The sequence below is a fragment of the Xanthomonas nasturtii genome (genome assembly GCF_001660815.1).
Classification (GTDB): Bacteria; Pseudomonadota; Gammaproteobacteria; order Xanthomonadales; family Xanthomonadaceae; genus Xanthomonas; species Xanthomonas nasturtii.
The window spans coordinates 57,672-115,342 of record NZ_LYMI01000078.1; the positions used below are offsets into that span (position 1 = coordinate 57,672).

General features: G+C 64.2%; 36 protein-coding genes (2 of these 36 cut by a window edge). 20 read left to right on the forward strand and 16 right to left on the reverse strand.

From position 1 onward, the window contains the following. From A7D16_RS19750 to A7D16_RS19825, 16 genes are all read left to right on the forward strand, one after another. Positions 1 to 1,464, forward strand: partial view of a methyl-accepting chemotaxis protein gene (locus tag A7D16_RS19750; RefSeq protein ID WP_064634924.1) — the 3' portion only. It extends 795 nt beyond the left edge of the window; 1,464 of the gene's 2,259 nt are visible here — the last part of the coding sequence; the start codon falls outside the window, past its left edge; it ends in the stop codon at positions 1,462 to 1,464. Between the two features lie 463 nt (positions 1,465 to 1,927). After that, on the forward strand, positions 1,928 to 4,186 hold the full coding sequence (locus A7D16_RS19755) for a methyl-accepting chemotaxis protein (RefSeq protein WP_064634925.1): 2,259 nt from the start codon (positions 1,928 to 1,930) through the stop codon (positions 4,184 to 4,186). 399 nt (positions 4,187 to 4,585) lie between these two features. Then, a complete protein-coding gene (locus tag A7D16_RS19760) occupies positions 4,586 to 6,835 on the forward strand; it encodes a methyl-accepting chemotaxis protein (RefSeq protein WP_064634926.1) in 2,250 nt (749 codons plus the stop codon). A gap of 103 nt (positions 6,836 to 6,938) precedes the next feature. Then, positions 6,939 to 9,410, forward strand: a complete 2,472-nt coding sequence (locus tag A7D16_RS19765) for a methyl-accepting chemotaxis protein (RefSeq protein ID WP_064634927.1) — start codon at positions 6,939 to 6,941, stop codon at positions 9,408 to 9,410. Positions 9,411 to 10,051: 641 nt separating this feature from the next. Beyond that, a complete protein-coding gene (locus A7D16_RS19770) occupies positions 10,052 to 12,313 on the forward strand; it encodes a methyl-accepting chemotaxis protein (protein ID WP_064634928.1) in 2,262 nt (753 codons plus the stop codon). A 622-nt stretch (positions 12,314 to 12,935) separates the two neighbouring features. Next, complete coding sequence (locus tag A7D16_RS19775; protein WP_064634929.1) at positions 12,936 to 15,170, forward strand: methyl-accepting chemotaxis protein; 2,235 nt, start codon at positions 12,936 to 12,938, stop codon at positions 15,168 to 15,170. Between the two features lie 539 nt (positions 15,171 to 15,709). Then, on the forward strand, positions 15,710 to 17,953 hold the full coding sequence (locus A7D16_RS19780) for a methyl-accepting chemotaxis protein (protein ID WP_064634930.1): 2,244 nt from the start codon (positions 15,710 to 15,712) through the stop codon (positions 17,951 to 17,953). Between the two features lie 529 nt (positions 17,954 to 18,482). Continuing rightward, positions 18,483 to 21,152, forward strand: a complete 2,670-nt coding sequence (locus A7D16_RS19785; RefSeq protein WP_064634931.1) for a methyl-accepting chemotaxis protein — start codon at positions 18,483 to 18,485, stop codon at positions 21,150 to 21,152. 455 nt (positions 21,153 to 21,607) lie between these two features. After that, entirely contained in the window at positions 21,608 to 22,393 is a 786-nt protein-coding gene (locus tag A7D16_RS19790) for a flagellar brake protein (protein WP_064634932.1), read from the forward strand. A gap of 135 nt (positions 22,394 to 22,528) precedes the next feature. Next, the gene (locus A7D16_RS19795; RefSeq protein WP_002806488.1) at positions 22,529 to 23,011 is read left to right on the forward strand and encodes a chemotaxis protein CheW; all 483 of its coding nucleotides are present in this window, start codon (positions 22,529 to 22,531) and stop codon (positions 23,009 to 23,011) included. 314 nt (positions 23,012 to 23,325) lie between these two features. Continuing rightward, positions 23,326 to 23,709 carry a hypothetical protein gene (locus A7D16_RS19800; RefSeq protein WP_039408161.1) on the forward strand — a complete coding sequence of 128 codons (384 nt, stop codon included), beginning with the start codon at positions 23,326 to 23,328 and terminating at the stop codon, positions 23,707 to 23,709. A gap of 82 nt (positions 23,710 to 23,791) precedes the next feature. Continuing rightward, on the forward strand, positions 23,792 to 26,173 hold the full coding sequence (locus A7D16_RS19805) for a methyl-accepting chemotaxis protein (RefSeq protein WP_064634933.1): 2,382 nt from the start codon (positions 23,792 to 23,794) through the stop codon (positions 26,171 to 26,173). Between the two features lie 255 nt (positions 26,174 to 26,428). Beyond that, positions 26,429 to 27,295 carry a CheR family methyltransferase gene (locus A7D16_RS19810; RefSeq protein ID WP_064634934.1) on the forward strand — a complete coding sequence of 289 codons (867 nt, stop codon included), beginning with the start codon at positions 26,429 to 26,431 and terminating at the stop codon, positions 27,293 to 27,295. Then, positions 27,292 to 27,888 (forward strand): chemoreceptor glutamine deamidase CheD, encoded by a 597-nt coding sequence (gene cheD / locus A7D16_RS19815; protein ID WP_042822251.1) that lies wholly within the window; start codon positions 27,292 to 27,294, stop codon positions 27,886 to 27,888. Before A7D16_RS19810 ends, cheD begins: the two co-directional genes overlap by 4 nt. Continuing rightward, positions 27,885 to 28,961, forward strand: a complete 1,077-nt coding sequence (locus tag A7D16_RS19820) for a protein-glutamate methylesterase/protein-glutamine glutaminase (RefSeq protein WP_064634935.1) — start codon at positions 27,885 to 27,887, stop codon at positions 28,959 to 28,961. The genes cheD and A7D16_RS19820 overlap by 4 nt, the downstream gene beginning before the upstream one ends. Positions 28,962 to 29,042: 81 nt before the next feature. Then, entirely contained in the window at positions 29,043 to 31,328 is a 2,286-nt protein-coding gene (locus A7D16_RS19825; protein WP_064635000.1) for a sensor domain-containing protein, read from the forward strand. Between the two features lie 138 nt (positions 31,329 to 31,466). Here the strand turns inward: A7D16_RS19825 and A7D16_RS19830 are convergent, their stop codons facing one another. The 4 genes from A7D16_RS19830 to A7D16_RS19845 all read right to left on the reverse strand — a co-directional run bounded on the left by A7D16_RS19830 (position 31,467) and on the right by A7D16_RS19845 (position 35,792). Then, the gene (locus A7D16_RS19830; RefSeq protein WP_064634936.1) at positions 31,467 to 32,282 is read right to left on the reverse strand and encodes an alpha/beta fold hydrolase; all 816 of its coding nucleotides are present in this window, start codon (positions 32,280 to 32,282) and stop codon (positions 31,467 to 31,469) included. A gap of 197 nt (positions 32,283 to 32,479) precedes the next feature. Next, complete coding sequence (gene acnB / locus A7D16_RS19835; RefSeq protein ID WP_064634937.1) at positions 32,480 to 35,071, reverse strand: bifunctional aconitate hydratase 2/2-methylisocitrate dehydratase; 2,592 nt, start codon at positions 35,069 to 35,071, stop codon at positions 32,480 to 32,482. A gap of 65 nt (positions 35,072 to 35,136) precedes the next feature. Further along, a complete protein-coding gene (locus tag A7D16_RS19840; protein ID WP_011259444.1) occupies positions 35,137 to 35,547 on the reverse strand; it encodes a type II toxin-antitoxin system VapC family toxin in 411 nt (136 codons plus the stop codon). Continuing rightward, positions 35,544 to 35,792 carry an AbrB/MazE/SpoVT family DNA-binding domain-containing protein gene (locus tag A7D16_RS19845; RefSeq protein ID WP_016903180.1) on the reverse strand — a complete coding sequence of 83 codons (249 nt, stop codon included), beginning with the start codon at positions 35,790 to 35,792 and terminating at the stop codon, positions 35,544 to 35,546. Before A7D16_RS19845 ends, A7D16_RS19840 begins: the two co-directional genes overlap by 4 nt. A gap of 147 nt (positions 35,793 to 35,939) precedes the next feature. Between A7D16_RS19845 and acnA the strand changes: the two genes are divergently transcribed. Then, positions 35,940 to 38,708 carry an aconitate hydratase AcnA gene (gene acnA, locus A7D16_RS19850; protein ID WP_064634938.1) on the forward strand — a complete coding sequence of 923 codons (2,769 nt, stop codon included), beginning with the start codon at positions 35,940 to 35,942 and terminating at the stop codon, positions 38,706 to 38,708. A 298-nt stretch (positions 38,709 to 39,006) separates the two neighbouring features. Here the strand turns inward: acnA and A7D16_RS19855 are convergent, their stop codons facing one another. Further along, the gene (locus A7D16_RS19855) at positions 39,007 to 39,456 is read right to left on the reverse strand and encodes a Cif family virulence factor (RefSeq protein WP_064634939.1); all 450 of its coding nucleotides are present in this window, start codon (positions 39,454 to 39,456) and stop codon (positions 39,007 to 39,009) included. A 97-nt stretch (positions 39,457 to 39,553) separates the two neighbouring features. On the opposite strand from A7D16_RS19855, the gene A7D16_RS19860 reads away from it, so the two are divergent. Both A7D16_RS19860 and A7D16_RS19865 read left to right on the forward strand, forming a co-directional pair. Continuing rightward, positions 39,554 to 41,236, forward strand: a complete 1,683-nt coding sequence (locus A7D16_RS19860; RefSeq protein ID WP_064634940.1) for a long-chain fatty acid--CoA ligase — start codon at positions 39,554 to 39,556, stop codon at positions 41,234 to 41,236. Positions 41,237 to 41,415: 179 nt separating this feature from the next. Further along, positions 41,416 to 42,285, forward strand: coding sequence for a crotonase/enoyl-CoA hydratase family protein (locus tag A7D16_RS19865; RefSeq protein ID WP_064634941.1), 870 nt, complete (start codon positions 41,416 to 41,418; stop codon positions 42,283 to 42,285). A 12-nt stretch (positions 42,286 to 42,297) separates the two neighbouring features. Here the strand turns inward: A7D16_RS19865 and A7D16_RS19870 are convergent, their stop codons facing one another. The 5 genes from A7D16_RS19870 to prfB all read right to left on the reverse strand — a co-directional run bounded on the left by A7D16_RS19870 (position 42,298) and on the right by prfB (position 49,234). After that, positions 42,298 to 44,478 carry an ATP-binding protein gene (locus A7D16_RS19870; RefSeq protein ID WP_064634942.1) on the reverse strand — a complete coding sequence of 727 codons (2,181 nt, stop codon included), beginning with the start codon at positions 44,476 to 44,478 and terminating at the stop codon, positions 42,298 to 42,300. A 7-nt stretch (positions 44,479 to 44,485) separates the two neighbouring features. Then, positions 44,486 to 45,118 carry a hypothetical protein gene (locus A7D16_RS19875; RefSeq protein ID WP_064634943.1) on the reverse strand — a complete coding sequence of 211 codons (633 nt, stop codon included), beginning with the start codon at positions 45,116 to 45,118 and terminating at the stop codon, positions 44,486 to 44,488. Position 45,119: 1 nt separating this feature from the next. Then, positions 45,120 to 46,256: an HD-GYP domain-containing protein gene (locus A7D16_RS19880; protein WP_064634944.1), complete on the reverse strand. Its 1,137-nt coding sequence runs from the start codon at positions 46,254 to 46,256 to the stop codon at positions 45,120 to 45,122. Positions 46,257 to 46,394: 138 nt separating this feature from the next. Further along, entirely contained in the window at positions 46,395 to 47,912 is a 1,518-nt protein-coding gene (gene lysS, locus A7D16_RS19885; RefSeq protein WP_064634945.1) for a lysine--tRNA ligase, read from the reverse strand. A gap of 196 nt (positions 47,913 to 48,108) precedes the next feature. Further along, a protein-coding gene (gene prfB / locus A7D16_RS19890) for a peptide chain release factor 2 (RefSeq protein WP_116905497.1) occupies positions 48,109 to 49,234 on the reverse strand; the annotation gives its coding sequence in 2 pieces (ribosomal slippage) (positions 48,109 to 49,158 and positions 49,160 to 49,234; 1,125 coding nt in all). 450 nt (positions 49,235 to 49,684) lie between these two features. Between prfB and A7D16_RS19895 the strand changes: the two genes are divergently transcribed. After that, positions 49,685 to 50,719 carry a DUF1176 domain-containing protein gene (locus A7D16_RS19895; RefSeq protein ID WP_064634946.1) on the forward strand — a complete coding sequence of 345 codons (1,035 nt, stop codon included), beginning with the start codon at positions 49,685 to 49,687 and terminating at the stop codon, positions 50,717 to 50,719. Between the two features lie 101 nt (positions 50,720 to 50,820). On the opposite strand, the gene recJ is transcribed toward A7D16_RS19895, so the two are convergent. The 6 genes in view from recJ to carA are tightly spaced (at most 16 nt apart) and all read right to left on the reverse strand, a layout consistent with a single transcriptional unit that may run on beyond the window. Continuing rightward, entirely contained in the window at positions 50,821 to 52,560 is a 1,740-nt protein-coding gene (gene recJ, locus A7D16_RS19900) for a single-stranded-DNA-specific exonuclease RecJ (RefSeq protein ID WP_064634947.1), read from the reverse strand. After that, positions 52,557 to 53,477 carry a hypothetical protein gene (locus A7D16_RS19905; protein ID WP_064634948.1) on the reverse strand — a complete coding sequence of 307 codons (921 nt, stop codon included), beginning with the start codon at positions 53,475 to 53,477 and terminating at the stop codon, positions 52,557 to 52,559. The genes recJ and A7D16_RS19905 overlap by 4 nt, the downstream gene beginning before the upstream one ends. Positions 53,478 to 53,493: 16 nt before the next feature. Continuing rightward, positions 53,494 to 53,958 carry a transcription elongation factor GreA gene (greA, locus tag A7D16_RS19910; protein ID WP_181920506.1) on the reverse strand — a complete coding sequence of 155 codons (465 nt, stop codon included), beginning with the start codon at positions 53,956 to 53,958 and terminating at the stop codon, positions 53,494 to 53,496. An 8-nt stretch (positions 53,959 to 53,966) separates the two neighbouring features. After that, complete coding sequence (gene carB, locus A7D16_RS19915) at positions 53,967 to 57,209, reverse strand: carbamoyl-phosphate synthase large subunit (protein ID WP_064634950.1); 3,243 nt, start codon at positions 57,207 to 57,209, stop codon at positions 53,967 to 53,969. Position 57,210: 1 nt separating this feature from the next. Further along, on the reverse strand, positions 57,211 to 57,615 hold the full coding sequence (locus A7D16_RS19920) for a four helix bundle protein (protein ID WP_082925899.1): 405 nt from the start codon (positions 57,613 to 57,615) through the stop codon (positions 57,211 to 57,213). Then, positions 57,612 to 57,671, reverse strand: partial view of a glutamine-hydrolyzing carbamoyl-phosphate synthase small subunit gene (carA, locus tag A7D16_RS19925; protein ID WP_064634952.1) — the 3' end only. 1,095 nt of this gene lie beyond the right edge of the window; 60 of the gene's 1,155 nt are visible here — the last part of the coding sequence; the start codon falls outside the window, past its right edge — the gene reads right to left on this strand; it ends in the stop codon at positions 57,612 to 57,614. Before carA ends, A7D16_RS19920 begins: the two co-directional genes overlap by 4 nt.

Below are 57,671 nucleotides of genomic sequence, written 5' to 3' on the forward strand. Positions count from 1 at the left end.
ACCGACGAAACCGCGCGCATGTCGCACCTGCATGCTGCCGAAGACATCACTCACCGCATGCCGGAAAATTTCCCCGGCGTGTACGGCACCCTGGCCGGCGGCATCAACACAATGATCTTCGAGCATCTGGATGCCATCACTGATTCGGTGCGCATTCTCAACCAGTACGCACAGGGCGACCTGACCCAGGACGCACGCCGTCTGCCGGCCAGCCGCGCGAACCTGCACGAGGCGATGGACGCGGCCAAGGCAAGCCTGTTGTCGATCAACACCGAGATCAAGCAGCTGGCGCAGGCTGCTGCGGCTGGAGATTTCAGCGCCCGCGGCGACGCGGCGCGCTTCAAGTACGACTTCGCGGTGATGGTGTCGGATCTGAACTCGATGATGGAAGTCAGCGACCGCAACCTGGGCAAGCTGTCGCAGTTGCTCGGTGCCGTGGCCGAAGGCGACCTGACCGCACGCATGGACGGCGAATTCCACGGTGTATTCGCACGTCTGCGCGACGACGCCAATGCCACCACCCAGCGTCTGACCGACATCGTGGGCCGCATCAAGCACTCCACGCTGGCGATCAACACGGCCGCTGGAGAGATTGCGGCCGGTAACAACGACCTGTCGCAGCGCACCGAACAGCAAGCAGCCAATCTGGAAGAAACCGCGGCCTCGATGGAAGAGCTCACCTCCACCGTCAAACAGAATGCCGAACACGCCCGCCAGGCCAACCAATTGGCGATCGGCGCTGCGGGTGTGGCCTCGCACGGCGGCAGCGTCGTCGGCCAGGTGGTCACCACCATGTCCGGCATCGAAACCTCGTCCAAGAAGATTGCCGAAATCATCAGCGTCATCGACGGCATCGCGTTCCAGACCAACATCCTGGCCTTGAATGCGGCGGTGGAAGCCGCGCGAGCCGGCGAACAGGGCCGTGGTTTTGCGGTGGTCGCCTCGGAAGTGCGCACGCTGGCCCAGCGTTCGGCCGGCGCCGCCAAGGAAATCAAGAGCTTGATCGACGACTCGGTCAGCAAGGTGGCAGAAGGCTCTGCGCTGGTGAATCAGGCCGGCAGCACCATGGCTGAAATCGTCTCCTCCGTGCAGCGCGTCACCGACATCATGAGCGAAATTTCTGCCGCCTCGCAGGAACAATCCAGCGGCATCGAGCAGGTCAACCAGACCGTGACGCAGATGGACGAAGCCACCCAGCAAAATGCCGCACTGGTGGAAGAAGCCACCGCCGCCGCACGCTCGATGGAAGAACAGGCGCAGCAACTCACCGAAGCGGTGGCGCTGTTCCGTCTGTCGGCCGAACTGGAAGCGGTCACCCGCGCCACGCCGGTGGTGCGCCACATCACCGGCAAGCGCCCGGTTGCAGCCAGCACGCCGGCCGCCAAGCAGCAGGTCGCGCGCCCGGCAGGCCGTGCGGCAGTGGCGTTGGCGCCGTCCAATGCGTCGGATTGGGCCGAGTTCTGAGCCAGCGGTTGCAACGCTGGCAGCGTTGCAACAGGCCCCGTCATGCAGCCGCGCCCCTCACTCACGGGGCGTGGCTTTTTTTATACCTGGCACCTTGCGGATTGATCGAAACGATTCGCGACGCAGTGTCCCGCCGATCCTCGCAACGCAATCTCGATGGTCGGCAAGACAACTGCAAGCCACCCATAAGACATTCGAATTTTCTTGCTTTATTTGGCATTACGGCAGGGTTTGCTTGGTGATAACGGGCGTTAACGCTCGCCTTGACCGGGATTGGCGGCCTGGCAGGACATGGCGTGTCCTGACGACTCACATCTGTGACCGTAGTTATGTTTTTTTGGCATAGAGGTATTCAGGCCCCGCCCTCCGAGGCCGCTATTGCACTAGCACAACCAGTTCAACCGGCACCACCTACCTACCCACCCGCAGCGCAGCGCTGCCACTCAGCCTTCTGGGAACCGATATGAACGCATTTCTACAACGCTCCAACGTCGGCCCTCGCTTGGCAGCCGCATTCGCGGTGTTGATCGTGCTGTCCGGCATCATCGCCTTTATCGGCTATCGCGGCTTGAGTTCGGCGCATGCGTTGGTGGACGACATCGTGCACCAGAAGATGATCAAGATCCGATTATCGAACGATATGTTGAACGCCAATTACATCATCTCGATGCAGATGCGCAACTTGGTATTGCCTAACAGCGCCGAGCAGAGCAAGCGCTTTGCACAGACCATCCTGCTCAACCGGGAGACCTACACAAAGGTCCGCGAAAGGCTGCACGCAATGCATTCTTCGCCGCAGGAGCGTGCCCTTGGCAAGGAAATCGACGCACGGCGTGCCGTCGCACGGCCAGCTGTCGATGAGGTGATGCAGCTGATCAAGGCCAATCAGTTGCAGCAGGCGCAGACACTACTGCTGAGCAAGGCTGCGGCACGCGTGCAGGCATGGCAGGACAAGATCGCCGAGAACATCGCACTGCAGGACAAAGTTGCCACCGACGCCTCGGCGATCGCGCTGAAGTCGATGGACGATTCAAGCAAGCTCCTGGTGGCCGGCACCGTGTTGGTGGTGTTGCTCAGTGGCGCGTTGGGCCTGCTGATCACCCGTAGCCTGACCCAGCCGCTCAGCCGCGCCACCCGCGCTGCAGAATCCATTGCCGGCGGCAAGCTGGACAACGATGTGGAGACCCAGGCCACCGACGAAAGCGGCCGCCTGCTCAAGGCAATGAGCCGAATGCAGGAACAGTTGCGCAACCTGATCGCCGCGCAGGCCGACATGGCCAAGCGCCACGACGATGGCCAGATCAGCTTCCGTATCGATGCGTCGGCCTTCCCGGGCGACTACGGCCGCATGGCCAACGACACCAACTTGCTGGTGGCCTCGCACGTGGCCGTGCAGACCGATCTGGCGCGCATCATGGGGCGCTATGCCATCGGCGACCTCAGCGACGACATGGATACGCTGCCCGGCGAAAAAGCGGCGTTCACCGACGCCATGGCGCAGGTCAAGCTCAACCTTGGCGCGATGAACGGTGAGATCAGGCAGCTGGCGCAGTCCGCCGCCAACGGCGACTTCAGCGCACGCGGCGATGCCGAGCGCTTTCAGTACGACTTCCGGGCGATGGTGGAGAGTCTCAACACCTTGATGTCCACCGCCGACGGCAACCTGCAGTCGCTCTCCAGCCTGTTGCAGTCCATCGCCGCCGGCGACCTCACCGCACGCATGAGCGGCGAATTCCGCGGCGTGTTCGCACAGATGCGCGACGATGCCAACGCCACCGCCACGCAGCTGGCCGAGATCGTCAGCGGCATCAAGGCGTCGGCCGTTTCCATCAAGGGTGCCGCCAGCGAAATCGCCGCCGGCAACCAGGACCTGTCGCAGCGCACCGAGCAGCAGGCGGCCAACCTTGAAGAAACCGCCGCCTCGATGGAAGAGCTCACCTCCACCGTCAAGCAGAATGCCGAGGGCGCGCGTCAGGCCAACCAACTCGCCATTGGCGCCGCCAGCGTGGCGGTGCAAGGCGGCGATGTGGTCGGCAAGGTGGTCGACACCATGTCCGGCATCGAAGCCTCGTCCAAAAAGATCGCCGATATCATCAGCGTCATCGATGGCATCGCGTTCCAGACCAACATCCTGGCCTTGAACGCGGCGGTGGAAGCGGCACGCGCCGGCGAACAGGGCCGTGGCTTTGCAGTGGTGGCCTCGGAAGTCCGCACCCTCGCCCAGCGCTCCGCGGGCGCGGCCAAGGAGATCAAGGACCTCATCGACGACTCCGTGCGACGCGTGGCCGAAGGCTCCGCGCTGGTGCACACCGCCGGCAAGACCATGAGCGAGGTGGTCGCCAGCGTGCAGCGCGTCACCGACATCATGGGCGAGATCTCCGCGGCCTCGCAGGAACAGTCGGCCGGCATCGAGCAAGTCAACCAGACCGTGACCAGCATGGATGAAACCACCCAGCAGAACGCCGCGCTGGTGGAAGAAGCCACTGCCGCCGCGCGTGCGCTGGAAGAACAGGCCGTGGGTCTGACCGAAGCGGTCGCGGTGTTCAAGACCGATGCGACTTACCCGCAGGTCGCCACGCACACTGCTCCGCGCAGTGCTCCAAAAGCCGCTTCACCGGCGCGCAAGCCCGGCAGGCTTGCTGCCGCAACCGCCAGCAAGCCTGCTGCGCGCAGCAAGCCGGTGGCGGTTGCTTCCAACGAATCGAACTGGTCGGAGTTCTAACCCTACGCAACATCGCCAGACCCAGAACCGCGTTCGGCATCGAGCGCGGTTTTTTTTTGCGTGCATCGCAACCGGGCGTCATCTGAGCACGACACACCGGACAACGACAAGTCATTGTGCGGACATTTTCAGGATCCATGTGCCGCAGTGGTTGAGCCTGTCTTCATGGCGTACCAGGCATCTGCGCTGACACCGTTCAAACCATTCCTGCAGCACCGTATGGACAAAAAATGTCCTGAATATTCACCTCTGTGACCGCAGTTATATATTTTGCGCATCACAAACGTTCATTCCTGCATAGCCCAGCCGTTATCCCAGAGAGCGGCGTCGGTATGATCATGAAGTCATGCCTTACGTCACACGCGCAGCAACACTCGCCACGACGTCTGGAAACCAGCCATGAACACATTCTTGCAACGCTACAACGTGGGCCGCCGCCTTGGCGCGGCCTTCAGCATTTTGATCCTGCTGTCCGGCCTGCTGGTCGCCGCAGGCCTGGGAACGATGGCCGAAGCGCGTGCGCAGCTGGACTCCATCGTCAAAGACCGTTTGGTCAAGATTCGGCTCAGCAACAATATGCGCGCGGCCAACTCCGATATTTTCATCGCCATGGGCACGCTGTCCATGGTGACCAGCCAGGAACTGAACGATCAGGCGTTGGAGACGGTCAAGCAAAAGCGCCAGGCCTACGCGCATGAGCGCAAGGCGCTGGATGCCTTCCCACCCACGCCTTCCGGCCGCAAGCTGCGCGCGCAAATCGATGCGGCGCGCGAGGTTGCCCGAGACCTTAACGACCAGGTCATGGCGCTTGCCATGCAAAACAAGAACGACGAAGCACAAAAGCTGATGGTCGAAAAAGCCCGCCCTGCCATGACCGCCTGGCAGGCCAGGATCGACGAAAACGTCGCATTGCAGGAAAAGCAGACCCAGGCAAGCTATGAGCAAGCGGTCGCCGCGATGAACCGCGGCAAGGCCATGTTGATTGCCGGTGGTGTCGCGGTGCTGGTGATCAGCAGCCTACTGGCAGTTCTCATCACCCGCAGCCTCACCCAGCCGCTGAACCGCGCTACCCGCACAGCCGAATCCATTGCCGCCGGCAACCTGGATAACGACGTGGAGACCCGCGCCAACGACGAAACCGGGCGTTTGCTCAAGGCGATGCAGAAGATGCAGCTGCAGCTACGCAATTTGCTGGCTGCACAGACCGACATGGCCAAGCGCCACGACGATGGCCAGATCAGCTTCCGTATCGATGCGGCCGCATTCCCCGGCGACTATGGCCGCATGGCGCACGACACAAATACGCTGGTGGGTTCGCACATCGCACTGAAGATGCGCATGTCGCAGATCATGGGCCGTTACGCGATTGGCGACCTCTCGGAAGACATGGAAAGACTCCCCGGCGAAAAGGCCGTGATCAGCGACACCATGGCGCAGGTCAAGGCCAACCTTGGCGCGATGAACAGCGAGATCAAGCAGCTGGCGCAAGCGGCCGCCAACGGCGACTTCAGCGCACGCGGCGATGCCGAGCGCTTCCAGTACGACTTCCGGGTGATGGTGGAAAGCCTCAATACGCTGATGTCCACCGCCGACGGTAATCTGCAATCGCTGTCCGGGCTGTTGCAGTCCATCGCCGCCGGCGACCTCACCGCGCGCATGAGTGGTGACTTCCGCGGCGTGTTTGCACAGATGCGCGACGATGCCAATGCCACTGCCACGCAGCTGGCCGTAATCGTCAGTGGCATCAAGGCCTCGGCGACGTCCATCAAGGGTGCCGCCAGCGAAATCGCCGCCGGCAACCAGGATCTGTCGCAGCGCACAGAACAACAGGCCGCCAACCTGGAAGAAACCGCTGCATCCATGGAAGAACTCACATCCACCGTCAAGCAAAACGCCGAAAGCGCACGCCAGGCCAACCAGCTCGCCATCGGCGCGGCCGGCGTCGCGTCGCAGGGCGGCGAGATCGTCAGCAAGGTGGTCGAGACCATGAGCGGGATCGAGGCCTCGTCCAAGAAGATCGCCGACATCATCTCCGTCATCGACGGCATCTCGTTCCAGACCAATATCCTGGCCTTGAACGCTGCGGTGGAAGCCGCACGCGCAGGCGAACAAGGCCGCGGATTTGCGGTGGTGGCATCGGAAGTGCGCACACTCGCCCAGCGCTCGTCGGCTGCGGCCAAGGAGATCAAGAGCCTGATCGACGACTCCGTACAGCGCGTGGCCGACGGCTCGGTGCTGGTGCACAGCGCCGGCAAGACCATGGGCGAGATCGTCTCCAGCGTCCAACGCGTCACCGACATCATGGGCGAGATCTCCGCGGCCTCGCAGGAACAGTCGGCCGGCATCGAGCAAGTCAACCAGACCGTGACCAGCATGGATGAAACCACCCAGCAGAACGCCGCGCTGGTGGAAGAAGCTACCGCCGCCGCACGCTCGCTGGAAGAACAGGCCGTGGGCCTGACCGAGGCGGTGGCCGTATTCAAGATCGATGCGGCCTACGCAGCTCCGACCGTGCGCGCCACGCCCTCGCGACCGGTGGTGAGTTCAGCGCTCAAGGCCAAGGTGCCAGCAGCCGGCCGCACCGCAGCCGCCCAACTGCGCGCGGTGGTCACCGCGCCCAGCAACGACACCAGCTGGCAGGAGTTCTAAGCGAACTAAACTGCCTGAACGGTTTCGGTCGGCAGCGATGCCGACCGGCTCAAGGCATAACAGTTATCGGCCGATAGCCTGCGTACGCTTATGAGAGGCACCGATGACCATTGCTCCTGCGCTGTTGCAGCACACCGCTTCATCCTCCCTGCGTCGCTGGACCAGCCGCTGGGACGATGTGGCCATTGTCAAAAAACTCGGTGTGATCGGCGTGCTTGCATTGGCTGGCCTGGTGATCCCGGTGCTGCTTTACAGCGGCAAGCTCAATGAAAGCGTCGCCATCAGCAGCAACGAGTTGCGCAGCTATGCACCGCTTGGGCAGGTGCTGGGCCTGATCACCGACCTGCACGCTGCGCATGTGGGCAGCGGCAGCACTGCCAGCGCTGCGGCGCAACGGGCCGAGCGCGATCTCACCCAACTGCTCGCCACCACGGCCAGCATGCCCGGCTTCGAACGTAGCCAGAAAGAATTGCTTGCCCTGCAGCAGCGCCATGTTGCCGGCGCGGCCGCCGAGGGCTATGCCGCCGTGAGCGAACAGGCGTTCGCCGCGCTCGATGCGCTGCGCGACGACAGCCAGCTGGTCTACACCCCATATATCGAGAGCTACCATCTGGTGGTGTCCACGCTGATCTACAGCCCCGACGCCACCGAATCGCTGACCCGCCTGGATGCCGCCAGCGACCCGTCGCAGGCTGGCGAAAGACGCGCCGTGCTGCGCGAGCAACTCAATCAGCTTGCGCGAAACCATGTACGTTTCCGGCATGAGCTGGACAAGGCGATGGGCCTGCTGGAACAGCCCGATCCGGCCCTGGCCGATGCCGCCAGGACCGAAGCCACCCAAGCAAGCGCGGCCCTGGCCGCCCTCGCCACCGCGCTGGAAGGCAGCGATACCCAGGCAGACACGCAATGGAACGCCGCGCTCGATGCGCTTGGCCAGACCCTGCAGGCGCTCAGCGACGTCTCGTTGCAGGCGCTGCAGCGGCAATCCCAACGTCACCTGGTGGATGCACGCAACGCGATGTGGGAAGCCATCGCCGGCCTGTCGCTGCTGGCACTGCTGATCGCCACGCTGGGTTGGTACACCTTGTCGCGGCTGACCCGTAATGTACGCCGCGCCGCCGCGGTGGCAGCCAATATCGCGCAGGGCCAGCTGGACGATCATGTGGTCGCCGCCAGCCGCGACGAGACCGGGCAATTGCTCGGCACCATGCGCCGGATGCAGGAACAACTGCAGCGGGTGCTGAGCGCGCAAAGCGAGATGGCGCAGCGGCACGAGGCTGGCCAGCTCAGCTACCGCATGCCGGCAGACAGCTTTCCCGGTGCCTACGCCATCATGGTGCGCGACACCAACGCGCTGGTCGGCTCGCACATCGCAGTGAAAATGAAACTCGCACAGATCATGTCGCGTTATGCCATCGGCGACCTGAGCCAGGACATGGACCGACTGCCCGGCGAAAAGGCCGTGCTCACCGACACCATGGATACCGTCAAGGCCAACCTGTCGGCGATGAACAGCGAGATCAAGCTGCTCGCGCAGGCCGCCGCCAACGGCGATTTCAGCGTGCGCGGCGATGCGCAGCGCTTCCAGCACGACTTCCGCGCGATGGTGGACAGCCTGAATCAGCTGATGTCCACCGCCGACGCCAACCTGCAGGCGCTTTCCACGGTGTTGCAGGCGATTGCGGCCGGCGATCTCACCACCCGCATGCACGGCGATTTCCACGGCGTGTTCGCGCGCATGCGCGACGACGCCAATGCCACCGTCACCCAGCTGGCTGACATCGTCGGGCGTATCCAGCAGTCCACCGATGCCATCAACGATGCCGCCGGCGAGATTGCGACCGGCAATCAGGATCTGTCGCAGCGCACCGAGCAACAGGCCGCCAACCTGGAAGAAACCGCCGCCTCGATGGAGGAACTCACCGCCACCGTGCGCAACAACGCCGAGCATGCGCGCCGTGCGAACCAACTGGTGGTCGGTGCGGCCACGGTGGCCTCGCAAGGCGGTGCGGTGGTCGGTGAGGTCGTGGGCACCATGGCCGGCATCCAGGCTGCGTCAAAGAAGATCGCCGACATCATCAGCGTCATCGATGGCATCGCGTTCCAGACCAACATCCTGGCCTTGAACGCGGCAGTGGAAGCCGCGCGCGCAGGCGAGCAAGGCCGCGGCTTTGCAGTAGTGGCCAGTGAAGTGCGCACGCTGGCGCAGCGCTCGGCCGGTGCGGCGAAAGAGATCAAGCAGCTGATCGACGATTCGGTCAGCCGGGTCGAGCATGGCAACCAACTGGTCGGCCAGGCCGGTCGCACCATGCAGGACATCGTCGATTCGGTGCAGGACGTCACCACCATCATGCACGAGATCAGCGAGGCCTCGCAGCAGCAGTCGCAAGGCATCGAACAGGTGGGCCAAACCATCGCGCAGATGGACCAGGCCACCCAGCAGAACGCCGCGCTGGTGGAAGAAGCCACCGCCGCCGCCCGCGCGATGGAAGAACAGGCGCAGCAGTTACGTAATGCGGTATCGGTGTTCCAGTTGCAGGTTGCGGTGTCGCCCCGCCTTGATCGTGCAGCCTGAGGGCCGCCGGGCGCGCTGACCGCCCCGCATGCGGCACGCCGCAGACGGCCGGTGATGGGGCCGGCGACCTGATCGCCTGTCGATGGGACACCCCCACCACCGCAGTTGTGTCGCTGCCCTGCCAGGACGACCGGTGGTGCTGCCCTGAGGGCACTGCGGCAACCGCGATGCCGCCTTCCGACCTTGGACGCGCCGTCATCCGCGCGTCCTGATATGCGTCATGAGCGAACGCGGCATCGCGCCGATTCGCTTCCCAAAGCCGGTGCACTTACCCGGCAAACCACCTGCCTGCATGCTGCCGTCACGCTTCAGCCCGTGATCGAGCAGTGAATTGGCACCGCACCATCGCGTGCTGATGGCGCTCCCATGAGGGGGGTTTCGGGTCGTTCGTGCACATCAGCATCATCTTGGTGACGGCCACCCATACGCGGCTGGCCAGGCCAGTTCAGCCACTGCCATCCGCGCCGTTACCGTACACAAGCATGCAGACCTGCCTTGCAATCGAGCGCAGCGTGACAACCACTCACGCGCAGCGATGGATCGGCCGGATGCATGCCCGCCCCGGCAGCGCTTGGCGTATGGATTACGCGACCCTGCCGATGCGCATTTCCCCTTCCTGCCCATCGCCTCCGAGACTCAACATGATCGCTCTTCTTCAACGGTACAATGTCGGCAAGCGCCTGACCTTCGCGTTCGGCACGCTGATCCTGCTGTCGTGCGCACTGGTGGCTGCCGGTCTTTACACGCTAGCGCAAGCGCGTCAGAGCCTGGATACGCTCACCAATCGCAACATGGTCATCGTCCAGCATCTGCAAGAGATGAATGACGCCGTCTCGGTGATCGCCTTGCAGCTACGCAATCTCGTGCTGCCGACCACCGCTGAAGAGAATCGTCGCTTCGCCACCTTCATCGAAGAACAGCGCAGCATCTACGACAAAGCGCGCGAGCAGCTTTACGTCTTCCCGGCGACACAGACAGGGCAGGCCATGCGCGACAAGATCGATCAGAACAACAAGATCGCCAGTGCGCTCAACCGCCAGGTCATCGATCTAGGGCTTGCAGGCAAAGCCGATGAGGCACTGCCATTGCTGCTGCAGCGTGCGGCGCCGGCCACGCAGGTGTGGCAGGGTGCGCTGCTGGAATACAAGGCGCTGCAGAGCCAGCGCGCGCAGGAAGCCAACGATGTAGCCACCACGGCGATGGCACGCGGCCGCGTGATGTTGATCAGTGGCGGCCTGGCGGTTGTGTTCATCAGTGGCCTGCTGGGTTGGGCCATCACCCGCAGCCTGGTGCGCCCGCTGTCGCAGGCCACCCGTGCCGCCGAAGCCATTGCCAGCGGCAATCTCGACAACGACGTGCGCACCACCAGCAACGACGAAACCGGCCGCCTGCTGCAGGCGATGGACAAGATGCAGGACCAGGTACGCAACCTGATCAGCGCGCAGCTGGACATGGCCAAGCGCCACGATGCAGGCCAGATCAGCTTCCGCATGGATGCCGCTGGGTTCCCCGGCGACTTCGGTCGCATGGCCGAAGACACCAACGAGCTGGTTGCCGCGCACATCAAGGTCGAGATGCAGACCATCCACCTGGTGGAGCGTTACGCCATCGGTGATCTGAGCGAAGACATGCCGCAATTGCCAGGCGAAAAAGCCGCGATCACCACGGCGATGAACCAGGTCAAGCACAACCTGTCCACGATGAATCACGAGATCAAGCACCTTGCCCAGGCCGCAGCCAACGGCGACTTCACCGCGCGTGGCAATGCCGAGCAGTTCCAGTTCGATTTCCGCATCATGGTGGAAAGCCTCAACCACCTGATGGCCACTGCCGACGGCAACCTGCAGTCGTTGTCCGGCTTGCTGCAGTCGATCGCCGCCGGCGACCTCACCGCACGCATGACCGGCCAGTATCAGGGCGTGTTTGCCCAGATGCGCGACGACGCCAATGCCACTGCTGAGCAGCTCGCCAACATCGTGGGCCGGATCCAGGAAGCCGCCGGCGCGATCGGCCTGGCCTCCGGCGAAATCGCCACCGGTAATCAGGATCTGTCGCAGCGCACCGAACAACAGGCCGCCAATCTCGAAGAAACCGCCGCCTCGATGGAAGAGCTCACCTCCACCGTCAAGCAGAATGCCGAACATGCAAGCCAGGCCAACCAGCTCGCCATCGGCGCCGCGGCAGTGGCTTCGCAAGGCGGCGCTGTGGTGGCAAATGTGGTCACCACCATGGCCGACATCCAGGGCTCGTCGAAGAAGATTGCCGAGATCATCAGCGTCATCGACGGCATCGCCTTCCAGACCAATATCCTTGCGTTGAATGCTGCGGTGGAAGCGGCCCGTGCCGGCGAACAAGGCCGCGGATTCGCCGTGGTCGCCTCGGAAGTGCGCACCCTGGCGCAGCGGTCGGCCAGTGCTGCCAAAGAGATCAAGCACCTGATCGACGACTCGGTCAGCAAGGTTACCCAGGGGGCCACCCTGGTCGACCAGGCCGGCACCACCATGGCCGAGATCGTCGCCAGCGTGCAGCGCGTCACCAACATCATGGGCGAGATTTCTTCCGCCTCGCAGGAGCAATATGCCGGCATCGAACAGGTCAACCAGACCGTGACCCAGATGGACGAAACCACCCAGCAAAACGCCGCACTGGTTGAAGAAGCCACCGCCGCCGCCCGTGCGATGGAAGAACAGGCGCAGCAACTCACCGAAGCCGTGGCAGTGTTCAAGGTGGCCGCACACGCACCGGTAGCGCGTCAGTTGTCGGCCATTGCCAGTGCAACGGCCAATGCCCGCTTCGCGCCGCGTCCGGCGGCACGCGCTACCTCGGCAGCCGTCTCGCTGCGTCGCAGCGCTGCGGGCACCACCACAGCGGCCGCCGATCTGGGCGATTGGCAGGAGTTCTAAGCGCAGCTCAAGCGTTGAAAGCACGACAGGCCGTCGCGCACGGCCGTCGTGTCGATGCACAACGCAACGTGCGGTGCCAAATCGGTGGTGGAATCCGCATCTGGCGCTACACGTCATCGTCCCTAGGTGCAGATGGGATACGAAACAAAAGCGTGCACGAGAGTATCTGTCACACGCATCACCGGCCTCCGCCGTCCGATGGCAGGCGCAGGTGAAACGTCGCCTGCCCTCGGTCGGCGGCCACATCTGCCGCCAGATAGGTTTCACCACTGCAAGGCTGTCTCACCGCGGCATCGGGCCAGCGTTGTATGCGTGTGAGCTGTGCGGCGCACGTGAAATGCAACAAACGCTCGCAACTTTCCGCAGCACGCCAATTTACAAAAAATCACGTATTTCAACGGCTGGATCGCAGAATTGCGCACAGTGGCACCGGATATGCACCAGCCATCCACACGCGGCCATCATCTGCCTGAGACCCGGCTTTACCAAGCAGGCCGAGCCGACTTAATTGATCGCAACCAGCGCCGTTATCAGTGGGCGTGCCGACAGGCGACACGAGCGCAGCGCGCCTGGCTGGCCTGTCGGCGTAACCGCCTCCCACCGTTTCGAGTCGAGCGATTCCATGACCTCTCTTTTGCTGCGTTTCAACGTCGGGCCGCGATTGGCTGCCGCCTTCACCGTGCTGATCCTGCTCTCCGGCTTCATCGCCATCATCGGCTATCGCGGGCTGAGTTCGGCACGCGCACTGGTCGAGGATCTTGTACGTCAGAACATGACCAAGATCCGCCTCTCCAACGACATGATGAATGCCAATTACGTCATCGCCTCGGAGTTGCGCAATGTCGTGCTGCCAACCAGCAACGAAGACAACCTGAAATTCGTCGCATCCATCAAGCAGGCGCGCGTCGACTATGCCAAGGCACGCGACGCGCTCTATGCCATGCCGTCTTCGTCGCAGGGCCAGGACATCCGCGAAGAGATCGACCGCCTCACTCCGCAAGTGCGCGATTTGAACAACAAGGTCATCGACCTGGTGACGTCAGGCCGCAGCGACGAGGCATTGCCGCTGCTGCTCACCCAGGCAGCGCCCGCGCTGCAGCAGTGGCAGGACAAGATCGGCGAGAACATCACACTGCAGGACAAGCTCGCTGCCGAAGCGGCAGAGCTGGCGCTGCAGTCGATGGCCGATTCGCGCAAGTTGCTGGTCGGCGGTTCGCTGCTGGTGGTGCTGTTGAGCGGCACCTTGGGCTTGCTGATCACCCGCAGCCTCACCCGGCCGCTGAGCCGTGCCACCCGCGCCGCCGAAGCGATTGCCGAGGGCAAGCTCGATAACGCCGTGCATAGCGAGGCCAGCGACGAAACCGGTCGCCTGCTGCAGGCCATGGACAAGATGCAGTCGCAGGTGCGCAACCTGATCACCGCCCAGCTGGACATGACCAAGCACCACGATGCCGGCAAGGTGAGCTTCCGCATGGATGCCGGCGCTTTCCCGGGCGATTACGGCCGCATGGCCGGCGACACCAACGCGCTGGTCGACAGCCACATCCAGGTCACTGCGCGCCTGGCGCAGATCATGGGCCGCTATGCGATTGGCGACCTCAGCGAGGACATGGACGCCCTGCCCGGCGAACAAGCCAAACTCACCGAGACCATGGCGCAGGTCAAACGCAATCTGGCAGCGATGAATCAGCAGATCAAGCAGCTGGCCCAGGCCGCAGCGGCTGGCGACTTCAGCGCACGCGGCGATGCGGCGCAGTTCCAGTACGACTTCCGCATCATGGTCGAAAGCCTCAACACCTTGATGGCCACTGCCGATGGCAGCCTGCAATCGCTGTCGGGCATGTTGCAGGCCATTGCAGCGGGCGATCTGACCGCACGCATGGACGGCGATTTCAAAGGCGTGTTTGCACAGATGCGCAACGACGCCAACGCCACCGCCAGCCAGCTGGCCGGCATCGTCGGGCGCATTCAAACCTCGGCAGTCTCGATCAATACGGCTGCCACCGAAATTGCCGCCGGCAACAACGACCTGTCGCAGCGCACCGAACAACAGGCCGCCAACCTGGAGGAGACTGCCGCCTCGATGGAAGAGCTCACCTCCACCGTCAAGCAGAATGCCGAGGGCGCACGGCAGGCCAATCAGCTGGCCATCGGCGCGGCCAGCGTGGCTTCGCAAGGCGGCGAAGTGGTCGGCAAGGTGGTCGACACCATGGCCGGCATCCAGGCGTCCTCGAAGAAAATTGCAGACATCATCAGCGTCATCGACGGCATCGCCTTCCAGACCAATATCCTGGCCTTGAACGCCGCTGTGGAATCCGCGCGTGCCGGCGAACAAGGCCGCGGCTTTGCGGTGGTGGCCTCGGAAGTACGCACGCTGGCACAGCGTTCGTCTGCCGCCGCCAAGGAGATCAAGGACCTGATCGGCGACTCGGTGCAGCGCGTGGCCGACGGCTCGCAGCTGGTAGACCATGCAGGCCGCACCATGGCTGAAATCGTCTCCTCGGTGCAGCGCGTCACCGACATCATGAGCGAGATTTCCGCCGCCTCGCAGGAACAATCTGCCGGCATCGAGCAGGTCAATCTCACCGTCACCCAGATGGATGAGGCCACCCAACAAAACGCCGCATTGGTGGAAGAAGCCACCGCCGCAGCACGCGCAATGGAAGAACAGGCCCAGCAGCTCACCGAAGCGGTGGCCGTGTTCAAGCTGGACGACGACACCCACGCTGCACGCCTCATCACCCGCCAAACCGTCAAACCTGCAGCGCCGTCACATCTGCGGCATCTGCGCAGCAGCGGGCGAGCGCCAGCGCCCGCCCTCGCCACCACAGGCAGCGAGGATTGGCGCGAATTCTGAGCCAGTGCCACCGGAGCAACGGCTTCGGTCTTGTTCTCCCCAAACGGCCGGCCCGGCACTCCCAGGTCGGCCGTGCGCGTTTACGGAGAACGCCGCGCACGATCTCTCCTTCATGGGATGGCTGTCTGCGCTGTCGATGCGCTGCGGCGGAACGCAACGCTCTATGCCGAACAGCCCATCTCGGCGCAGCCGCATCGCGCGCGTGCCAAACCATCCGGGCATCCGGGCATCCGGGACAGCACATACCTGCGTGAAATCCTTCTTCACATCCAGCTGCGATCAGAGCAGTGTTTTGGCCTGGAAAGACAAATTCCGACAGGGCATCAAGGGTCTCTCCCGACAGCCGACCACCAATTCCCTACGTGGTCTACACATGGCCATCACGTAGCTGATCCGTGGATTTAACCGCTCAAACCGCGCACATCAATGCTCTCACGACCCGGCCGTTACTGGATCACGCAAGGCAGCAGTTCCCCGCAGCGCTCCAGCGTACGTGTGCAGCTCCTGCTGCTTCGCCCACCCATTGCTCAGGCCATTCCATGACTTCTTTTCTGCATCGCTTCAACGTCGGCAAACGCCTCTCGCTGGCATTCGGCATCCTGATCCTGCTGTCCTGCGCGCTGGTGGCCGCCGGCCTGTACACGCTTGGTCAGGCGCGCGATCGCCTGGACACCATCGTCAAACGCAATATGGCGATGATCCAGTACGCCACCGACATGCTGGACGCCAATGCCACAATCTCGTTGAACCTGCGCAACATCGTGCTGCCGACCACGCCCGAGCAGAATCGCCAGTTTGGCGAAGTGATCGACACGCAGCGCACCCGCTACAAGGACCTGCGCGAGAAGCTCTACGCGTTTCCCGCCGACGCGCACGACCAGCAATTGCGCAACGCGCTGGATTCAACCCGCGAGCAGGCGCTGGCGCATAACCAGCAGGTGCGCGAACTGGGCACGGCCGGCAAGGTCGACCAGGCCATGCCCATCCTGCTCGAACGCGCAGCACCAGCCACCCAGCGCTGGCAGGATGCGATCCGCACCTACTCGGATGCGCAGCGCAAGAGCAGCCAGCTGGCCTACGACCAGGCCAATGTCTCGATGGCGCGTGGCCGCAGCATGCTGATCGGCGGCGGCCTGGCCGTGGTGCTGCTGAGCGCACTACTGGCCTGGACGATCACCCGCAGCCTCACCGGCCCGCTGAACCGCGCCACCCGCGCTGCCGAGGCCATTGCCGATGGCAAGCTCGATAACGCAGTGCACAGCGAGGCCAGCGATGAAACCGGTCGTCTGCTGCAGGCGATGGACAAGATGCAATCGCAGGTGCGCAACCTGCTCGCCGCACAGACCGACATGGCCAAGCGCCACGACGATGGCCAGATCAGCTTCCGTATCGACGCCGAGGCATTCCCGGGCGAGTATGGCCGCATGGCCGGCGACACCAACAACCTGGTGGCGTCGCATATTGCAGTGAAGATGAAGCTGGCACAGATCATGGGCCGCTACGCCATCGGCGACCTCAGCGAAGACATGGAAAAGCTGCCAGGCGAAAAGGCGGTGCTCAGCGAGACCATGGCCCAGGTCAAGGTCAATCTCGGTGCGATGAATACCCAGATCAAGCACCTGGCCCAGTCGGCGGCCAATGGCGATTTCAGCGCCCGGGGCGATACCGAGCGCTTTCAATACGACTTCCGCTTGATGGTGGAAAGCCTCAACACCTTGATGGCCACCGCCGATGGCAACCTGCAGTCGCTCTCGGGCCTGTTGCAGTCGATCGCTGCCGGCGACCTCACCGCACGCATGAGTGGTGAGTTCCACGGCGTGTTCGCACAGATGCGCGACGACGCCAACGCCACGGCGACCCAGTTGTCCGGCATCGTCGGGCACATTCAGCACTCGGCCACCTCGATCAATGCCGCCGCCAGCGAAATCGCCGCCGGCAACCAGGATCTGTCGCAGCGCACCGAACAACAGGCCGCCAACCTGGAAGAAACCGCTGCATCCATGGAAGAACTGACCTCCACCGTCAGGCAAAACGCAGAAAGCGCCCGCCAGGCCAATCAGCTCGCCATCGGCGCCGCCAGCGTGGCATCGCAGGGCGGCGAGGTGGTCAGCAAGGTGGTCGACACCATGAGTGGCATCGAAACCTCCTCCAAGCGCATTGCCGACATCATCAGCGTCATCGACGGTATCTCGTTCCAGACCAATATCCTGGCCTTGAATGCCGCCGTGGAAGCGGCGCGTGCCGGCGACCAGGGCCGTGGCTTTGCGGTGGTGGCATCGGAAGTGCGCACACTCGCACAGCGCTCGTCGGCTGCGGCCAAGGAGATCAAGAGCCTGATCGACGACTCGGTGCAGCGGGTGGCCGACGGTTCGCAGCTGGTGGACCAGGCCGGCAAGACCATGGCCGAGATCGTTGCCAGCGTGCAGCGTGTGACCAACATCATGAGCGAGATCTCCGCCGCCTCGCAGGAGCAGTCGGCCGGAATCGAACAAGTCAACCAGACCGTCACTCACATGGATGAAGCCACCCAGCAGAACGCCGCATTGGTGGAAGAAGCCACGGCTGCAGCACGTGCAATGGAAGAACAGGCCCAGCAGCTCACCCAAGCGGTGGCCGTGTTCAAGATCGAGAGCCACCTGCCGGTTGCCGCACGCACTGCGCCGCTCGGCGCTGCACGCGCCATGCCACGCAGCGCACCGCGGCCGGTGCTGGCCTCCGCCTCGCCCCGCGCCAGCAATGGCGGCGCCCATGCCGCCGCTGCCGGCGACTGGCAGGAGTTCTGATCCGCTGACCACGCCTGGGACGTGCTGCGCCCTCTCACTGCAAGGCGCCGCGCTGGCCAGACGGCACAGGGAGGGCATGACACGCCGGCACCGCTGCGCAACGCGGCAGCGACACGGCAGCGACACGGCAGCGACACGGCAGTTCCCAGTAACACGGTCCACAGGCAACACCACACACTTCGAGAGCCTTCGATCCGCACTCCGCCGATCTTATGGGCCGCTTCCCTTGCGAGGGGAAGCGGCCCTTTTTTGGTCTGCCGTCCCCACTCCCAAGTCGAGACCAGCAGCCAGGCAGGCGTTTTGACGGTCGTTCCGCTCCCCTGGTCGCAAGCGGCGACCTTCAAATTTCACCCGAAATTTACAAATCACAGATGAATGCCGAGGCACTGGAAACGCTTACACCGACTGATGGCTGAATGCACTGGCTGATTTGTGCTGATTTCGACAGAAACGATGAATTTCGAGCATGGTCAGCCGCTATGGACTTCACGCATCCGTAACGCCCTCCCCCGGGCAAGGTCGATTCCTCATGCATTCCTTCAACCGCCTCTCTGTCGGCACGCGGCTCTCCGCACTGCTGACCCTGGTCATCGCCATCTCGTTGGGCCTGCTGGCTCTGACCATTTACCGTCAGTCCGCTGGCGACATCGAATCGCAGGTCAAGGCCGAGCTGCGCTCCAGTACCCGATTGATGCAGCAGTCGGTTGCGATGTACGACGTCACCCTGACCGAAGGCACCCAGCGCCTGGGCAGCGTGTTTGACGACATGCTCCCCACCGGAGCGCGCGAACTCGATAGCGCCAGCACCGTCACCATCGGCGAGCAGAACACCCCGTCACTGCGCGCCGGCAAGCAGGTGCTGAATCTCAACTTCGACGCAGTGGATCGCTTTGCACAGGCCGCCGGCGGTGTCGCCACCATCTTTGCGCGCACCGGCGACGACTTCGTGCGTATCACCACCTCGCTGCGCAACAAGCAGAACGAACGCGTCATCGGCACCCTGCTCGATCGCAAGGGCAAGGCCTACGCCGCACTGTCGCAAGGCAATGCCTTCACCGGCCAGGCGCAGCTGTTCGGCGAGCAGTACATGACCCACTACCAGCCGCTGCGCAACGCCGCCGGCGAAGTGATCGGCGCGCTGTTCGTCGGGCGCAACTACACCCAGGGGCTGGCCGCGCTCAAGTCCCAGGTCAGCGCCACCAAACTGGGCCAGGATGGCTACTTCGTCATCGTCGACATGGCGCCGGGCGACCATCAGGGCCAGGTCATCGCGGCCCCACCGGGCACCCCGTCCACGTTGGCGGCGCTGGTGCCGGCCGAGCAGCAGGCGCTGTTGCAGGCGGTGCTGGACGGCAAGCAGCCCAGCGCCACCCTGCAGCTGCGCGATGCCAAGGGCAGCAGCCAGGCATTCGAAGTCAACGCACAGCGCTACGCGCCGTGGCAGTGGGCGGTGATTGGCGCGCAGCCACGCAGCGCCATCGACGGCCCGCTGGACGCATTGATGGGTAGCATGCTGCTGTTCTCGCTGGTGGTGCTGGCGCTGTGCATCGCGGTGGTGTTCATTGCCGCGCGCAAGATGGTCACCCGCCCGTTGCTGGCAGTGGAACGCGTGCTCGGCGATGTGGCTGCCGGCCGCCTGGACAACCCCATCGAGATCGACCGGCACGACGAACTCGGCCGCCTGCTGCTCAACGCACGCACCATGCGCGACGACCTGCGCGCACGCCTGGAACGCGACCATCTGATCGCCAGCGAAGCGCTGCGCGTACGCACCGCGCTGGACGATGTCAGCACCAACGTGATGATCGCCGACGCCGACCGCCGCATCATCTACGTCAATCGCCCGCTGCAGCGCATGCTCTCGGCGATGCAGGACGTGCTGCGGCACGACCTGCCCGGCTTCGATGCCAACGCATTGAGCGACACCCGCATCGACCAGTTCCATCGCAACCCGGATCAGGCACGCCTGCTGGATCAGCTCAAGGGCGCGCACACCGCACAGATCGAGATCGGCGGCCGCGTGGTGCTGGAAGTGGTCAGCCCGGTGCTGGCTGCCACCGGCGAGCGCATGGGCTATGTGGTCGAATGGAGCGACCGCACCCAGGAAGTGCAGGTGGAACAGGAGGTCGCGCACGTCGTGCAGGCTGCCGCCGCCGGCGACCTCAGCGAGCGGATCGACATCCAGGGCAAGCACGGCTTCCTGCTGCTGCTGGCCCAACAACTCAACACGTTGCTGGACAACAACGCCGACGGCCTGTCGCGCGTCTCCGCGTTGCTCTCGTCGCTGTCGCAAGGCGATCTGACCGCGCGCATGGACGGCGACCTACAAGGCGTGTTCGCCACCATCCGCGACGACGCCAATGCCACCGCCGACCAGCTGGCCGGCATCGTGCGCCGCATCAAGGACTCTTCCCTGGCGATCAATTCAGCCGCCAGCGAAATCGCCACCGGCAACAGCGACCTGTCGCGTCGCACCGAGCAACAAGCGGCCGCGCTGGAAGAAACCGCTGCCTCGATGGAAGAACTCACCGCCACCGTCAAGCAGAACGCCGACAACGCCGACCAGGCCAACCGCCTGGTGCTGGATGCCGCCGGCGTGGCGGTCAAGGGCGGCGATGTGGTCGGCCGCGTGGTCACCACCATGGCCGACATCGACACCTCGTCCAAGAAGATCGCCGAGATCATCAGCGTCATCGACGGCATCGCCTTCCAGACCAATATCCTGGCGTTGAACGCGGCCGTGGAAGCGGCACGTGCCGGCGAACAGGGCCGTGGCTTTGCCGTGGTCGCCAGCGAAGTACGCACGCTGGCGCAGCGTTCGGCCGGTGCGGCAAAAGAGATCAAGCACCTGATCGAAGACTCGGTGACCCGCATCGGTAACGGCGCGGCATTGGCCTCCGAAGCCGGCAGCACCATGCAGCAAGTGGTGAGCTCGGTGCAGCGGGTCACCGACATCATGGGCGAAATCACCAGTGCATCGCGCGAGCAGGCCGCCGGCATCACCCAGGTCAACCAGACCGTCACCCAAATGGACGAAACCACCCAGCAAAACGCCGCGCTGGTGGAAGAAGCCACTGCCGCAGCGCGCTCGATGGAAGACCAGGCCGCACAGCTGGTCGATGCGGTGGCAGTGTTCCGTCTGGAACCGCAAGACCGGCTGAGCACCCTGCTGGCAAACGCACGCCACGCCTATAACTGATGCGGCAACCACGATTGCTGCCAGGGAAATCACAGCGTCGAGGGCGCGATGCCCTCACCGCACCAGATAGCTGGCTGGTAGTTTTTTGAAGAACCAGGACGCCACATCAGAGCGCTGATAGTTGCCTGATTGAAAGCTCTGCACACCGCCCAACTTGACTGGTCCTTGCCCGCCCACCGTCGCGGGACCTTGAGCGGCATGGATCCCGCGCCAGAGCCTCCATGGACGGATTCACGGCGTGTCCCGCGATGGTGGGCGGGCAAGGGCCCTGCAGCAAGGGCCCCGCAGCAAGGGCCCTGCAGCAAACGCACAGCAGCCATGCGCGGCACCCTCACAGCACCAGTAGGCATATGCGTCTGGTCAGCCGCTCTTAAAGATTTCGCTTTGCCGCCGATATCAAGGCGACGCCGGGACAACCCGTCCGGCGCCTTCCCGCTTCCACTGTGCTTGTGCCCATGTCCCAAGGCGATACCTCAGAGCTGGACCACGACGCCGATCACCTTGCCGAAGGTGACGAGCGCTATCTGCTGCGCAACAAGCGGCAGATCCGTGGATTGCTGCGCCAGCTGCTCGACCAACGCGCCATCGTGACCATGCATGTGGCCGGCCGCGACATGGCCGTGCCCACCGCCGTGCTGGAAATCGACGAAGACGACGACTGCGTGATCCTGGACGGCAGCCATAGCGATGCCTCCAACCGCGCCATCGAAGGCGCCAAGTACCTGCTGTGCTACGCCCAACTGGAGCGGGTCAACATCCGTTTCCGCCTGGAAAAGGCCGAGCGCCTGGAGCGCGACATCCACGTCGCCTTCCGCGCCGATCTGCCTAACGCCATGTACCACATGCAGCGGCGCGAATCGTACCGGCTGGAAACCCCGATCACCGACTCGCCCATCTGCACCATCCGTCAGGAAGAAGCACAGGGCGGCGTACTCAACCTGCAGCTGCGCGTCATCGACATCAGCAGCGGCGGCCTGGCGGTAGCGCTCACCGACGGCATGCCCTTGCTCGAACCGCAACACACCTACCGCAATTGCACCCTGCAACTGCCCGACACCGCACCCATCACGCTGCCGCTCACCGTGTGCAGCCAGTACAAGCAGACCCTGCCCAACGGCAGCGAAGGCCTTCGCGTCGGCATGCAATTCAGCGACCTGCCACGCGGCGCCGACGAAACCATCCAGCGCTACATTTTCCGCGTCGACCGCCAGCGCAACGCGCGCAAGAGCGGCGCCTTCTGAACCCCCCCGCACCACGCGGGGCCGGCGCCTAAAGTTGCTGCCCACCCCGCCGATGTTGCTAGAGCAACCCGCATCCGTCTCTGCTGCCGCAGTCCTGCCGCAACCTGACATTTAGCCGCAACGCCCGGAGTTTCCATGAACGATAAAAGCACTGCCACCGGCACCGGTGGTGAATTCCTCAGCTTCGCCTTGGGCGAAGAACACTACGGCGTGGACATCCTGAAGGTGCAGGAAATCCGCGGCTACGACTCGGTCACCCGCCTGCCCGACGCGCCCGACTACATCAAGGGTGTGATCAACCTGCGCGGCACCATCGTGCCGGTGATCGACCTGCGCCTGAAGCTGCGACTGAAAGAAGCGCGCTACGACGCCTTCACCGTGATGATCGTGCTCAACGTCGAAGACCGCGTGGTTGGCATCGTGGTGGACAGCGTCTCGGACGTGATCCCGCTCAACGACGACCAGATCCGCCCCACGCCCGAATTCGGCGCTGCGGTCGACACCCGTTTCATCTCCGGTATCGGTACCCAGGACGATCGTATGCTGATCCTGCTGGATATCGAAACCCTGCTGGACAGCACCGAGCTGGGTCAGCAACTGGTCGAAGAAGCCGCCTGATTCAAACGGCTGACCTGCCTCGCCCGCGGTCGTCGGAGAGGTGTGGAGGATGTGCAAGCAATGCTGTGTACGACACGTACATGGCAACGCCGGCACCCACCGCACCGCTCCGACGGCCGCAGCGGTTTCAGGCAAATGGTTATACGACCATCGCGTGTCGGGAGACTCCCGACACGCGACGCACCACTATTTTAAAGTGAGACAGCAGTCACGCTTTTCCACTTCAAGTTGAACGGCAGCTAGCCGATAGCTGAATAGAAGCCCGCATCCACACAAGCGGGTCACCGTTCGACTTTTGATTCTGGAGAATCCCTATGAAGTTCCTGCTCTCGCTCCTCCCCGTCGCTGCTCTCGTGATCGTCGCTCCCACGCTGTCGGCTCAGTCGCAGGAAATGATTCCGCCGGAGATGGCCACCCGCTTCGTCGGCAAGGACGGTATGGTGTGCGGCAAGGTCGAAAAGGCCAAGTACGCGCAGAGCTCGGAAGGCGAACCCACCTTCCTGTACATGGGCGGCATGTTCCCGCGCCACACCTTCTCGGCGCGCATCGACGGCGCCAACCGCGGCAAGTTCAGCTTCGCCCCGGAATCGCTCGAAGGGAAGGACGTCTGCGTCCTCGGCAAGATCCAGCGCGACAGTTCGCGTGCCGAAATCGAAGTCAGCTCCCCGGCCGGCCTGAAGCTCGCCACCATCAAGTAATCGCATCGCACATCGCCACGCCCATGCGTGGCGATGTGCTGTCTGGATTATGCGGACTGACTTTCACGGGGGAATCGTGTCAATGCAATGGATCAATAATCTGAAACTGATGCCGCGTCTGATGCTGGCGTTCGCCATCGTGCTGCTGATCATGCTGTTGCAGGGAATCATCGCGTATTCGGGCCTGGCCTCGCTCAATAACGTCACCCGCGACCTTGCCGGCAACACCATGTCCAGCGTGCGCGAGGCCGGCGATCTGCGCGGCATGCTGGGCGAATATAGGAATGCGTCTTATCAAAATCTGGTGCGCGCCAGTGATGCGGTCAAGCAGGACGCCAAAGTCCACGCCAAGAAGCTCAACGGCGAAATCGAAACGACGATCAAAGGCTATCCCCGCCTGATCGAAACCCCGCGGCAGAAGAAGTTGTTCGACGTCTTCGTGGCGGACTGGAAGAAGGCATCGGCCTCCTACGCCAGCGTCAGTGAAATGATCGAGCTGAATCTGCCCGACGATGCCATCGACACCTTCGTTGGCGAGACCCGCACCCTGCACAGCAAGGCCCAGGATTCGCTGGCCGCGTTGATCGCCGAAGACAATCTGTTGGCGCAGGCTGCAAAGAGCAAGGCCGAGACAGTCCACGCCACTTCCGTTTCGCTGACCGTGATGGTGCTGCTGATCGGCATCGTCGGTGGCCTGGGTCTGGCGTTTCTGTTCGCCCGTTCCATCGTCAAGAACATGCGCGGCGCGGTCTCGACTGCCACCGAAATCGCCGGCGGCAAGCTGGATGGCCAGATCAATGTGCAAGGCCAGGACGAAGTGGGCGAACTGATGCGCTCCATGCAGCGCATGCAGCGCGATCTGAGGGAGCGCATCGAACGCGACCAGAAGATTGCCGACGAAAACCTGCGCATCCGCACCGCGCTGGACAAGTCCTCCACCGCCACCTTCATTACCGATACCGATCGCACCATCATCTACGCCAACGAAGCGTTCACCAAGCTCGTCGCGCACTACCAAGGCAGCATCCGTCTGGCATCGTCGGATTTTGAAGCCGGCCAGATCATCGGCCAGCACATCAGTTATCTCGGCCTGCCCGAGGCGACCGTGCGCAAGGCAATTGCTGCGTTGGAACGCGATGGCATCACTAACTTCGAAGAGCGCTACGGCGAGTTCGTGATGATGCAGACCGTCACCGTCATCAAGAACGAGCAGGGCGAGAGCACCGGCGAAGTCTGCGAATGGCGCGATCGCACCATCGAAGTGCAGGTCGAAGAAGAAGTCGCCCGCATCGTGCGCGCCGCTGCCAGCGGCGACATGAGCGGCCGCGTGGAAACCGACGGCAAGCACGGCTTCTTCCTGCAACTGGCGCAGCAGCTCAACGGCTTGCTGGATGCCAACGCCGCCAGCCTGGAGCAGATTTCCTCGCTGCTCTCGGCGCTCTCGCGTGGTGACCTGACCGTGCGCATGCATGGCGAGTTCAGCGGCGTGTTTGCGCAGATGCGTGACGATGCCAATGCCACCGCCGAGCAGCTGGCCGACATCGTCGGGCGCATCAAGGTCTCCTCCACCGCCATCAACTCGGCGGCTGGCGAAATCGCCTCGGGCAATAGCGACCTGTCGCACCGCACCGAACAGCAGGCCGCCAACCTGGAAGAAACCGCTGCCTCGATGGAAGAGCTCACCTCCACCGTCAAACAGAACGCCGAAAGCGCGCGTCAGGCCAATCAACTGGCCATCGGCGCCACCGGTGTGGCCTCGCAGGGTGGCGAGGTGGTCTCGCAGGTGGTCACCACCATGTCCGGCATCGAAGCCTCGTCCAAGAAGATCGCCGACATCATCGCCGTCATCGACGGCATCGCGTTCCAGACCAACATCCTGGCGCTGAACGCCGCAGTGGAAGCGGCACGTGCCGGCGAACAGGGCCGCGGCTTTGCGGTGGTCGCTTCCGAAGTGCGCACGCTCGCACAGCGTTCGGCCGGTGCGGCCAAGGAGATCAAGGGTTTGATCGACGACTCCGTGCACAAGGTGGCCGAAGGCTCGGCGCTGGTGCGCAAGGCCGGCGCCACCATGGCCGACATCGTCGCCAGCGTGCAGCGCGTCACCGACATCATGGGCGAGATTTCTGCCGCTTCGCAGGAGCAGTCGGCCGGCATCGAGCAGGTCAATCAGACCATCACCCAGATGGACGAAACCACCCAGCAGAATGCTGCGCTGGTGGAAGAAGCCACCGCCGCCGCCCGCTCGATGGAAGAGCAGGCCGGGCATCTGGCCGAAGCGGTATCGGTGTTCAAGCTGGACGACACCGCCGCGCATGTGGCGCAGACCGCACGGATCCGCCCGATCGCCTCGCGCCCGGTTGCAGTGAAAAGCCCTGCCAAGCCGGCAGCACGCGCAGCGGCAAGCGGGTCGCGGCCCGGCCAAACCCAGGCCGCGCTGGCCGACGGTAACTGGCAAGAGTTCTGATCCACCGCCTCACCCACAACGCCCCGGCACTGCCGGGGCGTTGTGCATCTGGGGTGTGCATCTGCGCTGACCACTGCGCGCCCGCTGCCGCGGATTGCACGACTTGCGGCTTGCGGCTTCCAGCTCGCAGCGCCCGAAAAACGCGCAGCCCGGCCAACTCACACGGCCTACCGAGCACAACCGCGTGCAATCCACGTATTGGCGCTTCAGTTGCGCGGCTCCGTGGCCGATATCCAGTTATAGCTCACGACGCGTATGGATATGACGACCACGACTTCCGCTTCAGACACACGCGAATTTGATTTCGGCGACCGCGACTTCAAGCGCGTCTGCGATTTGATCTACCAGCGTGTCGGCATCTCCCTGGCTCCGGCCAAGCGCGACATGGTGTATGGCCGCCTGTCGCGTCGTCTGCGCGCGCTCGGTCTGCGCTCGTTCCGCGAGTACATCGACCAACTCGAAGCCGGCAACGACGAAGAAGAATGGCAGGCGTTCACCAACGCGCTGACCACCAACCTGACCTCGTTCTTCCGCGAGCCGCACCATTTCGACAAGCTGCGCGAAGAACTGCAAAAACGCGCCTCGCAGGCACCGCTGAAGATCTGGTCGTGCGCTGCATCCACCGGTGAGGAGCCCTACTCCATCGCCATCACTGCCTGCGAAGCCTTCGGCACGCTGACCCCACCGGTGAGCATCGTTGCCACCGATGTCGACACCCAGGTGCTGGAAACCGCCTCGCGCGGCGTCTACGCCATCGACCGCGTCGCCTCGCTGGATGCGGCGATCAAGCGCAAGTATTTCCAGCGCGGCAGCGGCCCCAACGAGGGCAAATGCCGGGTCATTCCGGCGCTGCGCCAGCTCATCGAATACAAGCAGTTGAACCTGCTGACACCGCGCTACGACGTCGGCGGCCCGTATGCGGCGCTGTTCTGCCGCAACGTGATGATCTATTTCGACAAGCCCACCCAGCGCGGCATCCTCTCGCGCCTGGTCAGCCACATGGGCGACGACGGCCTGCTCTATACCGGCCACTCGGAGAACTACCTGCACGCGGCCGACCTGATCCAGCCGTGCGGGCGCACGCTGTATCGGCGCGCACCGCGCGCAGGAGCCTCTGCATGAGTACGGCCGTGCAAGTCGACGATGTCATGCGTTACCGCGATTCGCGGTTCCAGACCATCGCCGCCAAACTGCTGCCCACCCAGTATCTGGTGGTGGACGACGACACCGCGTTGACGACCACCTTGGGATCGTGCGTTGCGGCCTGCCTGCGCGACCCAGTGCTCAAGATCGGCGGCATGAACCACTTTCTGTTGCCGGAAGGCCAGGTCGGCGACGGCGCACCCGCACGCTACGGCAGTTATGCGATGGAGTTGCTGATCAACGACATGCTCAAGCGCGGCGCGCATCGCAAACGCATCGAAGCCAAGGTGTTCGGTGGCGCCAACGTGCTCAAGGGCTTCACCAGCAACCCGGTGGGCACGCGCAACGCCGAGTTCGTGCGCCAGTACCTGCAGGCCGAACACATTCCCATCATTGCCGAAGATCTGTGCGGCATCCATCCGCGCAAGGTGTGGTTCTTCGCGACGACCGGCCGCGTCGTTGTGCAGCGTCTGCCGCATGCACACGAAGCCGAAGTCGCCGCCACCGAATCGGCCGTGCGCGCCCGTCTGTCCAAAGCACCGGTTACCGGTGGAGTGGAGTTGTTCGAATGACGCTGGAAACCCCTGTACGCGTACTCATCGTCGACGACTCGGCAGTGGTGCGTCAGATGCTCACCGAAATCCTGTCGCGCGACCCCGGCATCGAAGTGATCGGCTCGGCTGCCGACCCGATCCTGGCGCGCGAAAAGATCAAACGCCTCAATCCGGACGTGATCACGCTGGACGTGGAAATGCCGCGTATGGACGGCCTGGTGTTTCTGGAAAACCTGATGCGCCTGCGCCCCACCCCGGTGGTGATGATTTCATCGCTGACCGAGCGCGGTGCCGACACCACCTTGCAGGCCCTGTCGCTGGGCGCGGTGGACTTCGTGTCCAAGCCCAAGATCGACGTCGCCCGTGGGCTGGAAGGTTATGCCGAAGAGATCGTCAGCAAGGTCAAGATGGCTGCCAGGGCCAAGGTCAGCGCACTCAATCGCCCGAGCGCGCCCAAGGTCACCCTGGACATGCAGTCCGCACCGGTGCCGGGCAGCGCACTGCGCTTTCGCACCACCGACCGTCTGATCGCCATCGGCGCCTCGGCCGGCGGCACCGAAGCGCTGCGCGTGGTGCTGGAACACATGCCCGCCGATGCACCGGCGGTGGTGATGACCCAGCATCTGCCCGCCAGCTTCAGCACCGCCTTTGCCGAGCGCCTCAATCGTCACTCGGCCATGTCGGTGCGCGAAGCCAGCGATGGCGAAGCGATCCTGCCCGGCCACGCCTATCTGCCGCCGGGCGGCCAGCATCTGCGCATCATCCGCGACGGTGCGCGCTGGCGCTGCCGTATCGATGACGGCCCGCCGGTCAATCGCCACAAGCCTGCGGTGGACGTGCTGTTTCGCTCGGTTGCCGCCAACGCCGGCCCGAACGCGGTCGGCGCCATCCTCACCGGCATGGGCGACGACGGCGCACGCGGCCTGCTGGAAATGCTGCAGGCCGGTGCGCCCACCCTGGTGCAGGACGAAGCCAGCAGCGTGGTCTGGGGCATGCCCGGCGCCGCCTACAAGCTCGGTGCCGCGCAGGAAGTGGTGCCGCTGGACCGCGTGGCCGAGCGCTTGATCGCGCTGTCGGCGCAGGCGCGCTGATCCCGCATGACCGCCCCTCCCCCACATCCGACTGACCCAACCGAGCAGCCCGGCACCCCGGGTAGCTCAGTCGGCGTTGCCCTGGATGCGGCGGCAGACCGCGCGCTGGCGACCCCACAGCCGCCACACACCGACGCCATCGGCACCGCTGCGATCAGGCACGGCCCGATCACCGCCGGCATGGCCAAGGCCGGCGAGCAGCCCGAGCAGCGCCGTTCGCGCCTGCTTGCCGAAGCGCTGGATGGCAGCAGCAGCGCCATCCTCATCTGCGATCTGCAATCGCGCCTGTTGTATGCCAACGACGGCTTCCAGCGCATGTTCGGCTACACCGAAGCCGAGCTGGTCGGTCAGCGTCCCTCCGACGTGCTGACCCGCGCACAAAGCGACCAGAGCGAAGTTGCGCGCATCCGCGACCGCGCCGATGCGTTGCAGCAGACCCGGGCCGACCTACTGGTCTATCGCAAGGACGGCACGCCGCTCTGGATTTCGCTCAACTTCAATCCGATCTACGACGCCAGGCACAATCCCTCGCATTACGTGGCGGTGCTGACCGACATCACCGACACCAAGATGCACGAGGTACTGCAGCATCGCGTGCTGGAAGCGCTGGTGCAGGAGCGCCCGCTGATCGAAGTGATGACGCTGATCTGCACCGAGGTCGAACGCATCGCACCGGACGTGCTGGCCACGGTGATGAGCGCGGACAATCAAGGCTGCCTGCACTCGCTGGCAGCGCCCAGCCTGCCGCCCGACTATGCCGATGCGGTCAACGGCTTGAAGATCGGCCCGGGCGCCGGCGCCTGCGGCACCGCTGCATGGCGCGGTCGCGCGGTGATGGTGGAAGACATCACCACCGACCCGCTGTTCGCAGCGTATCGCGACCTGCTGCTGCCCATGGGCTTGCACGCCTGCTGGAGCACGCCGATCCGCTCCAATAGCTCGCGCGTGCTCGGCACCTTCGCGCTGTATTACCGCAAGCCGCAACGTGCCGATGCCTGGCATGTGCGGCTCACCGATCTGTGCCAACAGTTGTGCACGCTGGCGCTGGAACGCGAACAGATCCGCCAACGCGTGCATCAACTGGCCTTCTACGACACGCTCACCGGTCTGCCGAATCGCATCATGTTCAGCGCGCGTGCCGAGCAAGCACTGACGCAGGCCGAATACGCCGGCGAACCGGCCGCGTTGATGTTCATCAACATCGACCGCTTCAAGCTCATCAACGATAGCCAGGGTCACGCTGCAGGCGATGGCCTGTTGCGCGACATCGCATTGCGCATCAACGACCAGCTCACCGCCACTGCGATGCTGGCGCGCCTGGCCGGCGACGAATTCGCACTCGCGCTGCCGCAATGCAGCGCAGAGCAGGCCAGCGCCGCGGCCGAGCGTCTGCTGGTCAGCATCGCCGGCCCGCTGCCGGTCGGCCACATGACCGTGCATCCGTCGGCCAGCATCGGCGTGGCGATGTTTCCCGAGGACGGCCGCGAGATCAACATCCTGTTGCGCCACGCCGATCTGGCAATGAACCGCGCCAAGCAGGAAGGCGGCGGGCGTTTCCGCTTTTTCAGCTCCGACATGAATCGCATGGCGCAGGAGCGCGTTGCGCTGGAAGCGGAGCTGCGTCAGGCCATCGGCCGCGATCAGTTGCAACTGCATTATCAACCGCAGATGCATAGCGCCGCACCGCACGCGCTGTATGGCGTGGAAGCGCTGCTGCGCTGGAATCACCCGCAACTCGGCGCGGTGTCGCCGGCGCGGTTTCTGCCTGTGGCCGAAGAGCAAGGCATGATGCCGCAGATCAACGACTGGGTATTGCGCAGTGCCTGCCGGCAGATCGCCGACTGGCGCCAGCGCGGCGTACCGGTGGCGCGCGTCTCGGTGAATCTGTCGGCCAGCGGCTTCGAAAGCCCGCGCATGCTGCCCGACCTGCTGCGACTGATTGCCGACACCGGTGTGCAACCCTCCGACCTGACCCTGGAACTGACCGAGAGCGTGATGCTCTCCGGGCAAGCGGGCGTGCTCGAAAACCTGCACGCCATTCGCGAAGCCGGTATTTCGCTGTCGCTGGACGATTTCGGCACCGGCTATTCCAGCCTGAGCCATCTGCATCGCCTGCCGATCGACGAACTCAAACTGGACATGAGCTTCGTGCGCGACATCGAACACAGCGAAGACGCGCGCGCGCTCACCACCTCGGTGCTGCGCATCGGCGAGCACCTACGCAAGCACGTGGTCGCCGAAGGCGTGGAAAACGAAGCGCAGCGGTTGTTTCTCGCCGACCTGGGGTGCGAAGTGCTGCAGGGCTATCTGTTCTCTCGCCCACTGCCGGCTGTAGCACTGGAAGCCTGGTTGGGCGCGCAGCCTTAGCGGATTGCCGCCCGGGCGGCTGGTGGTACTGGAGTCACCCGTACCCTCATCCGGCGCTTCGCGCCACCTTCTCCCAATGGGAGAAGGAAGAGCCGCGCGACCGTCAATTACTCAAGCATCACCGCAACTTCCCCTCAATCACTGCACCGTCCGCTTCAACCACCCCAGCAATTGCGCATTGACGAACGCCGGATTCTCCAGCGATGCGATATGCCCGGCGTCGGGCACCAGTTCGTAGTCGCAGCCGATCACCTTGGCCATCATCCACAACTCTTCCGGCGGACGCGGAATGTCGTATTCGCCGCCGAGCAAAAACGTGTTTGCAGGATTGAGCGCAGCCAAGTTTTCGAGCCGATCGTCGCGCCCGAAGATCAAACGGCCCAGCGGCACGATCGACGCACGCAGCTGCTCGGCCGACATCGCCGCCAGACGCTGCGCGAACGCTGCCGGCAACGCCGAATGCAGATCGATACCGGAACGGAAAAAGATCGGCACGATCGCCTCGACCAACGCCGGGGTCACCTGCCCTGCCGCATCGATCGCATCGAGCAACCCGAAGTACCGCGCGCGGGTGACCTGCGGTTCGGCACCCAGAAACGTGTCCATCAATACCAGGCTACGCACGCGCTCCGGCGCACGCATTGCAAGCTCCGCACCCCACATGCCACCCACCGACAGGCCGACCACTGCGCATTGCGGCAATTCCAACCCATCCAGCAGCGTCAGCATCTGCTCGGCGAGATCGCCCAGCGACTGCGTGCCTGCCGGCAACGCGCCCGATTGCCCATGCCCCCAGAGTTCGGGAACGATGACCCGGTACTGTTGCGACAAGGCCTGGATCTGCGGCTCCCACATCGCAGCGTCCCAGAGATAACTGTGGCCAAGCAAGACGGGAAAACCTTGGCCGTGTTGTGTGTAGTGCAGCGTTTGACCAGAGATCGTGCAAGTGGGCATGGGCATTAAACGTGGAGTGGTGGATCGGTGAAACTCTAGACCTGCGCGCCTCGGATTTTTGTTGCAATGCCGCAACTCAGTCAGCTGATAGTTGCTTTAACCCCTGGGATCGGGACGACAATACGAAGCCATCTCCCGAAAAGCGAACTGCCCGGCAGTGCCGGGCAGTTCGGGACAACACAAACCAGCGACTGGAATCAGGCCGCGACGGTATCCGCCACGTCCTGATATTCCTGGATCTGATCGAAGTTCATGTAGCGGTAGATCTGGTCGCCACTGGTCTTGATCACGCCCACATCGGCCATGTACTCCTCCTTGGTCGGGATGCGACCCAGACGCGAGCAGATCGCCGCCAGTTCCGCCGACCCCAGGTACACATTGGTGTTGCGGCCCAGACGGTTGGGGAAGTTACGCGTGGAGGTGGAGAACACCGTGGCGCCCTCGCGAGCCTGCGCCTGGTTGCCCATGCACAGCGAGCAGCCGGGCATTTCCATGCGTGCGCCGGCCGCGCCGAAGGTGCCGTAATGGCCTTCCTTGGTGAGCTCGGAGGCGTCCATCTTGGTGGGCGGTGCCACCCACAACCGGGTCGGGATATCGCGCTTGCCTTCCAGCAACTTGGCGGCGGCACGGAAGTGACCGATGTTGGTCATGCACGAACCGATGAACACTTCGTCGATCTTGGCCCCGGCCACTTCGGACAGCGTCTTGACGTCGTCCGGGTCGTTCGGGCACGCCACGATCGGCTCATGGATATCGGCCAGATCGATCTCGATGACTGCGGCGTATTCGGCATCGGCATCGGGCTGCAGCAGCTGCGGGTCGGCCAGCCACTCTTCCATCTTCTTGATGCGGCGGCCCAGGGTGCGCGCATCGGCATAGCCTTCGGCAATCATCCAGCGCAGCAGGGTGATGTTGCTGGTCAGGTATTCGATGATCGGCGCCTTGTCCAGGTGCACGGTGCAACCGGCCGCCGAACGCTCGGCCGAGGCATCGGACAGTTCGAATGCCTGCTCCACCTTCAGGTTCGGCAAGCCTTCGATTTCCAGGATGCGGCCGGAGAAGATGTTCTTCTTGCCCTGCTTGGCCACGGTCAGCAGACCGTCCTTGATCGCGTACAGCGGGATGGCGTTGACCAGGTCGCGCAGGGTCACGCCCGGCTGCATCTCACCCTTGAAGCGCACCAGCACGCTCTCGGGCATGTCCAGCGGCATCACCCCGGTGGCGGCGGCAAACGCCACCAGGCCGGAGCCGGCCGGGAACGAAATACCGATCGGGAAACGGGTATGCGAATCGCCGCCGGTGCCGACGGTGTCAGGCAGCAGCATGCGGTTGAGCCAGCTGTGGATCACGCCGTCGCCCGGACGCAGCGACACGCCGCCGCGGGTGGAGATGAATTCCGGCAGCGTGTGGTGGGTCTTGACGTCCACCGGCTTCGGGTAGGCGGCGGTGTGGCAGAACGACTGCATCACCAGGTCGGCCGAGAAGCCCAGGCAGGCCAGGTCCTTCAGCTCGTCGCGGGTCATCGGGCCGGTGGTGTCCTGCGAGCCCACCGAGGTCATCTTCGGTTCGCAATAGGTGCCCGGGCGCATGCCCTGGCCTTCCGGCAGGCCACAGGCGCGGCCGACCATCTTCTGCGCCAGCGAGAAGCCCTTGCCGGTGTCCGGCGGGTCCATCGGCAGACGGAACAGGTCCGACGCCGGCAGGCCCAGGAATTCGCGCGCCTTGGCGGTGAGGCCACGGCCCACGATCAGCGGAATGCGGCCACCGGCGCGTACTTCGTCGAACAGCACGTCCGACTTCATCGCGAACTCGGCAATCACCTGGCCGTTCTTCAATGCCTTGCCGTCATACGGACGCAGCTCGACCACATCGCCGTGCTCCATCTGCGACACGTCCAGCTCGATCGGCAATGCGCCGGCGTCTTCCATGGTGTTGTAGAAGATCGGGGCGATCTTGCTACCCAGGCACACGCCGCCGAAGCGCTTGTTCGGAATGAACGGAATGTCCTCGCCGGTCCACCACAGCACCGAGTTGGTCGCCGACTTGCGCGAAGAACCGGTACCGACCACATCGCCCACATAGGCGACCAGATGGCCCTTGTCCTTGAGGTCGGCAATGGCCTGGATCGGGCCGCGCTTGCCGTCTTCTTCTGGCACGAACGCCGCGCCTTCGCGCGCATTCTTCAGCATGGCGAGCGCGTGCAGCGGGATGTCCGGGCGGGTGGTCGCATCCGGCGCCGGCGACAGGTCGTCGGTGTTGGTCTCGCCCGGCACCTTGAACACGGTGACGGTCATGCTCTGCGGCACTTCCGGCTTGCTGGTGAACCACTCGGCATCGGCCCAGCTTTGCAGCACGGCCTTGGCGTGCGCGTTGCCGGCTTCGGCCTTTTCCTGCACGTCGTGGAAGGCGTCGAACACCAGCAAGGTGTGCTTGAGCGCTTCGGCGGCAGTGGCGCCCAGCTCGGCGTTGTCCAGCAGGTCGATCAACGGCTGGATGTTGTAGCCGCCCAGCATGGTGCCGAGCAGCTCGGTGGCGCGCGTGGGGCTGATCAGCGCAGTTTTTTCGGTGCCGAAGGCAACCGCGGCCAGGTACGAGGCCTTGACCTTGGCGGCGTCGTCGACGCCGGCCGGCACGCGCTGGCTGAGCAGTTCGACCAGGAACTCATCTTCGCCCGCCGGCGGTGCCTTCAACAGCTCGATGACTTCGGCGGTCTGCTGCGCGGTCAGCGGCAGCGGCGGGATACCGAGCGCGGCGCGCTCTGCAACGTGGTGGCGGTAGGCTTCCAACATGCGGGTTCTCCAAAAGGACAGCAGTGAATGTGTAAAAACGTCAGACGTGAATCAGAAGACGTGGATCAGGCAACAGGTTTGGGCACGGTGATCTTCAAACCCTTGAAGTAATCGCGGAAAAACCCCTCGTCGCGGGTAATCAAGCCGTCGCACTGGAGCATCGCGTGGGCGCCGATCAAAAAATCCGCCACCACCCGCTCGCGTTTGCCGCCGCGCGCGCGAAACCGCTTGTTCATGTGGCCGGCGCGCACCGCCGCCGCTTCCTGGGTGGCTTCGTAACGCACCCCGATCGAGGCCAGGGTTTCCATCAGGTCGACCTGGGTGTCGAGCATGGCCAGCACTTCGGCCACCACCGCATCGCAGACCACGACCTCGTCGCGCGCCAGCGCATCGCCGATGCAGATCTCCGACACCTCGCCGTAGACCGGGTCGCCGATCAAAATATCGAGCAGCACCGAGGAATCCAGGGCGATCATGGGTCGAACGGGTCCCCGGGGGCGCGGCCACGGATGGCGCGCATGGCCTCGTCGGTGCTGGTCAGGCCATCGACCAGCTTGAATTTGCCGCGCACCTTGCGCAGCGCCTCGCTGACGTCCTTGCGCAGGATGATGCGCCCGCCGTCGAGCTCGATCTTCAGCGTGGTGCCCTTGGTCAGGCCCAGGGCGTCGCGCACGGCCTTGGGCAGGGTGATCTGTCCGCGTTCGGCAACGGTGGCTTCCATGAGCATGCTCCAGAAAGTATGCGTATATCATACGTACTTGCGCTGTCGTACTCAAGTTGGCAGATCGCTTCGGACACACCGTGCGTACACACTGAATCGCTCAGAATGGGCGCCTACCTAAAGCCTTCGACGCCATAGGAGTGACGCATGAGCGATTCCTTTTCCACTCGCACCTCGCTTGAGGTCCACGGCAAACGCTACGAGTACTACAGCCTGCCGAAGCTGGGCGAGCGCTTCGACATCGGCCACCTGCCCTACTCGATGAAGATCCTGCTGGAGAATTTGCTCCGGCACGAAGACGGCGGTGTGACCGTCGGCAAGGACCATATCGAAGCCGTCGCCAAGTGGGACCCCAAGGCGGAACCCGATATCGAAATCGCCTTCATGCCCGCGCGCGTGGTGCTGCAGGACTTCACCGGCGTGCCCTGCGTGGTCGACCTGGCCGCAATGCGCGACGCGGTGGTCAAGCTGGGCGGCAACGCCGACCAGATCAACCCGCAGATTCCCTCCGAACTGGTCATCGACCACTCCGTGCAGGTGGACGTGTTCGGCAAGCCCGACGCGCTCGACCTCAACGGCAAGATCGAATTCCAGCGCAACCAGGAACGCTATGGCTTCCTGCGCTGGGGCCAGAAAGCCTTCGAAAACTTCAAGGTGGTGCCGCCCAATACCGGCATCGTCCATCAGGTCAATCTGGAAAATCTCGCGCGTGTGGTGATGAGCGCGGACAAGGACGGCACCCGGATCGCCTATCCCGACACCGTGTTCGGCACCGACAGCCACACCACCATGATCAATGGCATCGGCGTGCTGGGCTGGGGCGTGGGCGGCATCGAGGCCGAGGCCGCAATGCTGGGCCAGCCGTCGTCGATGCTGATTCCGCAAGTGGTTGGCTTCAAGCTCAGCGGCAAGCTGCCCGAAGGCGCCACCGCCACCGACCTGGTGCTCACCGTCACCCAGATGCTGCGCAAGGCCGGGGTGGTGGGCAAATTTGTCGAGTTCTACGGCGAAGGCCTGCAGCACCTGCCGCTGGCCGACCGCGCCACCATCGGCAATATGGCACCGGAATACGGCGCCACCTGCGGCATCTTCCCGGTCGACGATGAATCGCTGACCTATCTACGCCTGTCCGGCCGCAGCGAGGAGCAGATTGCGCTGGTGGAAGCCTATGCCAAGGCGCAAGGCTTGTGGCACGACGCCAACACCCCGCCCGCCCAGTACAGCGCCACGCTGGAACTGGACATGGGCGAGGTCAAGCCGTCGCTGGCTGGCCCCAAGCGCCCGCAGGACCGCGTGCTGCTGCAAGACATGCAGGCCAACTACCGCGAAAGCCTCAAGCCGTTCGCCGAGGCGCGCAGCAAGAAGCTGACCGATCTCAAGCAGGAAGACCGCCTGAAGAACGAAGGCGGTGGCGGCACCGCTGTCGGCGCCAAGGCCTCGCACGCCGAAGCGTCCAACGACAGCGGCGCCGGTTGGCAACTGCGCGACGGCTCGGTGGTCATCGCCGCGATTACCTCCTGCACCAACACTTCCAACCCGGCAGTGATGCTGGGTGCCGGCCTGCTGGCACGTAACGCAGCAGCCAAGGGCTTGAAGGCACAGCCGTGGGTGAAGACTTCGCTTGGGCCTGGCTCGCGCGTGGTCACCGATTATCTGAGCAAGGCCGGCGTGCTCGCCGATCTGGAAACACTCGGCTTCTACGTGGTCGGCTATGGCTGCACCACCTGCATCGGCAACTCCGGCCCGCTGCCGGAAGATGTGTCCGCAGCGATCGCCAAGGACGATCTGGTGGTGGCCTCGGTGTTGTCGGGCAACCGCAACTTCGAAGGCCGCGTGCATCCCGAAGTCAAAATGAATTACCTGGCCTCGCCCCCGCTGGTGGTGGCCTACGCGATCGCCGGCACCACCGATATCAATCTCACCACCGAGCCGCTGGGCACCGGCAGCGACGGGCAGCCGGTGTATCTGCGCGACATCTGGCCGAGCAACAAGGAAATCGGCGACACCATCGCTGCCACCGTCGGCCCGGAGATGTTCAAGCAGAACTACGCCGACGTGTTCAAGGGCGACACGCGCTGGAACACCATCGCTTCACCCGACGGCGCACTGTACGAGTGGGACGAAGCCTCGACCTACATCAAGAACCCGCCCTACTTCGACGGCATGACCATGCAGGTGGGCCACGTCGACGATGTGCATGGCGCGCGCATCATGGGTCTGTTCGGCGACTCGATCACCACCGACCACATCTCCCCGGCCGGCAACATCAAGAAGGATTCGCCGGCGGGTCGCTTCCTGCAGGAACGTGGCGTGCAGCCGGCCGACTTCAATAGCTACGGCAGCCGCCGCGGCAACGACGATGTGATGGTGCGCGGCACCTTCGCCAATATCCGCATCAAGAACCTGATGTTCGGCGGCGAAGAAGGCGGCAACACGCTGTACTACCCCACCGATGGTGGCCGGCCGGAAAAGCTGGCGATCTACGATGCGGCAGTGAAGTACAAGGCCGACGGCGTGCCGCTGGTGGTGCTGGCCGGCAAGGAATACGGCACCGGCTCCTCGCGCGACTGGGCGGCCAAGGGCACCAACCTGCTCGGGGTCAAGGCAGTGATCGCCGAGAGCTTCGAGCGCATCCATCGCTCCAACCTGGTCGGCATGGGCGTGCTGCCATTGCAGTTCCTGGAAAACGAGAACGCCCAGACGCTTGGCCTGGATGGTTCGGAAGTGCTCGACATCACCGGCCTGCAGGACGGCGCCAGCCGCCGTGCCACCGTAGATGCGAAAAAGTCCGACGGCAGCGTCAAGCAGTTCCAGGTCAAGGTGCTGCTGCTGACGCCCAAGGAAGTGGAGTACTTCAAGCACGGCGGGCTGCTGCAATACGTGTTGCGCCAGCTGGCCGCACGCAAGGCCGCCTGACCGTAGCGCACAGTGCGCTCTCTCGATGCAACGCCACTCCCGCCGCTTGGCGGGAGTGGCGTTTCAGGCCATTGCGCATCGCGGCGGACCCGACATGCTGGGCAGCCGTCGGGTGATCGCGCACAGCGTGCGGTGAGCCGCACTGCATGCGCATTCCTTGCGCGCAAGGCCCACCGCGTCGGCGTTGCCGCAGGCGCGGAGTGATGTCGTCCGGACGCGCGACTGGGCCAAGCATGCGTTGGCGCGGCTACCGGCAGCGCCAACCCCTGCATGCGCACAGCGCTCCCGATAGACGCGTTCAGCCCCCTGTCGGCGCCCACTGCGCGTGATACAGCTGCCAGTCGCCGTCGCGCAATCGCCAACCGGTGGTGACCTGGTAGGTTTGCGCCTGATCGGGTACCCAGCGACCGCTGCCGCCGGTCAATAACGCAGTAAAACGCAGCGTGGCGGTCTCGCCGCGCAGTTCCACTTCGACCGGCCCCATGGTCACGCCGATCTGTTGGTTGCCCAGCATCTGCAGCTGCATCAGGCGCCGCAAGCCGGCCGCGTCGAGCCCGTTTTCGCCGACGAAATCGTCGGCCACCGGCGCCATTGCGTCGCCGATCTCGCGTGCTTCGATCGCCTGGTGCATCTGCTCCAGCGTTGCGCGTAGCCGCTGTTCCGGCGCGGCACGCGTACACCCAAGCAAGGCCAGCACGCAAAACCCCATCCCCCACTCACGCCAGCGCACTTGAATGCTGCTCTGCATCACGCTTCGCCTTTTCCAGTCATGACGGTATGCTGCCAGCTGTTGTAACGCCGTGGAACACACTGCGGCGCGTCAAGAACACCCTGGAGGGGGGCAGATGAATCAGGCACGTCCTTGGTTGCAAAGTTATCCGGCCGGCGTAGCTGCCGAGATCGATCTGGAGCAGTTCCGCACGGTGGCCGAGGTATTCGCCACCTCCGTCGCGCGCTTTGCCGATCGTCCTGCGTATCACAGCTTCGGCAAGACCATCACCTACCGGCAAGCCGATGAACTGGTCGACCAGTTCGCCGCCTACCTGCTGGGCGAGCTGCAGTTGAAGAAAGGCGACCGCGTCGCCCTGATGATGCCCAACTGCCTGCAGTACCCGATCGCCACCTTCGGCATCCTGCGTGCCGGCCTGACCGTGGTGAACGTCAATCCGCTCTACACCCCGCGCGAGTTGAAGCATCAGCTGATCGACTCCGGCGCCAGCGTGCTGGTGGTCATCGACAACTTCGGCACCACCGTGCAGCAGGTCATCGCCGACACGCCGGTCAAGCAGGTGATCACCACCGGTCTGGGCGACATGCTCGGCTTCCCGAAAGCGACGCTGGTCAACTTCGTCGTCAAATACGTCAAGAAGCTGGTGCCGGAATACCGCATCAATGGTGCGATCAGGTTCCGCGAGGCGCTGGCGCTGGGCCGTAAGCACACCCTGCCCACCCTGCAGATCGAACCGGACGACATCGCGTTCCTGCAATACACCGGCGGCACCACCGGCGTGGCCAAGGGCGCGATGCTGACCCACCGCAATCTGGTCGCCAACATGCAGCAGGCACACCAGTGGCTCACCGGCACCGGCAAGCTGGAAGAAGGCAACGAGGTGGTGATCACCGCGTTGCCGCTGTATCACATCTTCGCACTGACGGCCAACGGGCTGGTCTTCATGAAGATCGGCGGCTGCAATCACCTCATCAGCAATCCGCGCGACATGCCCGGTTTCGTCAAGGAGTTGAAGAAGACCCGTTTTACCGCATTTACCGGCGTCAACACACTGTTCAATGGCCTGCTCAACACGCCCGGTTTCGACCAGATCGATTTTTCCTCGCTCAAGATGACCCTGGGCGGCGGCATGGCCGTGCAACGCTCGGTCGCCGAACGCTGGAAGAAGGTCACCGGCCTGACCCTGGTCGAGGCCTACGGCCTGACCGAGACCTCGCCGGCTGCCTGTATCAACCCGATGGATCTGAAGGACTACAACGGCTCGATCGGCCTGCCGATTCCGTCCACCGATGCCTGCATCAAGGACGACGCCGGCGCCGTGCTGCCGCAGGGCGAGATCGGCGAGCTGTGCATCCAGGGCCCGCAGGTGATGAAGGGCTATTGGAAGAAACCCGAAGAAACCGCCAAGGTCATGGACGCCGAGGGCTGGCTACATACCGGCGACATCGCCCGCATGGACGAACACGGCTTCGTCTACATCGTGGATCGCAAGAAGGACATGATTCTGGTCTCCGGCTTCAACGTCTACCCGAACGAGATCGAGGACGTGATCGCCGAAATGCCCGGCGTGCTGGAAGTGGCCGCAGTGGGCGTGCCGGACGAGAAGTCCGGCGAGATCGTCAAGGCCGTCATCGTGAAGAAGGACCCCGCCCTGACCGCCGACGATGTGAAGGCGCATTGCCGCGCCAACCTCACCGGCTACAAGCAGCCGCGCGTGATCGAATTCCGCAAGGAACTGCCCAAGACCAACGTCGGCAAGATCCTGCGTCGCGAATTGCGGGATGCGCCCAAGCAGTAATCCACCTCGCCAGCGCAGATCGACGGCCATCCGGCCGTCACTCGACGCCCGCAATGCCGCAAGGCCTTGCGGGCGTTCGCTTTTGCACGCATAGAATCCGGTGTCGGCGCATGCTTAGGCGTTCACCCCTTTCTCCGTCCGCAAGGCGGCCGGCCGGACGGTCTTCACGGAGAACCACCATGTCTGCAGTTCAACCTTTCATTTGCACCAACATCGGCTCGACCCTCCGCATCATCGAAGAACCGCAGCGTGACGTGTACTGGATCCATATGCATGCCGACCTGGCCATCAATCCGGGGCGTGCGTGCTTCTCCACGCGCCTGGTCGACGACATCACCGGCTACCAGACCAACCTGGGGCAACGCTTGAACACCGCCGGGGTACTGGCACCGCACGTGGTACTGGCCTCGGACAGCGACGTGTTCAATCTCGGCGGCGACCTGGCGCTGTTCTGCCAGCTGATCCGCGAGGGCGACCGCGCCCGCCTGCTGGATTACGCGCAGCGCTGCGTGCGTGGCGTGCATGCATTCCACGTCGGCCTGGGCGCGCGTGCGCACAGCATTGCGCTGGTGCAGGGCAACGCGCTCGGCGGCGGCTTCGAAGCAGCACTGAGCTGCCACACCATCATTGCCGAGGAAGGCGTGATGATGGGGCTGCCCGAAGTGCTGTTCGACCTGTTCCCGGGCATGGGCGCCTACTCTTTCATGTGCCAGCGTGTCAGCGCACAGCTCGCGCAGAAGATCATGCTCGAAGGCAATCTGTATTCGGCCGAACAACTGCTCGGCATGGGGCTGATCGATCGCGTAGTGCCGCGCGGTCAGGGCGTGGCGGCAGTGGAACAGGTAATCCGCGAAAGCAAGCGCACCCCGCATGCGTGGGCGGCCATGCAGCAGGTCCGCGAAATGACCACCGCCGTGCCGTTGGAGGAAATGATGCGCATCACCGAGATCTGGGTGGATACGGCCATGCAGCTGGGTGAAAAATCGCTGCGCACCATGGACCGTCTGGTGCGCGCGCAGTCGCGTCGCTCAGGGCTCGACGCCGGCTGATGCGCCGGTGGTCTATTCGCTACTACGGGGGGAGCACTCGTCGTCCTTGACGCCTTGCAGGCGTGCGTCGAGTGCATCCTTTCCGGCGGCCAATTGTGCGTGCAGCGCAGACAGCCGCTTGCGCCACTCTGCCTGCAACTGCCAGTCGGCCATGCGCATCAGTTCACCGCCGTTGGTGGCCACCTGCGCCAGACCCAGGTTACTGGCCACACCACGTAACGCATGCGCGCTTTCGCGTAGCTGCTCCCAATCCGAACGCGTGCCATCGCGTTCGATCGCGCCCACGCAGTTCTGCGCATCTTCCAGACACTGGCGCACGAACTGACGCTCGAATTCCTCGCCCATGCCCAGCGCGGCCAGCTCGTCGAGCACGCTGGAATCGAGCACGCCTTCGAAGTTTGCCGGAATCTGCACGCTGGTTGCCGGGATTGCCAGCGGGCGTGTGCTGACCGCCAGATCGGCGAGCGTGTCCAGCAGCTTGGCGGCAACCACCGGCTTGGCCAGGAATGCACGCGCGCCGGCCTGCTCGCAACTGCGGATGGCCTCGGGCGTGACGTCGGCGCTGAGCACCACCACCGGGGTGTAACGCGTGCCGCTGGCTTGCATCACGCGCAGCTGCTTGAGCATGTCCAGGCCATTCATGCCAGGCATGTGCAGATCCACGATCACCGCATCGAAATCCTCTTCGGCCATCGCATCCAGCACCTGCTCGGCGCCGTTGACGCACAGCGCGCGGTGGCCGGCCTTTTCCAACAGGCGCTGCAACACCATGCGATTGGCTTCATGGTCGTCGGCCACCAACATGCGCATGCTGCGCACGCGTGCGCGATGGCGCAGGAACGGGTTGGAGAATGCAATGACGTTGGAGGCTTCCAGCGCGTCGGGCGTGTCCGCCAGCGCACCGGCCTGCACCCGGGCCGGCGCAGTCTGCACGACCTCGCCAATGGTCATCGGCAATTCGAACCAGAACACGCTGCCGCCGGACGGGTTCGGCTTGAAGCCAATCGCCCCGCCCATCGCCTCGACCAGGCCCTTGGCAATCGTGGTGCCCAGGCCGGTGCCCTCGTAGCGACGCGACAGGCCGACGTCGGCTTGTTCGAAGGCTTCGAACAGGCGTGGGCGCATGTCCAACGGCACGCCAATGCCGCTGTCTTCGACATCGAAGCGCAGCCGCACCGCATCTTCGCCGGCGCCGGAAATGCGCGTCACCCGCAGCAACACATGTCCGTGCTCGGTGAACTTGACCGCGTTGCCGAGCAGGTTGAGCAGTACCTGGCGCAAGTGACCGGTGTCGCCCTTGAGCAGGTCCGGCACATTGGTAGCCACTTCGGTGCCGTAATCCAGTCCGCGGCCCCGCGCCTGCGGCTGCAGGATCATGTTGACCGAGCCGATCAGATCACGCAGCGAAAAATCGCGGCGATCGATGCGGATCTTGCCGGCCTCGATCGCGGAGATGTCCAGCACCTCTTCCACCAGCGACAACAGGCTGCGCGCCGACGCCTGGATGGTGTTGAGGCATTCCTTCTGCTCGGCGTCCAGACGCGTGGTCGCCAGCACTTCAGTCATGCCCGACAACCCGTTGAGGGGGGTGCGGAACTCGTGGCTCATATTGGCCAGGAAACGGCTCTTGGCCTGATTGGCATGCCGCGCCTCGCGCACCGCCCGTGTCATCGCACGCAGCAGCGAATCGAAGTACAGCGGCACGGCGATCAGGCCCAGCAACAAGCCCCAGCTCAGGTATGGATTGGCTTTCCAATAGGGTGAAATCAGGATGGCGCTGAGGAAACACAGGCTACCCATTGCCGTAGCGGCGCGCAGATAGTTGCTGCCATAGCGCAGACCGTTGCCGATGGTCACCCACATGCACACTGCATACAACGGTGAGGCAGGCTCGCCCTGGATCGCCATGATGGCACCGGTGCAGGTGTAATCCAGCAGCATGCCGATCAGGCGCCGCGTGTGGGACACCTGCGGTCGCAGCAGGATCGCCACCATCAGGCCAAGCGACACCACCAGCTCGCCCACCAGGATCAACCAAGTGGCCACCAGCGTGTCGCCATGCGTATGTTGGTAGCGCCAGCCCAGGTAAGAAATGAACAGGGTGGTGATGATGATACGGACCAGATTTTGCGCGTGCTCCGTGTCCGCCCGTCCTGACAGACGTTGCTTCAACCATGGCAATGGAAACTTCATAGACGCCTCAGACGCGCGTTGGCGTCGATGGGGTTGGGATCCTTCCGTACTGCGTCGCAGCGTCGATACCTGCAGCGGGCGGCGTCTCAATGATCGCCTGGTCGTGCTCGCGCAGCGTACGCAACAATGACATAGGAATGACGATCAACGCACCCAGCAGCGCGATCGCCAGGCCAAGCCGACCCTGCCAATAGCTACTGTTGGCCAGCGTTGTGCCGAAGCTGAGCGTGGTCATGGCCATGGCCACTGCGTTGTGCAGAGCCTCGCTCCCGAACCGCAGCCCATTGCCGATCGTTAACCAAAGCAACACGACATACAAGAATGCCATCGGCGCCCCCATCCAGGTCATCGCCAACCCGATCAAGCCGTAATCGGACAGCATCCCTAGCGTGCGACGCAGATGCGAGCGCCGTGGGTCTGCAACAATCCAGCCAAAGAGCACCAGCGCGATCCCCTGACCGATTGCGATCAGGCAGAACAGCTGCTGCAGCTGGTACCTGGAGACCTGCCACTGCTGAGCGAAAGTCAGCGCATAGACCAGAATCAGCAGAATCAACACGATGCGCACCAGCGCCTGGCCATGCTCGCTGTCGGGACGCCGAGCGAGTCGGTCACGCAGCTGGCCAAGCGACGACCTCACCTCACACCCCGGGTCGTGCCGATGCGGTCGAGAACTCGCCGCAGATCTGATCCAGCTGCGCGCGACCACGCAGCAACGCATCCACGCAGCGCGGGTCGAACAGGCGGCCACGTTGGGCGTACAGATAGGCCAGCGCAGCGTCCATGGTCCAGGCTTCCTTGTACGGGCGCTGCGACAGCAGCGCGTCGAAGACGTCGGCCACCGCCACGATGCGCGCTTCCAGCGGAATCGCCTCTCCCACCAGTCCGTCCGGGTAGCCGGTGCCGTCGTAGCGTTCGTGGTGACGCAGCGCGATCAGCGCGCCGACCTGGATGAAGCGGTTCTGGCTGCCGCTGAGCAGCTCGTAGCCGATGCGCGGATGGCGCTTCATGATGCTCATCTCGTCGTCGGTGAGCTTGCCCGGCTTGAGCAGCACCGCATCGGGAATGGCGATCTTGCCCATGTCGTGCAGCGGTGCGGCCATCTCGATGATGCGCACCTCTTCTTCCGAGAGGCCCAGTTGCTCGGCAATCAGCCCGGCCACGTGCGACATGCGCTCCAGGAATGCGCTGGTGCCCGAATCGCGATACTCGATGGCGCGCGCCAGCCGCGACAAGGTTTCGCGTTCGCGCTCTTCGACCTCGTTCATGCTGGCCAGCAGGCGTTGTTCCAGCGACAACGCGCGTTGCTTGACGCTTTCGCTCTGCTGACGCAGCTGCAGCAAATTGGAGCAGCGCGCGCGCAATTCGCGCGGGCGGATCGGCTTGACCAGGAAATCGATCACCCCGGCTTCCAGTGCTGCCTGACGAATCGGTTCGTCGCCGACGATGGTGATCAGGATGATCGGAATATCGCGGTGACTGGGCAGCCGACGTAGCCGACGCGCGAATTCCAGACCGTCCATGCCGGGCATGCGGTAATCGAGCAGCAACAGATCCACGCGCCCGGCTTCGCACCAGGCCAGGGCGTCGAGCGGATCGCCGAAATCGTAGACCTTCAGTTCCGGCGCGATGTCTTCGATGACATGGCGCAGCATCGTCCGCGCGGACATCTGGTCATCGACAATGACGATGTTCAATCCCAGATCCGCCTTTTCCGCCCAGCTACCCCATGTATCCGTCGACACCATGCCGCCCGGACTCCCTAAAACATCCTGCATAGCCGTTGCTCCTCTATCTCGAGAACGGAAAAGCGATGACGCCGGCCGCTGGCCGACTCCCCCGAACGATACGCTGTTCGAGGCTCCGCCCTAGCATATGCAGTATCTGTGCCGTCGGCGCACCGACGGCACAAAAAATCAGGCTTCCGGACGCATATACGGGAACAGCAGGACGTCGCGGATCGAGGTGCTGCCGGTCAGCAGCATCACCAGACGATCGATCCCGATGCCCAGGCCGCCGGTCGGCGCCATCCCGTACTCCAACGCACGGATGTAGTCGGCGTCGAAATGCATGGCTTCGTCGTCGCCGCCGTCCTTGGCCTGCACCTGCGCCTGGAAGCGTGCGGCCTGGTCTTCGGGGTCATTGAGCTCGGAGAAGCCGTTGGCCAGCTCCTTGCCATTGATGAAAAGCTCGAAGCGATCGGTGTAACCCGGGTCGGTGTCGCTGGCACGCGCTAGCGGCGACACCTCGACCGGATGGTCGGTAATGAAGGTCGGCTGCACCAGGGTGTGTTCCACCGTGGCTTCGAAAATTTCCAGCAGCAGCTTGCCCCAGCCGTAAGACGGCTTGACGCGGATCTTCAAGCGCTCGCAGTGCCGCAGCAGCGCAGCGCGGTCGGTGCAATCGGCCGCGCTGATTTCCGGATTGTGGTGACGAACGGCCTCATCCATGCGCCAGCGCCGGAAAGCCGGCGCCAAATCGATGTCGGCCCCGTCCCAGCTGACCTGGGTGGTGCCCAACACGGTCTGCGCGGTGTCGCGGATGACCTGCTCGGTCAGGTCCATGATCTCGTGGTACGTGGCATAGGCCTCGTAGAGCTCGAGCATGGTGAATTCGGGGTTGTGCCGGGTCGACACGCCTTCGTTGCGGAAATTGCGGTTGATCTCGTAGACGCGCTCCAGGCCACCGACCACCAGGCGCTTGAGATACAGCTCCGGGGCCACGCGCAGGTACAGATCCAGATCCAGCGCGTTGTGGTGGGTGGTAAACGGCTTGGCGGTGGCACCGCCGGGGATGTAATGCATCATCGGCGTTTCCACTTCCAGGAAACGGCGCGCGTCCAGCCAGGCGCGCATGGCGCGGATGATCTTGGAGCGCTTGATGAAGACCTCGCGCGCTTCCGGGGTGACGATCAGGTCGACGTAACGCTGGCGGTAGCGCTGCTCCACGTCCGACAGGCCGTGCCACTTGTCCGGCAGCGGGCGCAGCGACTTGGTCAGCAGGCGCAACGCGGTAGCCTTGACCGACAGCTCGCCGGTCTTGGTGCGGGTGAGCCCGCCCTCCACCGCCACGATGTCGCCGACATCCCAGCCCTTGAACGCGGTGTAGGCATCGCCGAGCACATTGCCCTGCAGGAACAGCTGCACGCGCCCGGATTCGTCCTGGATCTGCGCAAAGCTGGCCTTGCCCATCACCCGCTTGGCCATCAGGCGGCCTGCCATTTTGACCGTGCGCCCGCTGGCCTCCAGCGCTTCGGAGCTCCAGGTCTGCGCATCGGCGAATTCGGCCTGCAGATCGCCGGCGAAGTGCTCGCGTACGAAGTCGTTCGGGTAGGCGATGCCCTGGCCGCGCAACGCGCCCAGTTTCGCGCGACGCTCGGCGATGAGGCTGTTCTCGTCGGCGGGGATCTGCGGCGCGGGGGTCTGTTCGGTCATGGCGGGAATCGGTCTGCGATAGGTCGGGCGCGTGCCCGGTAGGGAGTGAGAGACCGGCAGCGCCGGACTCTCTTACATTGACGGTGTCGCGCGTAAGCCGCCCGAGCTCGTCCTGCTGCCACAACGCGAGCCGGCGCTTCGGTGCGTGGCTAGCGTGGTGCGAGGCCGTCGCATCCGCTGCGACCTCGCCCTGCGGTCAAGCATCCAGGCGTTTGGAGCCTGCCGCCAGACCCGCCTTCAGGCTGGCCTGGACGAATTCGTCCAGATCGCCATCCAGCACTTTTTGCGTGTCGCTGCGTTCGATGCCGGTGCGCAGATCCTTGATGCGGCTTTGATCGAGCACGTAATTGCGGATCTGGCTGCCCCAGCCGATGTCGGACTTGGTGGCTTCCAGTGCGTCGCGCTCGACATTGCGCTTCTGCACTTCCAGCTCGTACAACTTGGCGGCCAGCATCTTCATCGCGTTGTCGCGGTTCTGGTGCTGGCTGCGGCCGGTCTGGCAGGCGACCACGGTGTTGGTCGGGATGTGGGTGATACGCACCGCCGATTCGGTCTTGTTGACGTGCTGACCACCGGCACCCGAGGAGCGATACACGTCGGTGCGCAGATCGGCCGGGTTGATGTCGATCTCGATGTTGTCGTCCACTTCCGGCGACACGAACACCGAGGTGAAGCTGGTATGCCGGCGGTTGTCCGAGTCGAACGGCGACTTGCGCACCAGCCGGTGCACGCCGATCTCGGTCTTCAACCAGCCGTAGGCGTACTCGCCTTCGATACGGATGGTGGCCGACTTGATCCCCGCGACTTCGCCGCCGGACACTTCCATCAACTCGGTTTTCCAGCCGCGCGATTCGGCCCAGCGCAGATACATGCGCAGCAGGATTTCGGCCCAGTCCTGCGCCTCGGTGCCGCCGGCGCCTGCCTGGATGTCCACGAACGCGTTGGCGCCGTCCATCTGGCCGGAGAACATGCGCTGGAATTCCAGCTTTTCGACATGGGCCTGGTACTTGTCCAGATCGGCGATCACCGCCACCGCGGTGTCTTCGTCCTGTTCGCTCTCGGCCAGCTCCAGCAGATCGCCGGCATCGGCCAGGCCGGCCAGCACATCGGCGATGCCGATGACGGTCTTTTCCAGCATCGAACGCTCGCGGCCCAGGGCCTGCGCGCGCTCGGCGTCGTTCCACACATCGGGATTTTCAAGCTCCCGGGTGACTTCTTCTAGGCGCTCTCTCTTGACGTCGTAGTCAAAGATACCCCCTGAGCGAGAGCACGCGATCGCTGAGATCGGTGATGCGCTGGCGGATCGGATTTGTTTCGATCATGACGGACTTCCGGCAAACAAGCTGGCTAGTTTAGCAAGCGGGCCGCATGCGCGGAACGCGCGCGGGGAAGACCCGGGACTGGCAATGACCAGCGCTGCGACAGCGCTGCCGGTGGAACCGGCCGGTATCCAGCCAGGGCTCCGAAAAGCCCTGTACCAAGACCCGGCCGCGGGCAGAGCCCGATGCTTCCAACCGCGCCCCGCAAGCATCAGGTGCAACAGCATTTCTGCTCACTGTTGTCATTTAGTAAAGCCCGCTCCAGCCTGAATCACCAGCGGCGGGATCGCCTGGACGGACATGATTTCGCAAGGCAAGGACGGCGACGATAAATGCCCCGTGCATCGAACTGAACGGCTCCAGACGTCTGCTGGAAAGCAGTGCGAAACCAGGTAGACGGAGTTGGAAACGAACGCTCAAGATAGCGTCTCGATACCCCCTGGAAGATCAAAAATGCGCATCAAACTTATCGCCGCCGCACTGATACTCTCGCCTGGCGCGGCGCTTGCCGCAGCCTCCGCAGGCGGTGTCGAGTTCAGTCACAAGGACTGGACGATCGCCTGCGACAACACCCGTACCTGCCGTGCCGCCGGCTACCAGCCAGAGGAAACCGAACCGGCAGTTTCGGTGCTGCTGACCCGCAAGGCAGGAGCAGCGCAACCGGTGACGGCGCAACTCAAACTCGGTCAGCTCAAACAGGCTGCTGCTCCCTCCACCCTGACATTGTCCATCGGCACACGCGATCTCGGCCGCCTGAATCTGCAAGGCACGACAGGCAGCGCCACGCTGAGCGCTGCCCAGACCAGCGCACTGCTGGCTGCACTGACCGGTAAGAGCGTAGCGATCGCGGCGGTCGGTAACGACGGTCGCCGTTGGCAGCTCTCCGATCAGGGCGCCAGCGCCGTGCTGCTCAAGATGGATGAGTTTCAGGGTCGCCTGGGCACCCGCGGCGCTCTGATCCGCAAAGGCAATGGCAATGAATCGGCCGTCTTGCCGGCGCTTGCGGCTCCACAGGTACAGGTGGCTAAGCTCGCTGCCGCGCAGCCCGGCGATGCCAAGCTGGCGCGTCTGCCGGCGCTGTATGCCGCGCTGAAAACCGCTCTTCCCGCCAATGAGCAGTGCCAGGCGCTGGAGCAAGGCGGTGCGCAGGAGCCGCTGAACATCACGCGCCTCAGCAACGACAAGCTGCTGGTCTCGGCCGCCTGCACGCTGGGCGCCTACAACCTCGGCATGGGGTATTGGGTAGTCAACGCGCGCGCGCCCTTCGCACCTGTGCTGGTGACCATGGAGGGCACCGAGTTGAGCGGGTCGACCATCCGCTCGTCGCAGAAGGGACGTGGCCTGGGAGATTGCTCGGTTGATGCCAGCTGGAGCTGGACAGGACAGCGCTTCGTGCAGACCGCCAAGTCCAATTCCGGCCTGTGCCGCGAGATCGCCGCCGGCGGTGCCTGGCAGCTACCCACGCTGGTGACGGCAGTCAAGAAGTAACAGAGCGATTACTGGACAACTGCGGGCACCACTGTGCGCCCGCAGCCATTTGCACCAACGGAACGGATCAGCGCCGGCAAGCCGGTCGCCGCACGTTCAACTCAGGCCGCATCCATCGCCGGCTCGCAATGCTCGACGATCAGCTGCACCGCCGTGCCGCCGCGATAGTCGTCGGCGACCAGGCGATAGGCCAACCGCACCATCCGGCCGGGCTCGCTGCCGTGCCAGCCGTTGAAGTGGATGGCATTGAGCGGCTCGGCGCGTCCGGCGCACCGCAAGGTCAGCTTGAGATGGCGCTCCTTGAGCACGCGGTACTGCAACACTTCGAACTGACCGTCGAACAGCGGCTCGGGAAAACCCTGCCCCCACGGCCCGGCCACGCGTAGCGCTTCGGCGTGCACGTGGTCGAGTTCGTGCGCGGCCAGTTCGCCGTCGCTGTGCAATTCGGCATGCAGCAGCGAGGCGTCCACCATCGCCGTCACCTGCGCCTGGAAGGCCTGCTCGAACGTGGCCAACGCCGCGTGATCGATGCTCAAGCCGGCGGCCATCGCATGCCCACCGAATTTCTGGATCAAGCCGGGATGGCGCGCGTCCACCGCCGCCAGCACATCGCGGATATGCAGGCCTGGAATCGAGCGCGCCGAGCCGCGCAACAGGGTGCTACCCGGCTCCGCGGGCGCCAGCGCGATCACCGGACGGTGCAGGCGGTCCTTGAGTTTGGAGGCGACCAGACCGATCACGCCCGGGTGCCATTCGGCATCGAACAGGCAGGCAGCCATCGGCAAGGCGCCATCGGCATCCAGCACCACCTTGGTCACGGCTTGCTCGGCATCGTCGGTCATCAACTGCTGCACCGCGCGGCGCTCGGCATTGATCTCTTCCAGCGTGCCGGCAATCTCGCGCGCCTGGCTCCAGTCTTCGCTGAGCAACAACTCGATGCCCAGTGCCATGTCCTCGAGCCGACCGGCCGCATTGAGACGTGGCCCGAGCGCAAACCCGATATCGCTGGCGCTCAGCCGCGCCACATCGCGGCCGCTGGCATCGATCAGGGCGCGCAAGCCGATACAGCCCTTGCCCTCACGCAGGCGGCGCAAGCCGGCCGACACCAGCGCACGGTTGTTGGTATCCAGCGGCACCAGATCGGCGACGGTGCCGACCGCGACCAGATCCAGCAACACCGACAGATCCGGCTCGGCGCGCTCGGCAAAGGCGCCGCGTGCGCGCAACACGCCACGCAACGCCAGCAACACGTAGAAGATCACGCCAACCCCGGCCAGCGTCTTGCTGGGGAACGTGTCCTGGGCCAGATTCGGGTCGACGATCGCATCGGCCGGCGGCAGCACCTCGCCCGGCAGGTGGTGGTCGGTGACCAGTACGGTCCAGCCACGCGCCTTGGCTGCGGCCACACCGGCATGGCAGGCGATGCCGTGATCGACGGTGACCAGCACATCCGGCTGCAACGCCGCCAGTTCGTCGACCAATGCGGGCGACAGGCCATAGCCATGCACCATGCGATTGGGCACGGCGTGGTGCACATCCAGCGCGCCGAGCATGCGCAAGCCGCGCACACCCACCGCGCAGGCGGTGGCGCCATCGCAGTCGAAATCGCCCACCACCAGGATGCGCCGTTGCTGGGCGATCGCATCGGCCAGTAGCTCGGCGGCCACACCGCTGTTGTGCAGCAGTTCCGGTGACAACAACTGGCCCAGCCGCGGTTGCGCGCCTTGCGCATCGGTGACCCCGCGCGCGGCATAGATCCGGCGCAGCAGCGGCAACATGGTATCGGGCCAACTGCCGGCCTGCCCGGAAGGGCGCCGGACGATCCGCGGAGGCGAACTCATTGCGCCAGCTGTACCCGTGGCTTGCGCCAGAAACGCCAGCGTTGCGCATGCGTGAGCGACACGCTGTCGCCGTCCTGGAAATCCAGCACCAGCCGATCCAGCTCGCCGCGCGCCATTGCCGCCAGCAACGGCGCCACCGCGTCCTCGCTGAACTGCTGCAATGAACGCAGATGGCGCAGGTCCACCAGCGCATCCACGCGCTGTTCGCCCTGCGCGTCGGCACCTGCCGCCAGCGCCAGCGCACGCAGCAGCGATTCGCGGCTGCGCACCTGGCGATGCGGCGATGTCACCGCATGCGGCAACACGCCGCCACCCCAGAACCACACCGAATTGATCGCCGGTTTACCGCTGGCCACGCGGCCTTCGTTCCAGGGATGTTGATGCAGCAGCACCTGCGCTTCGGTCAGCAAGGCACGCCAGCGGCGGCCACTGTCGCCGGCCGGCAAATGCTCGAACAGATCGTCGCCAATGGCGACATCCGGCGGCGCAAACTCCGGCAACTTCGCATCCGGCGACAAACGCAGATACCAGCGCGCTGGCGTGGGCGCATCCAGCAGGAATCCTGCATCGCCGAACATCGGCTTGAGGATCGGCAGCAGTACCGCCAGATCCTCGGCGGTGGGGCCAAGCGCCTCGCCGTAGCCCATCAGCCGCGCGCCCTGCATGTCCGGCACCACATAGGCCGGGTCGGCACGCACCCAGGTCGCGCCAGCGGCATCGCCGGCATCCAGCTGCCGGGTCAACGCGGCCACCGGCCAGTGCGTCGGCGTCAGGCTGAAATGGCGCTGCAATTGCGCCACTTCGCCCGCCTCGGCGGGGTGCTGGTCGGCGCGTGCGAGCGCACGCGCCACCGCCGTGTCGCCCAGGGTTCCGGGCAGACGGCGTTTTTCCGGCAGCAGCAGCGTGGCGGTGGTCATCGCGCGGTGGTGCCGGTCAATCCAGGTAGGCCACGCTGACGACTTCGTACTCGCGCTGGCCGGCCGGCGCGTCGATGGTGACCGAGTCGCCTTCCAGCTTGCCGATCAGCGCACGCGCCAGCGGCGAAGAAATCGCGATCAGGCCCATCTTGATGTCCGCTTCCAGATCGCCAACGATCTGGTAGCGCTTCTCTTCGTCGGTCTCGGTGTCTGCCAGCGTCACCGTGGCGCCGAACACGATCTTGGTGCCGGCCGACAGCTTGGTGATGTCGATGATCTCGGCATGCGAGAGCTCGCCTTCCAGCTGCTTGATGCGGCCTTCGATGAAGCTCTGCTGCTCGCGCGCGGCGTGATACTCGGCGTTTTCCTTCAGGTCGCCGTGCGCACGCGCTTCGGCAATCGCATTGATCACCTCCGGACGCTTGACCGACTTCAGCTGGTCCAGCTCTTCGCGCAGGCGCAGCGCGCCCTTGGATGTCATGGGTGCTCTCATGCTTGAAGCTCCTTGTGCAGTTCCTGCAGCGACCACACGGGGCCGGTGCCGCGGAATTCCAGCGAATGCACCAGCGCCCTGGCGCCGGCGACAGTGGTCGAATAGGTCACGCGATGCTGCAACGCTTCACGCCGGATCGAGAACGAATCAGAGATGGCGGCGCGACCTTCGGTGGTGTTGACGATATAGACGATCTCGCCGTTCTTGATCGAATCGACGATATGCGGGCGGCCTTCGGCCACCTTGTTGACGATTTCGCAGGTCAGGCCGTTCTGCTGCAGCCAGGCACCGGTGCCGCGCGTGGCGACCAGCGTATAGCCACGCTCCACCAACGCCTGTGCAACCGGCAGCACGCGCTGCTTGTCCGGGTCGCGCACCGACACGAACGCCTTGCCCACCGGCGGGGCCTTGATGCCGCCGGCTTCCTGCGCGCGTGCGAAGGCGGCACTGAAGCTGCGGCCCACGCCCATCACCTCACCGGTGGAGCGCATCTCCGGCCCGAGGATCGGGTCCACGCCCTGGAACTTGGCGAACGGGAAGATCGCCTCTTTCACCGAGTAGTAGTCCGGCACGATTTCCTTGGTGGCGCCCTGCTCGGCCAGCGTCTTGCCGGCCATGCAGCGTGCGGCGATCTTGGCCAGCGGGATGCCGATGGCCTTGGACACGAACGGCACGGTGCGCGAAGCACGCGGGTTCACTTCCAGCAGGAACACCACATCGTCGCCGGCTTCATCGACCTGCACCGCGAACTGGGTGTTCATCAGGCCGACCACGTTCAAGCCTTCGGCCAGCATCACCACCTGGCGACGCAGCTCGGCCTGGGTCTTGGGCGAGAGCGAATACGGCGGCAGCGAGCACGACGAATCGCCCGAATGCACGCCGGCTTCTTCGATGTGCTCCATCAAGCCGCCGATCAGCACGTTGCCGTCCTTGTCGGCAATGATGTCCACGTCCACTTCCACCGCATTGTCGAGGAAGCGGTCCAGCAGCACCGGCGAATCGTTGGAGACCTTCACTGCATCGCGCACGTAACGCGCCAGATCGGATTCGCCGTACACGATTTCCATCGCGCGGCCGCCCAGCACATAGCTCGGGCGCACCACCAGCGGGTAGCCGATTTCGCGCGCCAGCACCAAGGCTTCTTCGGCATTGCGCGCGATGCGGTTCGGCGGTTGCTTCAGGCCCAGCTTATCGACCAACTGCTGGAAACGCTCGCGGTCTTCGGCCAGATCGATCGAATCCGGCGAGGTGCCGATCACCGGCACGCCGTTGGCTTCCAGCGCACGCGCCAGCTTCAGCGGGGTCTGCCCGCCGTACTGCACGATCACGCCCTTGGGCTGTTCCAGCTCGACGATTTCCAGCACGTCTTCCAGCGTCAGCGGCTCGAAGTACAGACGGTCGGAGGTGTCGTAGTCGGTGGAGACGGTTTCCGGGTTGCAGTTGACCATGATGGTCTCGTAGCCGTCATCGCGCAGCGCCAGCGCCGCATGCACGCAGCAGTAGTCGAACTCGATGCCCTGGCCGATGCGGTTGGGGCCACCACCCAGGATCATGATCTTGTCGCGGTCGGTCGGCAGCGCTTCGCATTCGTCCTCGTAGGTCGAATACAGGTACGCGGTGCTGGTGGAGAATTCCGCCGCGCACGAGTCAACGCGCTTGTAGACCGGGCGAACTTTGAGCGCGCGGCGCAGCGTGCGCACCGATTCTTCGTTGCTGCCGATCAGCTGGGCCAGGCGCGCATCGGAAAAACCGGCGCGCTTGAGCATGCGCAGACGCGGCGCATCCAATGCGGCCATGCCATCGTCGGCCAGCTGCTGCTCATGGCTGATGAGCTCTTCGATCTGATCCAGGAACCAGGGGTCGATGAACGACAGCGCATACACCTCGTCCACGGTCATGCCGGCGCGGAATGCATCGGCGACATAGAACAGACGCTCCGGGCCCGGCGCCTTGAGCTCGCGCTTGAGCGCGGCGATGTCGTCTTCGCTGCTCAGATCCAGACCGGTCGGGTCCAGGCCGATCTTGCCGGTTTCCAGGCCGCGCAGCGCTTTCTGCAGCGACTCCTGGAAGGTGCGGCCCATCGCCATCACCTCGCCCACCGACTTCATCTGCGTGGTCAGGCGTGCGTCGGCCTGCGGGAACTTCTCGAAGGCGAAGCGCGGAATCTTGGTGACCACATAATCGATCGACGGTTCGAACGACGCCGGGGTCAGGCCGCCGGTGATTTCGTTCTTCAATTCGTCCAGCGTGTAGCCCACCGCCAGCTTGGCGGCGACCTTGGCGATCGGGAAGCCGGTGGCCTTGGAGGCCAGCGCCGACGAACGCGACACGCGCGGGTTCATTTCGATGACGACAACGCGGCCATTGGTCGGGCTGATGCCGAACTGCACGTTGGAGCCGCCGGTGTCCACACCGATCTTGCGCAGCACCGCGATCGAGGCATCGCGCAGGCGCTGATATTCCTTGTCGGTGAGCGTCTGCGCCGGCGCCACGGTGATCGAGTCGCCGGTGTGCACGCCCATCGGGTCGAGGTTTTCGATGGCGCACACGATGATGCAGTTGTCCGCGGTATCGCGCACCACTTCCATCTCGAATTCCTTCCAGCCCAGCACCGACTCTTCCACCAGCACTTCGGTGGTCGGCGACAGCTCCAGGCCGCGCCCGACGATCTCGATCAGCTCTTCGCGGTTGTAGGCGATGCCGCCGCCGCTGCCGCCCAGGGTGAAGCTGGGGCGGATGATGGTCGGGTAGCCGACGCGGGTCTGGATATCCAGCGCTTCTTCCAGCGTGTGCGCCACTTCGGCGCGAGGGCAATCCAGGCCGATCTCGCCCATCGCCACGCGGAACAGCTCGCGGTCTTCGGCCATGCGGATCGCTTCGCGCTTGGCGCCGATCAGTTCGACGTTGTAGTTCTCCAGCACGCCGTGATCGGCCAGATCCAGCGCGCAATTCAGAGCGGTCTGCCCGCCCATGGTCGGCAGCAGGGCGTCGGGCTTTTCCTTGGCGATGATCTTTTCGACCGTCTGCCAGTTGATCGGCTCGATGTACACGGCGTCGGCCATGTTCGGGTCGGTCATGATGGTGGCCGGATTGCTGTTGACCAGCACCACGCGGTAGCCCTCGTCGCGCAGCGCCTTGCACGCCTGCGCGCCTGAGTAATCGAACTCGCAGGCCTGGCCGATGACGATCGGGCCAGCGCCGATGATGAGGATGGTTTTAAGGTCTGTACGCTTTGGCATTTCAGCTCCGGGACCGGGGACCGGGGAACGGGGACCCGGACTCCAACTTCTGATTGAGTGAGTAGTGCAACTTGTGCAGCATTTTGCTGACACGCTCGGCGACATCCAGGACGATTTCGACCTGATGCGGCTCAGCCAGCGCGAGCTCTGAAGCAAGTGTCAACTGTGTTTGTAATTCTGCAACCGAACCACGCGCGATCGAAATAAATCGCGCATAGTCCTTGGTCGAACCGCGAGCATTTCCTTCGGCGATGTTGGAAGGCACCGAGACTGCAGCGCGCTGCAGCTGCGACGAAAGTCCATAACGTTCTTCACGCGGAAACGCGCCAGTCAGTTCGTAGACCATCTTCGCCAGCGTCATTGCAAGACGCCAGACTTCCAGTTCGCGGAAATGCGAAGGGCTCAAGCATTGCCACCCGGGTCCCTGGTCCCCGGTCCCCGGTCCCGCATCAGCGCGGTGAA

Bases quoted from the DNA above. Each gene is read 5' to 3' on its own strand.
- A7D16_RS19755 (WP_064634925.1), top strand. From the start codon at position 1,928: ATGAACGCATTTCTACAACGCTCCAACGTCGGCCCTCGCTTGGCAGCC.
- A7D16_RS19760 (WP_064634926.1), top strand. From the start codon at position 4,586: ATGAACACATTCTTGCAACGCTACAACGTGGGCCGCCGCCTTGGCGCG.
- A7D16_RS19765 (WP_064634927.1), top strand. From the start codon at position 6,939: ATGACCATTGCTCCTGCGCTGTTGCAGCACACCGCTTCATCCTCCCTG.
- A7D16_RS19770 (WP_064634928.1), top strand. From the start codon at position 10,052: ATGATCGCTCTTCTTCAACGGTACAATGTCGGCAAGCGCCTGACCTTC.
- A7D16_RS19775 (WP_064634929.1), top strand. From the start codon at position 12,936: ATGACCTCTCTTTTGCTGCGTTTCAACGTCGGGCCGCGATTGGCTGCC.
- A7D16_RS19780 (WP_064634930.1), top strand. From the start codon at position 15,710: ATGACTTCTTTTCTGCATCGCTTCAACGTCGGCAAACGCCTCTCGCTG.
- A7D16_RS19785 (WP_064634931.1), top strand. From the start codon at position 18,483: ATGCATTCCTTCAACCGCCTCTCTGTCGGCACGCGGCTCTCCGCACTG.
- A7D16_RS19790 (WP_064634932.1), top strand. From the start codon at position 21,608: ATGTCCCAAGGCGATACCTCAGAGCTGGACCACGACGCCGATCACCTT.
- A7D16_RS19795 (WP_002806488.1), top strand. From the start codon at position 22,529: ATGAACGATAAAAGCACTGCCACCGGCACCGGTGGTGAATTCCTCAGC.
- A7D16_RS19800 (WP_039408161.1), top strand. From the start codon at position 23,326: ATGAAGTTCCTGCTCTCGCTCCTCCCCGTCGCTGCTCTCGTGATCGTC.
- A7D16_RS19805 (WP_064634933.1), top strand. From the start codon at position 23,792: ATGCAATGGATCAATAATCTGAAACTGATGCCGCGTCTGATGCTGGCG.
- A7D16_RS19810 (WP_064634934.1), top strand. From the start codon at position 26,429: ATGGATATGACGACCACGACTTCCGCTTCAGACACACGCGAATTTGAT.
- cheD (WP_042822251.1), top strand. From the start codon at position 27,292: ATGAGTACGGCCGTGCAAGTCGACGATGTCATGCGTTACCGCGATTCG.
- A7D16_RS19820 (WP_064634935.1), top strand. From the start codon at position 27,885: ATGACGCTGGAAACCCCTGTACGCGTACTCATCGTCGACGACTCGGCA.
- A7D16_RS19830 (WP_064634936.1), bottom strand. From the start codon at position 32,282: ATGCCCACTTGCACGATCTCTGGTCAAACGCTGCACTACACACAACAC.
- acnB (WP_064634937.1), bottom strand. From the start codon at position 35,071: ATGTTGGAAGCCTACCGCCACCACGTTGCAGAGCGCGCCGCGCTCGGT.
- A7D16_RS19840 (WP_011259444.1), bottom strand. From the start codon at position 35,547: ATGATCGCCCTGGATTCCTCGGTGCTGCTCGATATTTTGATCGGCGAC.
- A7D16_RS19845 (WP_016903180.1), bottom strand. From the start codon at position 35,792: ATGGAAGCCACCGTTGCCGAACGCGGACAGATCACCCTGCCCAAGGCC.
- acnA (WP_064634938.1), top strand. From the start codon at position 35,940: ATGAGCGATTCCTTTTCCACTCGCACCTCGCTTGAGGTCCACGGCAAA.
- A7D16_RS19855 (WP_064634939.1), bottom strand. From the start codon at position 39,456: ATGCAGAGCAGCATTCAAGTGCGCTGGCGTGAGTGGGGGATGGGGTTT.
- A7D16_RS19860 (WP_064634940.1), top strand. From the start codon at position 39,554: ATGAATCAGGCACGTCCTTGGTTGCAAAGTTATCCGGCCGGCGTAGCT.
- A7D16_RS19865 (WP_064634941.1), top strand. From the start codon at position 41,416: ATGTCTGCAGTTCAACCTTTCATTTGCACCAACATCGGCTCGACCCTC.
- A7D16_RS19870 (WP_064634942.1), bottom strand. From the start codon at position 44,478: ATGAAGTTTCCATTGCCATGGTTGAAGCAACGTCTGTCAGGACGGGCG.
- A7D16_RS19880 (WP_064634944.1), bottom strand. From the start codon at position 46,256: ATGCAGGATGTTTTAGGGAGTCCGGGCGGCATGGTGTCGACGGATACA.
- lysS (WP_064634945.1), bottom strand. From the start codon at position 47,912: ATGACCGAACAGACCCCCGCGCCGCAGATCCCCGCCGACGAGAACAGC.
- A7D16_RS19895 (WP_064634946.1), top strand. From the start codon at position 49,685: ATGCGCATCAAACTTATCGCCGCCGCACTGATACTCTCGCCTGGCGCG.
- recJ (WP_064634947.1), bottom strand. From the start codon at position 52,560: ATGAGTTCGCCTCCGCGGATCGTCCGGCGCCCTTCCGGGCAGGCCGGC.
- A7D16_RS19905 (WP_064634948.1), bottom strand. From the start codon at position 53,477: ATGACCACCGCCACGCTGCTGCTGCCGGAAAAACGCCGTCTGCCCGGA.
- greA (WP_181920506.1), bottom strand. From the start codon at position 53,958: ATGACATCCAAGGGCGCGCTGCGCCTGCGCGAAGAGCTGGACCAGCTG.
- carB (WP_064634950.1), bottom strand. From the start codon at position 57,209: ATGCCAAAGCGTACAGACCTTAAAACCATCCTCATCATCGGCGCTGGC.